This is a genomic window from Gimesia chilikensis (genome assembly GCF_007744075.1).
GTDB classification, from domain to species: Bacteria; Planctomycetota; Planctomycetia; order Planctomycetales; family Planctomycetaceae; genus Gimesia; species Gimesia chilikensis_A.
Map to the genome: position 1 here is coordinate 2465748 of NZ_CP036266.1, position 57671 is coordinate 2523418.

The following is a 57671-nucleotide window of genomic DNA, read 5'->3' on the forward strand; positions in this document are numbered from 1 at the left end:
TACACGATCTTCTCGGATGCGACCCCGGTCGACACGTTCCGGGTCAGTCATCAGACCAGTTCGGACGACTTCCTGGATGACGGCACCTGGTGGGAATACATTGGCGATCCAGTCGTCATCGACGGCAACACGCTGACCGTGATGCTGAGCGACGATGCGGACGGTATTGTCTACGCCGATGAAATCCGGATCATCCGGGTGGTTGATCCGGTGATCAAGGTCGAAGTGGACGGCGGAACCGTGGAAGACAGCGGTGCCGTGGACTTCGAAGACACGATCACCGGTGCTCCCGTGGTCAAGACCTTCACCGTAACGAACTTCGGCGAACGGAACATGGCCCTGGGCGGCATCAACGTTCCGACCGGGTTCAGCCTGGTCTCCGGGTTCGGGAATACAAACCTGGCCCCCGGTGCTTCGACGACCTTCACCCTGCAGATGGACGCCAGCGTGGGCGGCAGCTTCAGCGGGATGGTGAGCTTCGGCGGTGACCTGGCAGTCGAGAATCCCTTCAACTTCACGGTCAGCGGTTCGGCTGCGGACTCGATGATCATCGACAACGGTGACTCCGGTTACAGCACCAGTGGTGCTGCCTGGAACCGTGAAGTGCGTACCTTTGGTGATGACACGCAATACTTCCAGCGGGACCAGGATGTACTGCTGGGCGGCGATCTGCCGGGTGTCAACACGGCGACCTGGACGTTCGATAATCTGGGCGCCGGTACTTACCAGGTGGCTACGCACTGGCTGAACCACAGCGGATACGCGTCCAATGCCCAGATCACGATCGCGGGCATCGAAGGGGGACCGATCACGGTCACTCTGGACCAGCGGTTCTACCCGCAGGGCTTCAGTGCTGACGGCTCGATCTGGCAGGAACTGGGTAACTTCCAGGTGGCTGCCGGCAACACGCTGACGGTGACCATCTCGGACGATGGTGCAAACGGCAACCTGGCTGCCGACGCGATGCGGCTGGAACTGCTGACTCCCGGATCGACGGCTCCGGAAATCGATGTTGCCGCCGGGGCCACGGCCCTGACCAGTGGCGTGAGCGGCATCGATCTGGGCACCGCCTTCTTCGGCGAAACCCTGTCGCAGACCTTCACGATTACCAATACGGGGACCAACACGCTGAACCTGGGAGCCATCACTCTGCCAGGATCGGGTGAGTATACGGTCTCGTCTCCGCTGGGGACGACGACTCTGTTCGCCGGTCAGTCGACGACCTTCGAGATCTCGTTCAACAGCACCGGAGCCGCCGGTGTGGTTGCTGGTCTGGTCGAAATCGCCACGAACGACAGCGATGAGAACCCGTTCACGTTCAACATCACCGCCGAAATGACGGACGTGGTGCTGATCGACAATGGTGACGTGGGTTACAGCAGCACCGGCAGCTGGAACACGCTGTACTACGATGCCCGCTACTTCGAAAGTGATGCTCAGAGACTGAACCTGGGTCAGAGCGGAACGGCGACCTGGGACTTCACGAACCTGACCGCCGGAACCTACACCGTCTCCGCGACCTGGCTGAATGACCCGTTACGGGCCACGAACGCCGAGTACAATGTTGCCGGCGTGGGCCCCGTGGTGGTCGACCAGCAAGTCGCACCGAATGACTTTGCCGCCGACGGCTTCAACTGGGAAATCCTGACGGCCGCGGTTGTGGTGGCTCCCGGTGGTTCGATCACCGTGACCCTGAGCGACAACGGTCCGGCCAATGGTGCGATCAACGCTGATGCGATCCGCATCCAGCGGGTAGGACCGCTGATGGCGGCCGCCGGTGTGAGCAGCACTGCGGCTCCGTCGATCACCCAGTCTGACCTGGACTCGGTTGTGGATGCGGCCCTGAGTTACTGGGAAACAGCAGGGCTGAGCGACGCTCAGCTGGAACTGCTGGGTTCGGTGAACTTCGTACTGACCGACCTGCCCGATGCAATGCTCGGTGGTGCTTCGGGTACAACGGTTCTGATCGACGTCAACGCCGCCGGTTACGGCTGGTTCGTCGATGGGACGCCGCTGGACAGCAGCGAGTTCACACTGCTGGACGGCAGCCTGCTGGCCGGTTCCGGCAGCGACGCCTTCGGTCAGATGGATCTGCTGACAGTCGTAATGCACGAGCTGGGTCACACACTAGGTCTGGAAGACCTGGACTCAGACGGTACCCTGATGAGCGAGTCGCTGGACGTCTCCGAACGTCGCCTGCCGAGTGCAGACGAACTCGACGACTTCTTCAGCGGCATCGCCGGCGGAGACAACCCGCTGCTGGACTAATTAAACCAGTCCAGTTACAAACAGTCCCGACAGGCCCCCGGAAACCCAAGGTTTCCGGGGGCTATTTTTGTTTTGGAAGGAGCTGTGCTGATTTATACGAATTTATCAGTCTAGATCGTGCCGTAAAACACTGCTGCAAGGTAACGGATCTGTTTTAATCGTCCGTTCGTCTGTTTTTGTCATTGTTTTATGACTTGTAAATCATGTATGTTAGCTAAGTGAATCCAATGTCAGATATTCTATCTGCATGGAGAGACAGGGCCCATCAGGTTCGCGACCTGGCACATCAATAATACAGGGAAAATCCCATCAGGGAATCTACGGGGCTGTCCTCGATACATTGCAGAGCGGAGTGAATGAGATGTTTCTGACCCACTGGCTGCAGGCGATTTCAGCGCGTTCATCTAATCGCCCGTCAGTTCGCCGCCGTCAGCGCCGGAACTTACGTCAGACAGTGACTGATTCTTCTGCCCGGCAGATCCAGTGCATTGAGCTACTGGAAGACCGAACTCTCTTGACCAGCCTGTTTCAGGGGGAACTTCTGCCTGATGCTGCACTCGCTCCATTCGATACGGATCAGTCAGGTTCTGCGGTTGCTGTTTCCGGGGACTGGCTGGTGGTAGGCATCCCCAATGCAGATCCGGCGGGAATTGATAATGCGGGAGCCGTCACACTGTATACCCGCAATGATTCAGGCACGCCTGATGATCAAACCGATGACAGCTGGGATTATCATTCGACACTCGTTTCACCTCGTGCAGATAATACAGATCAGGATCTGTTCGGAACGTCGGTCGCCATTGATGGTGATACACTGCTGATCGGTGCGATCGGAGCAGACGAGGGAGATACCTTCGGATCGGCATATCTTTTCAGACGAAATGAACAGGGGACTGCCTCAAATCTGAGTGATGATACCTGGGACGCGCTGGCGACCCTCTCGCGTCCTGTAGTATTGGCGAACGATGCGGCGGAAGACTTTGGACTGGCTGTGGACCTCAAAGGCAATACTGCTGTAGTGGGGGCACAACTGGATTCGTATGGGGCTGCTGCGTCATCAGGAGCCGTCTATGTCTTCACGACTGACGACGATTGGACGACGGTTTCAGTCGATCAACTGAAAGCCGGTGATGCCTCTGCTGATGCCTGGCTGGGTTCTGCCGTGGCGATCAGTCAGGATGAATCGATCATCATCGCCGGGGCGGTGCAGGATCAAGGCAAGGGGGCCGCTTATCTGTTCGAACGCAGTTCAAATGGCGCGGGTGTTGCGGATGATACCTGGGGAGAAATCAAGAAACTGTCGGGAACCACCGGTTCCGACCTGGGCAGCGCCGTTGATATCGATGATCGCTATGCCGCGGTCGGTGCCGCCGGCGATACGTATGGCGGGTCGGTGTCGATTCTGGACGGTTCACAAAGCTGGAATATCGTCGAGAAACTGCGAGCCAGCGAATATCCCAATTCGACAGACTCAGGTGGTTTCGGATCGGCTGTCTCCATCGCGGGTATGAGCCTGGTCGTGGGAGATCCTCTGAGCAATGGGAGCACCGGGGCGGCATATCTGTTTGAAGGTTCGCTGGGCTGGAGTACGGCTGTAGAGGAGTCACTGATTGCTGCCGATACTGAAACCGGCAGTGGCTATGGTTCCGCGATCGCCATTGATGGAGAGACGATTGTCAGTGGTGCACCGCTGCACAACCACGGTGCAACCGATACCGGTAGCGCCTATGTGTTTGGTTTTCCTCCCGTGATTGACTTTATCACCCAGATCGTGAACGGCGATTTGCTGATTGACCATCAGACGGTCTCCGATTCGAACCTGTCGATGACGATCAGTGGGGGGCAGCTGATCGTGAGTGTGGTCGATAATCTGATCACAGCGCCGGTTGGTGGAACACAGATCGATGCGCAGACGATTGCCGTGTCGTTATCGATGCTGACAGGCAGCACCGTTTATCTGACAGGGGGAGCGGGAAACGAACAGGTCACCCTGGATACGTCCCTGGCTGCAGCCGGGCTCAGAATCGACTACGACGGCGACGATGGATCGGGGGATGATACGATTATCCTGAGTGGGTCTGCAGACTCCCTATCTTCCTGGATGGGAGGATCCCAATCAGGCTGGGTGCGTTTGAATGAATTCGACCTGGATTTTCTCTTCTATTCTCACCAGGATCGGATGATCTGGGATGTGGCGACGGCCCACCTTGATCTGAATTATGACAATGACACCCAGACGATTGATTTTAACGCGGACCTAAGTGGTGGATTTCAGGTAATCTCCGGTTCCGGTCCGGAACTGAAGGTCTTGCAGATTCCTTCCACAACCCTGAATCTGAACAGTGGTGCCGGGTTGGATTATGTCAACATCAATTCCGTGGGACAGGATGGGACTGCCGACCTGATCATTACCGAAACACGCGGCGATGACTGGGTTGAATTCGGAAACTCGCTTGACCTGGGCAGTGGTGATCTGGAGCTGCACGTCAATCGAGCTACTTTTGGTGAGAATGTCACGACCACCGGAAACGTGCATGTCGAAGCCGCTTCGATTTTTACGGATAGCACAACACCGCTGAATACCGGCGGTGGAAATATTTACTTTGAGTCGACTGGTCTCAACCTGGGTGAGATCATTACCACAGGAGATGTCTGGATCGATGCCAGCGCTTCCATAATCGATAACAATGGCTCCAGTAATAACATTACGGCTGCACGGGCAGTGATCCTGAGTGGATCTTCGACGAATTCAATGGAGACTCAGGTGGGTTATCTCGAGGTTGCCACGGTCGGCTTTGTGCAGGTTCAAAACACAGGGGACCTCGTGATCGGGGATGCGGGTGACCTGACCGGGATTTACGCCAGGGACAGTACCATTTATGTCAATACAACGGGTTCACTGGATGTCCGGGAATCGATTCAGACGGGGACCTCACTCAGTCTCTACGCCGGCGGGGATATCACCATTCGGGCTGGCGTGATTGTGAAATCGGAGGACAGCTCGTTTGGTGTAAGCCTCGTTGCAGACGATGATATTCTGGTGGAAGAAGGAGCCCAGCTGATCGCGCTGACCGGGGGCGTGGGACTGGAAGCTAAGAACATGGTCGCGGACAATGCGAATATTGCCGTCGAACTGTGGGGACAGACTCATTCCGCAGACGGCACCTCGGTTTATGGCGGCGTCAATTCGGATGTTTTTTACATCACTCCCAGTCTCGAGTCCGAAATTACCGTCAATGGATTATCGCCGGCGACTCCCGGTGACACACTCTTTTATAATGAACCGACCGACGGTGCGTATATTGATTACGACAGTGAGAATGCGCGGCTGGATTATGCAGGCGGATATCAGAGTATCTTTGTCACAGGTATCGAAAACCTGGAAGCGGGATTCAGTGTGCCTGACCCCGCGCATCTGATGATTAAGGGGACTTCAGGCGACGATGTGCTGACCATTACTGCCAGCGATAATAACTCTGGTTCTTACCAGTTGAACGCTGGTCCTGTCGTCAACTTTTTCAGTATCTCATCCCTGGAGTTCTACGGATTCGAAGGGGACGATCAGCTGATCATTAACAATCCCGCAGGCGGCGTCTTTGCACCTGAGGATGGAATCTACTTTGACGGCGGTGACGGAGGAGAGACCAGTGGCGACCACCTGGAAATTTCAGGCGGCATTGCGGTCGCGGAAACGCATCATTTTCTGGATGAAAGTCAGGGACGTGTGTTCTTTAATGCTGCCACCCGACCCGCGATCCAATACGCCGGACTGGAACAGCCTGTGGATTCGACAGTGAGCGTCGATCGACTCTCGCTAAGTTTCAGTGGTGTCAGCACCCTCAGTGAAGCGGGAGTCGACGAGCTGACCTATGAGTCAGATGTCAGTCAACTGGGGACCTTCCTGAATCCAGCCTTGAGTCTGACGGTCAATAGCGGCAACTGGAACAGCGGAGTTACTTCCGAGATTACGATCGATTCTCTGGGAGAGAATTTCAACGCCGATCTGAACCTGGGGCAGGGGGTCGGGGCAGAAACGGTTTACCTCGGGGCTGGTCTGGATCTGGACCAGGGAAATCTGCTCAGCCTGGCTGATACGACGCGAATCACTGGCGCCATTATTCTGAATGGGGATGTCGAAGTCGTTTCCAGTATTTTGAGCTTCACCACCTCTGACAGCAGTATCGACGCGGGGTCGGGGAAGATTCATCTCGAATCCTCAACCTCATGGTCATCGGGCCAGCTGACGACCACCGGTGATGTGAACTTGATCGCGGGCAATGGTCATCTGAGCCTGCAGAATTCTACGGAGAACACGATCACCGCAGGTCTGCTGGAACTGACTGCCGAACAGGGATCGATCCTCAATATGACAACCGACGTCGATCAGTTAGTCGCGGTGGCCAAAGGAGTCGTCAGAGTCAGGAATACGGGGGATCTGATTCTCGGTTCCGCAGCTGTTCAGACCGCCTGGAAAGGGATTCGTTCTCACACCAACATTATCGATATCGAGAGTGAGGGGGGCATCGATATCCACGAGTCGATGTCTGCCGGGATAGGGATATTGCTGGCAAGCGTGGACGGCGATCCGGGCAGCCTGGCGGAGGACCTGACCGTCCGGTCTGGTGTAAAAATCGAAGTAGCTAACGGGACAATCACATTTAATTCCGCAGATGATATTCTCATTGAGTCCGGCGCACAGCTCGTAGCTGGGAACTCATCGATCGCGTTGAATTTAAGTGTCATTACCACGGACTTTCAGGGGGGCGAGCTGGCACTGTTCGGTCAGCTCTCAGCGGTGAATGGCGCTCAACTGACCGGGAGTGTATTCGCAGATACATTCCATCTCTCTGCCAGTTCTGAGACGGAGATTACCGTCAACGGAGAGAGCCCTGCTGCACCAACTTCCCCTGCTGATTCGCTCTATTATTACTCATCACCGGGAGCCGTTCCCGAAGTGACTCCCGGTGGCACTGACAGTGGGACTATTTCGTTTACAGGCGGACTGGAAACGATTGATTATTCCGAGATCGAAGAGGTTAATTTGCAGGGGGTGCTCTGGGTTGAGGGAACCGAGGGCGACGATGAACTGTCGATCCTGGCGACGGAACTTGACAGCGGAACTTTTCAATTCAACGGCGGCTCTGTTGTCAGTTTCACCTCTTTGACACAACTGGTCTTTGCGGGGGGAGAAGGAGATGACATCCTGAGTATTCAAAACCCGGATGGCGGTCTGTTTGTTCCAGCTGAGGGAATTCTGTTTGACGGCGGATCCAGGGGAGAGACCAGCGGCGATGCACTGGAAATTCTGGGCGGGGCCGCAGCGACGGTTGAGCATCGCTTCGTCGATGAGAATTCCGGCAGCATTCTCTATAACGGCAGCGCCACGCAGACAATCACCTATACCGGTCTGGAACCGATTCTGGATACGATTGAAACGCAAAACCGCAGCTTCAGCTTTACCGGAGCGGATGAGACGATTACGTTGTCTGATGACGGTGTGGCAGGCGACAGTTATTCATTGATCGATTCCACTTTGGGTGAATCGGTCACGTTCCTCAATCCCACGGATGCACTGGCGATTCTGACCCAGGCCGCTGGTGGGACCGGGGCGGATACCGTCAATCTGAATGGTCTGGACAGCAGCTTCAGTGCTGATCTGTTTGTGACTCCGGGCAGTGATGATGCGGTCAATGTCGGCAATCTGGATCTGGGAGCCGGTGATCTGACGCTCTCGGGAATCGTCAGCTTTAATGGCGCCTTTACCACAACGGGAGGCGTGATTGTCGATTCCGCCGGCGATCTGACTTTTGCAGCCGGAGGCAGTCTCAGTTCAGGTGTTGATAGTGTTGAGCTGTTTGCAGAGTCGAATCTGTATCTGGGGTCGATTACCACGCCGAACCAGATTCAACTGACAGCAAGTGGCGGTTCGATTATCGATGCCAACGGTGCTGCGGAAAACCTGAATGGATACCTGGTGACACTGATTGCCTCTGGCGGGATTGGTGCAGGGGATGCGCTGGAATCGAGTATCGTGGGCCTGCAGGCGAATTCCGGTGGAGGACTCTCTCTGGAGAATACCGGTATGCTGTTTCTTGGTTTCTCTGGTGGGATCGAGGGCGTAACGACGAACGGAACGACCCGCATTACTTCGACTGACAACATGACAGTCTACGAATCGGTGACTGCTGCGGGAGGTTTACTGCAACTGGAAAATACCGGGGGAGATTTTCTGCTGCAGAACTCGGCCAGCATTTCCAATACGGGAGCCTCCGGTATCGACATTGATTCGGCCGGGAGTATCACTTTGGTCGAGGGGACGCGGATCGAGAGCAGTGGAACAGGTCTGATCGACGTGCAGTCGGTCAATAATCTGCTCCTTGCGAACCTGCAAACCTCCGGAACCGTGCAACTGACTTCAACAGCGGGAGCCATTCGCGATAATCTCCCCGGTGAAGGTCCCCTGGTTGAAAGTGAAACGTTGATTTTGCAGGCCGCAATCGGCATCGGCGGTGCAGGGACTCTGGACCTGGATACCGAAGTCAACAGTATCACTGCCCACGCAACCCAGGGACCGATCATGATCGACAATTATGGTGAACTGTTTGTGCAGCTTCCCGAATTACTCGATCTGGTGCTTGATGAAGACGCGCTGGAGCAGACCATCGATCTGTCTCAGATTACGACCGCGGGGGGAAATTCTCAGCCGTTAACGGTGATCGCGCAGAGCAGTCAACCTTCGCTGATCCCAGACCCGCAGGTGAACTATGCTGCGGCAGACACGACGGCAAATCTCGTATTCACGCCGATCGCGAATCAGAGTGGAGTTGCTACGATCACGCTCATCATTTCTGATGGAGGCACCGATTATTCCACAGAGACGACCGGCGATAACCGCACGATTTACCTCACGTTCGATGTGACGGTCAACTCTCTGAATGACGATCCGGAACTGGATTCTCTGTCTGATCTGTTACTGCTCAAAAATGCGTCTGAGCAGACAGTGAACCTGAGTGGCATTTCTGCGGGAGGAGGCGAGACTCAGCCGATACGCGTGACAGCGCAGAGCAGTCTGCCGGGGTTAATTGCAGATCCCGTGGTGAATTACACCTCTGACGATGCCACCGGCAGTCTGGTCTTTACGCCAATCACTGACCAGACTGGAACGACGACGATCACTGTCACCGTCGAAGATGGGGGCCTGGACAATAATCTGCTGACGACGGAAGACAATGCCACGATCACGCGGACCTTTGATGTCGTCGTACAGGAATTTGAAACGCTCTCGATGCGGGTGGTCGAAACGCCGACCTCGGTCGGTGGTCAGGGAGAAATCGAGAAACTCCCCGATCACCAGGCTGGAATCAGTGAGTGGAATACCTACTGGGTGGAATTCTGGGTGAATACCATTGATGTTGCCAGCCTGGGGATCGCTACGGTCACGCTTGATCTGAATTATCAGACCGATTTTACCACCGCGACGGACATTGGATACGGTACTGCGTTTTCTCAAAATCAGACCGGAACGATCGATGATCTGACCGGTCAGGTTACCAGTCTCTCAGCGACTGTAGATACGATCGATCTGGGTATCGACGGGCAGTTGTTATTTGCCCGGATTCGCTTCGATTCACTGGCCGATGATCAGGTGCTGTTGGATCTGGAGGGACAAAGTATCGGGCCGTATGACCTGGGACTGCAGATACAGTCGCCACAGATCACACTGGGAAGTGGGCGCATCAGCCAGACGCCGATCATCGATTCCCCCGGTGCCTCTATCTGGGCGAATCCCTACGATCTGAATGATGATGACCGAATCAGTTTTCGAGATCTACTGCTGTTTGCGAGTGTGTATAACAGTGTGCCCGCAGAATCCAGTTCGGATTACGCCTGGTTCAGTGACATCAATCAGAATCAGCGGGTGGATTTCAAGGACCTGATCTTTCTGGCCTCGAATTACAACAAGACCAAGCTTTCACAGGCAAATATTATCTACCCGACTAATTATCCGGATGCCTGGAATCAGAATTTAGAGGTTGCGATCGCGCCCCAGACCACTCCAGAGGCTACTGCATTGACTCAGTCGCAGGCGGATACGATGTTGCAGACCGCTGTCCTGGAAGTCAGCCCGACTGTTTCAAGTGCAGAGCAGCAGAAGCTGGCGAACGTCAAAGTGGAAGTAGTCGATCTGGAAGGGAGTACGCTGGGACGGGTGGTCGGCGATACGATTTATATCGACGTGAATGCCGCCGGTTATGGCTGGTTTGTCGATACGACACCCCTGGATCACAGCGAGTATACCTACGACAGTCAGTTATCATTAATCGCATTACCGGGCAGTGAAGTTGCAGGACTGATTGATCTCTGGACGGTGATTCGTCACGAGCTGGGCCACCTGCTGGGGGCTGAGCATACCGACGAGGGGCTGATGGCAGAGACACTGGATCCGGGTGTGCGAAAATTAACTGAGTCTTATGCAGAGACCGATCAGTTCTTTGGTTTGCTGGAAGACGAGACCGAACTGCTTTCGTTTTAGCATTCCCCCGGTGAGATATTTAGAAACTTTACTGGAACCCTGTTTGCCAGGGGGCAATCGTCCTTATGGACCCGGTGGTTACTGATCAACTGAGGATATCCAGGATTGGCTTCCCGCGATCGATTTCCAGACGTTTTCTGCCGGGAATGTCGAGCCGCGTGGGGTCGAGACCGAGCAGGTGATACAGGGTGGCATGAATGTCGGTGACATAGTGCGGCGATTCGACGGCGTGGAAGCCGAGTTCATCGGTTGCCCCATGCACGTAGCCCCGCTTGACGCCCGCACCGGCAAACCAGATGGTGAAACCGTGAGGATGATGATCGCGGCCGCTGGGCATTTTTGTACTTCCCCGGGTTTCCACCGCAGGGGTCCGGCCGAACTCGGTGCAGAAGACGACAACGGTATCATCCAGCATTCCGCGGCGTTTGAGGTCTTTGAGCAGACCTGCGACCGGTTTATCGACGCGTTTACAGGATCGGGTGTGATTCTCTTTGAGTTTCTGATGCGAGTCCCATTCGCCATAGCCGCTCAAATAGACCTGGGTAAACCGGACGCCCCGTTCCGCCAGCCGACGCGCGGCCAGCAGGCGTTTACCGTAGCTCGAGGTTTCGTTCTCATCGATGCCGTACAGACGCTGTGTTTCTTTTGTCTCCGTGTCGAGATTGAGCGCCTCGGGAACGGAGCGCTGCATGCGGAACGCGAGTTCGTAGGAATTGATCCGGGCCCGGAGTTTCTCGTCATGCGGGTACTCGACTGACGAAATGCGATTGAGTTCATTGATCAGCGCGTATTGATTGGCCTGTTCTTTTTCGAGCACCGTCTGGGGACGGGCACCAAAGGGGAGCGGATTGTTCGGGTCGAGCGAGAATTCCACGCCCATGTATTTGGGACCCAGGTAGTCGGGGCTGAAGTTTTCTTTGACGCGGGTGTCGGTGTAGGAACCCAGGAAGACATATTCCGGCAGATTCTGATTCAGGCTGCCCAGACCGTAACTCAGCCACGACCCGATGACCGGTTGTTTCTGATCCAGCTTGTGACGCCCGTGATGAATCTGGAACTCGGCGGCATGGTCATTATCGGTCGTATACATCGAACGGACAAACGAGATGTCATCGACACAGGTTGCCAGATGGGGCCACCAGTCGGTGATCTCGATTCCGGACTCCCCCTGTTTGCGAAAGCCAACCTGCATCGGCATGATTTTGTCATGTTCCCGTTTGACCTGCACCACCGACCGGGCCCGCTCCTGGTAACGCGGATCCTGAAACGGGTCGGGATAAACGGTGTCGGCGTAGGTCTTGCCGCCGTATTTATTCAATTCCGGTTTCGGGTCGAAGGTCTCCATCTGGCTGTAACCACCGGAGAGAAAAATCCAGATCACCGACTTGGCCCGCGGTGTGAAATGCGGGCCCTGGGTGGCGGCTCCTGAACTTGTACTGGCGGCCTGCCCTGAGCCTTCCCGGTTCAGCAGCATACTTAAAGCCATGCCTGTCGCTCCATAACCGAGGTCGGATAGGAACGTTCTGCGCTGGATCTGGCCGCAGGGGGGCTGCATGTTTGTCAGGTCTGATTGCATGGTTACGTCCTGCCTGTAGGGTTTGCAGACGCGGTTTTAACGGATGGTTACAAAATCATTATGGTTGAACAGTGCCTGCACCAGGCTTTCCCGGGCACGGGCTGCTGGATCGGTTGCGGGTTGTTCAAAGGGTTTCTTCTGTTCTGCTGGTTTCTGGTCAGTCGCTTGAGGAACTTTCTGGAACAGGGTCTGTTGTTGCTCCAGGAAGCGGAGTGCAGCGGACTGCTCACGCTGGTTGGGGGCGCGGGCGAGAATCAGTTCAAATGTATTCCGGATGAAATCGAGTTCCTGTTCGGACGGGCTTTTTCCGGTAAGTTGTGTCTTCTCTGACCAGAGACGCGATGCAATTCGACGGCCCTGTTTGAGTGCCAGCTGGCTGTTGGTTAACGCGAGTGCCTGTTGGGGGCGGACCGTGGTCTGTCTGCGGTAACAGTCGGTGGAACTGGGACCGTCAAACAAAGCCAGAAATTCCATTTTTGCTTCGCCGTGATAGGAATAGTAAAGACTGCGGCGGTTCGTGGTGAGTCCCTGGTCCTGTTCGATCTCCTGTCCGAACATCGTCGTATCCAGGTCATCTGCGAGATAAAACAGGCTGTCGCGAACGACTTCCGCTTCCATTCTACGCAGAGGGAATTTCCAGAGCAGTCGATTGTCGCGATCCGCGGTCAGATTTGGGTGTCCGGCTGCGACTCCCTTCGAGCTTCGCTGGTAAGCGTCGCTACTTAGAATCAGGCGATGAATGTGTTTCATTTTCCAGTCATGCGCCATGAGTTCCGCGGCGAGCCAGTCAATGAGCTGTGGATGCGTGGGTTGGGCGCCACTGCGTCCAAAGTTGTAGACCGAATCGACCAGTGGCTGTCCGAAGTGCCGCATCCAGATGTGATTGACGGCGACCCGCGCTGTGAGCGGATTATCGGGGCTCGTGATCCACTGTGCGAGGGCGGCTCTCCTCCCGGAACTCTGTTGGGGGAAGATTCGACTCAGGGGAGCGAAGTCCATCGACTGTGAGTCTCGCGGCTTTTCCGCAGCTGCCAGCGCGGTCCGGGCCTGTGTGAGCTGTTGTTGCGCATCCTGAATCTGTTTGCTGCGTGTTTTCTCTGTCTCGGGGAGCATCTGAGCGGTGTGCAGTTTCAATGCAGCAGCTGCGACCTGCTGCTGAGCAGCACTGCGTTTCGCCTTCCATTCCGCCTGACAGGCAGCACGCGCCAGGGAATCGGCCTCCGGTGACTCATCAATGTGACGGGCGCGGGCAGCGTCGACGCGCGCCTGGTACTGCGCGAGCTCAGCCCGGGCCGCTTCTAAATCTGCTTGCAGCGTATCCCGCTTTAGCTGAACCAGAGACAACTGCTGGCGGGCGGCGCTGATTTTCTGCTGCCACTGTTGTTCCTCGGGGGACAGCGGTTTCTGGAGCGTGATTTTCGAAGTCGCATTTCCCGTACTGAACCGCGTGAGGATCCAGTCGGTCGCGCTCGTGACATCTGCGCCCTCGGAGTAGTCTGGGAATTCAAAATCAAACCGGTTGAGTTCCCGGCCTCCCGGCTCAAGGAAGACGATGTGATCGAATTCCGCACGGCTGCCGGCGTGGGCATCGAGAAAGAGCCCGCGGTTAACACTGTGGGCCGGATTCCAGCCATTGAGGGCAATCGGCGTCTCTTTGATGATGATCGATTGATCCTGACTGCGGGTGACTGTCAGCAGGGCGATGTCTTTTGCAGGCTGCAGCTTGAGGTCCACTTGCAGATCGAGTGGTTTTGCCTCAGTCGTGAATGAGCCGATGGTGGTCACATTTGTGGTGCCGGGGGCATAAGTCAGAATGTTCCCCGCCTCGAAGGCGACATACAAATTAGTTCGTCCGGCGGCCAGATCGTTCGAGAGTTGAAAATTCACCATCTTGTCGGCGTGGAGTCGCAACTGAAAGTTAATTTCCAGTTGCTCGGGCAGTTCGTTCCAGCCTGTCAGTTCCCGGGCGAGTGCGCGGCGACCCTCTCCACCAGTCAATTGCAGCGTCTGCTGGCTGGACGGAGTGTCTGTGGTTCGCTGAGACTCCTGCCAGGCTCTGTATTCTGTCAGCAGTCTGGTCTGGATCTGCTCATGTTCTTTAAGCTGTTGTTCGAGGCTGGGGGACTCCGCGTCCCATTTCTGCTGTGCCTGCTCTACAGCCGCCGTTCTTGTCTGTGTTTCTTCCTCGATCACAAACGGTTTGAGTCCGGGGTACCAGGCGGTTGCCGGCAGCTCGACCGGTTGGATCTGAATTTCATCACCGCCCAGAAACTGAATCGTCCCGGCTTCAATGGGGGGCTTGTCTTTGACGATGTTCTGTTCCAGGCCACCGGTATAAAACCGGGCGAGGGCATCGGGATGTCGATCGTAAATACGGACCATGCCGGTGCGAACCGGTCCGTTTCGCACACTCAGTTTATAATCGGGAAAGGGTCCCGGATCGGCTTCACCGGGGACTCGATCGTGTCTCAGGTCAATCGGTTCAAACAGGGAACGGAAGGCGAAGTATTCTTCCTGGCTTATCGGATCATACTTATGGTCGTGACATTCGCAGCAGTTCATGGTCAGTCCCAGAAACGCTTTGGCCGTATGCTCGACGTTGTCTTTGAGCCAGGTGTGATAGTTCCAGCGGTAAAAATTCCGGACGATGAATCCGGTGGCGACGAGATTCTCCCGGTCGTTGGGGGCCAGTTCGTCTGCTGCCAGCATCTGACGGACCATCACATCGTAGGCTTTGTCTTCGTTGAGCGAGCGAATGATCCAGTCGCGCCACCGCCAGGTCAGGGAATAGCTGTTGGTCATGTCTTTCGCGCCCCGTCTGCCGTACCAGTCGCTGTAACGCCAGACGTCCATCCAGTGACGTCCCCAGCGTTCGCCGTATTGCGGGCGGCTGAGCAGATCGTCAATTACGCGTTGCCAGGCATCGGGGCGAGTGTCGTTCAGGAAGGCAGACAGTTCCGTCGGACGGGGAGGCAGCCCGATCAGATCCAGGTAGAGTCGACGGAGCCGGGTCGCTTTGTCCGCCTGGGGTTGTGGAGTCAGTCCACCCTCTAACTGACGGTCCAGCAGAAAAGCATCGATGGGATTTTGCGAGGGAGTATTGGTCTTGGGTACTTCAGGACGTTTGACTGGTTGAAAGGCCCAGTGTTCGGTAGGCGCTGGTTCGGGAGAATCGTTGACTGGAAATTGTGCTCCCTGATCGATCCAGGTGCGAATCAAGGCGACTTCTTCAGGAGTCAGTTTGCGTCCCTGTCCTTCGGGCGGCATGGCGAAATCCGGATCTTCGCCGATCACCTGAAAGAGCAGGCTCTCCGCGGAATTCCCCGGGACAACGGCCTTACCGATTTCGCCTCCCTTGAGAATGAATTTCCCCGCATCAAGGCGTAAGGCTGATTCCTGTTTCAACACCCCATGACAGGCGAAGCAGTGCGCCTGGAGCAGGGGTTTGATCTGCTGTGTGTAGTCAACGGGGACGGGGGGCGTTTCCGCGCGAAGCGGGAATGAGACACACAGGCTGACGCAGCAGGACACGACGAGGGTAGGCCATTGCATGGGAGGTCTCCACAGTGCAGATGAGGCTGGTCTCAGGGCGAGTTTCTTAACTTATTTTATATTTTGTTGTGTGCAATCTCCAGACTGGAATCGGAGAACCTGAAAATTATTGGAGAACCGTTTTAAAATCGGATGCCTGAGTGCAGAAGCAGAGAATTGTCGATCTTGATGTCGGCTGCCTGGTGTTCCCGTTCGAACTTACGACCGAAGACATAACCCGCCTCGATCAGATAACTGGCCCCCGGAGATTGAAAACGTCCGGGCGTACGGGGAGGCATTGATTCCCAACCCACGACCAGCCGCCATTCGCGATAATTCAGTCGTTCGGGTGAACCATCGCGGAGATTGTAGGCCCAGTTTCCGCCGGACATGCCCCCGCCGACATAGGCCCACTGCTGCCGCGTTTCGGATTCAGAAATCAGATACGAGATCCGCGGATTGGGAAGCATCAGGTTGACTTTGACGGAGGAAGAGGGACGCCAGGTGGCACCAATCACCGGCAGGACGGGAATGTCTTCCTGACCTGTCGCCAGGGCACCGAAGGCGAGATCCCACTCTTCGTTGGGGCGATAGATGGCAAACATGCCGCCGCGGAACTGCCAGGCCATGCTGCCTGTATTGTAAAAGTCGGTTGCGAAGACGCCACTCAACATCGTGCGGACGAGCCAGCGTTCATTCAGCGGACGCATCCAGGACACACCCAGCGAAAACTGATGCAGGTCACGGGGCAGGTCGAGTTGGACCGGTGCGTTGATGCGGGTAAAGGAATAGCCGGCGGTCAGGAATGGGGGCGGCGGACCAAACACCGGGTAGAGAGGCAGTTTTAAGTTAAGATCAGAAGAAATCATTTCCACGCCGTCAGCTTCCGGCTCCCACTCCGCGGAGATATCAAAGCGGGGACGCAGCAAAGTTTTCAGGTCCGGCAATGATTCTGTGTCGGGGTTCGGTGTCGGCTCAACCTGCGAGAACGAATCTTCGAGCGGCGGAGGAAGCAGGGGATCGCTGTCGTCTGGTTCGTCTAACTCCTGTCGCAGAAACTGATCGGTGGGGAGCAGAAAAGCGAGACCAGGCTCGGCAGCAGGAGCTTCTGGCTCGAACTGCGCGGGCTCTGCGCGCAAGCTGATTGTGAAACAGCATAAACCTGTTAAGAAAAATAGAAAGTGGCGGGTAGTCAACATGAGATTAGAATGGAAATTATGGCTGTGAGCAGGCCAGCGCAGAAGTGAGGGGGGATTTTAGCGCAATTTGATCGCTGTTACTACTTCATAGTTGCGTCCCAGGATTCGACCATCTCAAAAATCAAAAAAAATTCGCTTACGACTTGCAGATAAAACTTAGGTTGGGTGCTGATTTGTCCACAAATCCCGTTTCGGGCAGGATTAGGCAGTGGTCAAAACGGTATGCAGCGCTAAAAATAGATAATCAGACTAATATGCCTGAATTGATTCCTGATCAGTCTGTTTGTAGACCAGGAGTGGGATGGAAATGAAACGAAGAAAAATGCTCTATTTAATTATGGCTCTTGTCGTGGTGGTTCTATTCGCATTTGGCTGGAGAATCACGTCGCGTTCTGCTTATGAGTCAGCCGCCTATGATGTTGTCAAATCAGAAGGTGACTTCGAAGTTAGAGAATATCCTGATCTGAAACTGGCGATGACCAGTAGTGAATTTGATGCGCAGGGAAAAGATGGCAGCTTCATGCGTCTGTTTCGTTATATCGACGGTGCAAATCAGGAGTCGCAGAAAGTCGCGATGACCACTCCCGTATTCATGGAGCCTGAGCACGACAAGGTGGCTGGTCAGATGGCATTTGTCCTTCCGCAGAAATATGACAGCCAGACAGTTCCGCAGCCTGTAAGTGAGGCAGTACAGATTCAGGAACGTAAAGGGGGACGTTTTGCGGTGATCCGATTCAGCGGTCGTCTGAATCAGGAGACCGTTAAAAACGCCGAAGCAAAGTTGCGCGACTGGGCCAGCGGTGAGGGGCTTGTCTGCCAGAATGAAGTGGAATACGCGGGCTACGATCCACCGTGGACTCCCGGTCCCTTCCGCCGTAATGAAGTTCTGATTCGACTGGAAGGCGAGACCACAACGAGATAATCAATGCCGCCCGGAGGCAAGATTTCGGATGCCTCAAATTCGAATCTGATGACAGGCATTTGGGAGTGTTGTTTACTAAATGCTTGCTTTATAAACAGGGTTAATTGTGAAGAAAATCTGGATACAAGAATCAGTTTTTCATTGGTCAAAAAATTCGGATCAATTCTAAAATCTTAAGTAGATATGTTATTGACATTTAAACTGTGCAGAGCTTAAATTTAAATAATAGAGGTATGTTTCAAATTCGCTTCATCACTTCTTCAAAGTGATATACCTTATAAATTCTATCAGGCTTTCGCCTCTCTAGTTATCTGTGAAAAGTTTGCCTTCTCTGGCAATTGTTGTTTTCAACAATATAGATCTTGTACTTTTATTAAGCGCTTACAAAACCCAGCATCATTAAAATCTCAGGTTCTGCCTTACGAATCTGAACGCTTTATACACTGTCTCAACACGCTTGCTTTGCTGTGGAACCTCCCACTTCCGGTCTATGTAATTCCGGGAGACAATAAAAGTACGAGATGAGATGTTCTCCCTTCTCTTATCTTTTTTCATGCGGAGGTTACTATGAGACGTGTAACAGTCAAACGGGGTTTTACCCTGATCGAACTTCTGGTGGTGATTGCCATCATCGCCATTCTGATTGCCCTCTTATTACCGGCAGTGCAACAGGCCCGTGAAGCAGCCCGACGAAGTACCTGCAAAAACAATCTGAAGCAGATCGGTCTGGCACTCCACAACTATCATGAAACCCATCGTTGTTTCCCACAGATGCATGTGGAAACGCGCCGGACTGCTGCCGATGATGTGACCACCGACAGCTATCTCGCCTGGACGGTCATGCTGCTGCCATTCATGGATCAGGCCACGATCTACAACCAGATCAACATGAATACTCCCTGGCGGGCCAACTACACGGGAACGCCACCGCAGGAACCGCTGATCAAAACCGTCATCCCGGTATTTAACTGTCCGACTGACCCGATGGAAGGCTTGAACACTAATATCGGTAGCTGGGGCAAGTCAAATTATCCGGGGATTTACTCGCCATGTGATATCAATCCAGCGAATGGGCAGGGCCGCTGTTATGCAGGTGCATTCAACAACCATAACATTAACCGCATTCGCGATTTCACCGATGGTACCAGTAACGTGATCATGGTTGGTGAGCGAACCACAGAAGGGGTTCCGGCCGGTGGTCTGTGGATCGGTGCCTCGAACACCAATAATGGGCACAATTACGCCAACTGGCCTTACCATACGGCTCTGGTCCGCACCTGGCAGGGGGCGACTGCGACTCCGACCCCGTCCACGATCTACCTGATCAACGGAATCAACCAGTCGACCGGAACCAAGTATGAATGGTCGCTGGGCAGTTCGCATACTGGCGGCTGTCATTTTCTGTTCGGTGACGGACGGATCAAATTTATCAGCGAGAATACCGATGGGAACACCCTGGTATACCTGGCTGGTATCAACGATAAGAACGTGCTTGGAGAATACTAAGTCGACTCCAGGCTGAATTTGCCTCCCGGTTTCATCAAGGCTGGTGAAACCGGGAATTCTGTTTTACGAAATGTTCTGAGTCTCGCGATGAGATGGATGGATACCAAGGGGGGAATCACATGATCTGCAACGTACGAATCAAGACATGCCTTAGTCTGTTTGCTCTGGCTGCCTGTGCCTACGGGTGCTCTGGATCAGGAATCGATGTTGACCTGGCTCCGGTTTCGGGAGTGGTCACAATGGATGGTCAGCCGCTGGAAAATGCCATCGTTATCTTTTCACCCGAGAAAGGGAATCCCTCTTCGGGTAAAACCGATGCGAAAGGCTATTACGAACTGGTCTATGTGGGTGATGCCAAAGGAGCGATTGTCGGCCCTCACAAAGTGCGAATTTCGACCGGCAAGGCGACTGAGGGACAGGACTCGGCAAGCAGCGCCGAAGCGGATCTGGCCAATGCTTCGCTGGATGATACGGTGAATATTGATACTCCTCCCCCCGAGGATGGAGATGTGACACAACGTCGTGTCGTCAAGAAAAAGAAAACCGAAAAAGATCCGATTCCCGAAAAGTACAATACCAAAACAACGCTGACGGCTGACGTCAAGGATGAGAGTAATACCCTGGATTTCAAATTAGAATCCAAGTAAGCAGCCAGCTGATTCAATTCTCAAACCTCTCATGCAGACTGATCTGTAATGAGAGGTTTTTTCTTTGGGAGGGGATTGATGTACTCTGTCGCAAAAGACTGGCGGAACTGCGCCGCTTTAGCGTCTGCTGAATTTGCGTCGGACGAGAAAGAGTAATATTCCCAGTACCAGGACCCCGTTCACAGAGATGACGGCCGGTAACAGCCATTCGATGCGGTCCGGTCTGGCGAACCCTTTGGCGTCGCGAAGTTGTTGGGCGGCCAGGTGCTCGGCCTGGTGAAATTGAGCGTATTCCTCCCTGCTGAGCTCTTGATCCCGATTCAGATCGCTCTGAGCAAAGTGCTGCTTGGCTTGCGTGAAGCGGATTTCATAATCGCGTGATTTCACGACGTTACTGGTGTCAGGTTTGTCTTCTGAGAAGATTTCTTCGAAGCTGATTGTTTTGTTCTGATCAGCGTCGATGACCGTGAAATACTTGTCAGCAGGAATCTGTGTCGGATCGTAACGGAATTCAATTTCGTCCAGATCCAGAAAGCCACTCTGATTGCGATCGAACCGTTGGAACTGTTCCCAGGCCAGACCGATCAGCAGGGGCGATGGTTCGTCGTAGAATTCTTCCCAGGAAAGCTGTCCGTCGTGATCGGCATCCTCTCGACCATAGACGCGCATGGTGACGTAGCAGCAGCCCATCGGTGAGAAGCGAAACTCTGCCAGCGAGAAGTGTCCGTCGCCGTCAGAGTCAAACGCCGCCATCCCCTGGGGGATCCGTCCCGGGGTCGCACCGTTGGAGTTAACCTTCGCAAGTTCTTTTACATCCAGCAGTCCGTCCAGATTCGTATCGTGACGCTGGAAGAATTTCAGTTCATCAATGTTGGCGAGGGGGGATTTTGCCAGCTCCCGGTAAGTCAGCTGCTGGTCCTGGTTTGTGTCCAGCTCCCGGAACATCGTGAAAACTTCCTGCACCGGTTTACGGATGGAACGAATATACTCGTTGACCGAGAGACGTTGATCGCCGTCTTTGTCTGCGGAGGTGATATAGGAGTGGTACATCACACAACCATTGGGGGTGCGGAGTGGAGCAGCAGACGTGTGTTGCATGCCGTAGGCAATTTGAATCAGACGATCCGCTTCTTTACGGGAGACCCTGCCATCCTGGTTGGCATCCCAGTGTTTGAATTCCACCCGGGAAAGGGGCGGCAGTTGCTGTTCGAGTTCCGAGTCGGGCCATTCCCAATAGGTGAGCTGACCATCGGCGCTGGAATCAGCGGCTTTGAAGATTTTCTGCCAGGTTTTCCGGGCTGCGGCAGCCAGGTCGGCGACGGGATCCGGAACGGGACCTCTTTCTTCTACGGGCAGCAGATCGGGCAGGGCACGGTATTCATCTTGGGAGAGCTTACCGTCGTGATTAAAGTCAACCAGGTGGAAATCCCGGCGGGCAGCCGGTTGTGCGGACTTCGCAATTTTAGCGAGATACTCGGTTTCTGAAAGGTGGCTGTCCCGGTCCACGTCATTCAGGGTGAAGGCGGCCTGGGGATTCATTTTGGAATAGTCGACCTGAAACTCGAACTCATCCAGGCTCAGGATTCCACTCTGATCGCGGTCGTAGCGTCGGAACAGTTCCCAGGCGATGCCAATCAGCTGGGGCGACGGTTCGGCATAGAACTCGTCCCAGGAGAGTTGCGCATCATTGTTCTGATCTTTACGATCAAATACCCGCAAGGTGATGTAGCTGGCGCCAATCGGTGCCAGGCGGAACTCCCGGAGCGAAAGCTTGTCGTCTTTGTCGTCATCGAACGCCACCATTCCCTGGGGCAGCCGGTTTTTAGTGGAGTTGTTGGAATTGTGAGTGCCCAGTTCGTCGCGACTCAGGAACCCGTCCAGATCCTTATCACGGGCGAGGAACAGGTTGAATTCATCAATATTCGTCGAGGAAGCCGTCGAGAGTTCCTGGTATGTCAGGAGCTCATCGTGGTTGGCATCCATGTTCTGAAAGTTCTGCAGGACCTTTTCGGCGGGCAGTCTGACGGAGGGCAGGTACTCTGCTTTGGAGAGGCGATGGTCGCCGTTTTTGTCGGTCCTTTCGATGTAAAAACGATAGAGCACCAGGCCGTTGGCAGCGCGGAGCGGGAAGCCATCCACGTGCCTGATCCCGTAGGCCACGTCGATCATCAGTGCGGCTTCCTCGGGAGAGACGGTTCCATTTCGATTCGTATCCCAATTCTGAAATTTGACTTCTGCCAGTGGCGGGAGCTGTTCTTTCAATGCGGCACGTGGCCATTCAGTGGGAGACAATCGGCCATCGCTATTCACGTCAGCCTTGGATTGAATCGAACGCCAGGTCTGGTGAGCAGCCTGGGCAAGCTCTGCGAACGGATCGGGAACGCTGCCACGATCCCGCCCGGGAAACAGGCTGGGGAGAGCCTGATACTCTGCGAGTGAAAGCGTGCCGTTGCCGTCAAAGTCGACGACGTGGAAATTCCGTTTTGCCAGTTCGGGTTTCAGACCGGTCACCAGTGGCAGGTGTTCCTCCCAGGTCAACTGGTCATCGCCGTTTTTATCATACGCGGAGAACGCGAATTCGGGTTTAATCTTGGAAGTATCGATGGCAAACTCATATTCATTCAGTTCGAGCATGCCGCTCTGGTTCCGGTCGAAACGCTGAAAGAGTTCCCAGACCAGGCCAATGAGCTGCGGCGCGGGTTCCGTGTAGAACTCCTCCCAGGAAAGCCGGGCATCGTGGTCCAGATCTTTCTGAGTATACATTCGCAGGGTGACATAAAAGCAGCCGATGGGGGCCAGACGGAATTCACTCATCGAGAACTTGCCGTCACCGTCGACATCGAAGGCAGGGAACGCATGATTCAACCGTGCCGCGGAAGCACTGTTCAAGCCGATCTTCAAGAGTTCTTCCCGGCTTAAAAAACCATCCAGGTCGGTGTCACTTCTGAGGAAGAAGGCGACTTCATCGATGTAGGATGTGGTCGATTTTGTCAGTTCGGGAATTGAGAGATAGTCGCTCTGATCGGCATCCAGTTCCTTGAACAGTGCCAGCACTTTTTCTTCCGGCCAGCGAATAGAGGGGATGTATTCTTCTTTGGAGATCCGGCTGTCGTTGTTTTTGTCGGTACGGGTCAGGTAAGAACGGTAGATGACCCAGCCGTTCTCGGCCCGCAGCTGGGAGCCGTCGGTGTGCTTCATACCGTAGGCAATATCGAGCAGCAGGTCCGCTTCACTGGAAGTGACCTGCCCATTCTGGTCTTTGTCCCAGATCGCGAATTTAAGCGCGGCCAGGGGCGGGAGTTGTTGTTTGAGTTCCCCGGTTGGCCATTCTTTCTTTGAGAGTTGTCCATCCCCGTCGGCATCGGCGGCTTGCTGAATCGCGGCCCATTTGCGTTTTGCTTCAGCCACGAACGGGGCCACGGGATCGGGAACCGCAGCCCGTTCGCCTGGTGGCGTGACGCCGGTCACGGTCTGGAATTCTTCCAGCGAGAGTAGCTCATTACGATCGAAGTCACTGACGGTGAATGCCTGCGCGGCCTGTTCCGGTTTCAGTTGGGGCATCCCGGCTGTGAATTCGTCCCGGGTTAAGTAACCGTCGCCGCTGGAATCGATTTTTTCATACCGTTCCTCTGGTGTTGCAGCGTGAGCCTGGGGAGAAACGCTGGTCAGGATCAGTAACAGAACAGGCAGAAACCGACGGCGGTTCAAGCGATACGGGGCCGCGTCGTTTGCTGGCCGGGTGCTCTGTGGTTTTAGTAATAAAGTCACTCACTCACCTTTTTTCATCTTGGCTGCCGGGGGGGCGAAGCTGATCATGACGGGAAGCATCCTCTGGTTGTTACTGCTCGAGCAGAGTACCCGCTAAGGACTGTCCCTGGGGGCTGGCCAGGGCGGCATAGACTTTGCCGTCAATTTTTTCCGAGAGGAAGGAAAAATGTCCGTCGCAGTAGCCCGCATTCACGCCGCCGGTGTGCAGCGAATTAGGAAAAGGGGCTCTGCCTTCAGGCTGTTCAAGCCCGGCATTGATAGCGGAGGAGCCGGAGTTCGCGAGGTTGTAATCCACATTGCCTTCAGTGCAGCGACCATTGACACAGGGGTCGCCGATGTAGAAGCTGGTCAGGAAGGGGCTGGGGGACGACCAGTTGGCCGTCCAGGCTTTGGGATCGTAGCCGGTCCGAATATTTTCGGAGATCATCAGCGTATTCGAAGCACCGTCGGTGATGCCCGCCATGGTGTAATGACGATCGGCGCGGACCTCTCCTTTCCAGGTTTCGTTGTAAAACAGACCCATGTAAAAGAACAGGTCACGGTCGGAGGGGGCTCCGTCATCTTGGGTCGAAGAATGGCAGATGATGCCGTTACCGTTCAGGTCGAGCCGTCTGCCACGGGCATCGACGGGACAGTTATGCACGCTTCCAATCTGGGCGGTGAATCCAATTCCGCCGTTCAGGACGTAGGAGAGATTTCCTTTCCCCGGGATCACACTATGATCGGAGGGGCAGGTCAGGACGGCGATATGTTGTCCCGCCAGGGGAATGTTGACTGGATCTTTGCAGGACAGATCGAAGTCCCACTGGTTATAGATGTTTGCCTGGTCCAGATAGGGGAGGATATCGACAATCCAGCTGCGATATTGACCGAAGGTAGCGGGAGTACCGTCCCCGAAGTAGCCACAGGCGGGGAACCGCTGGGCGGTATCGGTATTCTGCAGCAGGGCGATACCCAGGTTTCGCATGCGGTTGAGGCATTGTGCCTGCCGGGCCGAGTTACGGGCGGTCTGGATTGCCGGCAGGGTCAGTCCGATCAGCAGACTGATGACCGCGGTAGCGACCAGCAGTTCGACGATTGTATATCCGGCAGTCGTGGGGGCGACCGACTTTGATTGCATTCGTTTATAGTTCATCAGCACGCGACTCCAGCAGCCAGGCAGCGATATAAGTCAGGACGGCGACAATAATGACGGCGTCCGCAAAATACATCCAGTAAGAGAAGGCAGAGCACTCTCCGATCAGGGGAAAGATGAGTTTGGCTTCCGCATCTTTTTGAGAGGGGAAAACCAGGCTCTGTTGCTTGTTCCAGTTGAGCAGGTAATAGGCGACGATGCCGGACGCGGCCAGAGCGGTGCCGACTTTGAAGGCCCACCTGAGGAAGGACGTCGAGGTAATCAGCAGCAACGGCGACAGTACGGCGATCGTCAGTAAACCGCCTGCAGTATAAGCGGCAAACAGCAGGGGAGAGACCGGGCCGACAAAGGGGAAGTAGAATTGTCCCTTACCGAGCCAGCTGACCATGCCGACGGTCCCTGCACTCAAACAGAGGATGACTGCGACGACAAACAGGGCCAGCTTGAATCTGGGGCTGGAAAGAAATGAGAGGGAGACCGCGGGGACGATCTGTCGGGGTGCCTCTTCTTCCTCTTGCTTCGGCGCACGGGCATCGACTCGTTCGACTGCAGCCCGGACCGTCGTCGACCAGGTTTCGTCCGAGTAGGCACCGGTGTCTGCTTCTTCGTCGGTTTCGTCGAGGGGGGAATCCGTCGAATCGATCTGATCTGTTTCGGCGTCGCTGTCAACGCTCGCTGTCTCAGCTGTAGACCGTCTGCCTGCGTAGTCCGTATTGACGGGGACGGGTGGAATCTTACTGTTTCTTAACGAGAGCAGCCGTCGCAACCAGCCAGGCTGGTCCGCCTGGAGATCGGCTTCGGATTCATCCGGTCCCGCCAGAAATGTATCCAGATCCTCGGCGTCGGCAAGTTCAGCGGAGACTTCAGAGTCTGTTTCAGTGGCGACCGGATCGGGTTCCGGATCTTTGCGTGCCATGTAGTACAGACCCACGACAGAGTCTGCCCGCTGCCAGTCGTCCAGATAATGTGGACGGACCTGGGTGTCCGGAGTGAGTTTTTCCTCGCGGATCATGTCGACCAGTTCCCGAAACGTGTAGGGGCCCTGTTCTTCCGCGTCCCGTATGCAAAACCATTCGATTGTCATAAGTCTTCAAACACAGTCTGAGTCATTCAGATCTGTTCAAGCAGGGAGTTATGTAGATGATCGCGTTGTAACACATGGTCAGTGTACATTGAGAGGTGTGCAATAGTTAATCAAATTTAGACAGAAAAATTAAATAATCTTAAATATTGAAACAGGCGTGTTTCAGGACTGGAAATGGAAGCGGGCTTGAGTCTGTGCAAATGGTGTCAGTATTTTGATAATCAGTGCCTGATCACATGTCAAAGGAGAGAGATTCATGGCAGATACGCGACAGGTTGTGAAATGGTCTTTGGAGCAGACGTGTCCCTTTCGAAAGGGAGAGAACTGGTATCTTCCCCAGGAGACATCGACGCAGTTGTTTCATCTTGAAACATTGGACCGGGCGCTGCGCGAGCAAAGGATCCTGGATGGGATCTGCGTCACATCCTGGGATCTGGAATTCAACCGGGATGGGCCGGGCATTAAACGCCAGACTCCTTCAGGTGGTTTCCTGGTGAAGGATCTGGCAGGCGATTATGGGGACCTTACGAAAGTGCAGTCTACCTGTGAAGCATGTGTAGCGAATGCGTCAGCAGGTCAGGGGACAAAGGTCGCGGGCTGTCATGGGACATTCGACGTCGATCCTGATTCTCAAGAGCTGGAAGCGTTATTAAGGAGGATCGTTCAAGAACATCAAATAGAAACAAGTCTCAAGGCTGCTTTTCAGGAGACTGATCCGCTGTGGTACTCATTCTGGATTGAGTCTCCGATGAAACCGCATCAGATGGAACTGCTTCGTGAAATTCTGAGTACAGCTGCAAGTGTTGACGATTCTCAAGTATTGCAGGGGCATGCACATTTTCTGGAAGCGCTGAACCGGTCACTCACGAGCGAGATTCCATTACACGTGATTTTGATGCCGCGGGGGCACGTAGATTTCGGCTTCTATACTGTGTTTCCACATTGCCCGCGCTGTCGGGCCAGTACGCCTGTGAAACGCTGGCAGACCGCGTATCCGAAAGACACATATCGTTGTGAAGTCTGCGGTGCGGAGTATATTCCCAACGAGCATCAGAGCACAACGCGGATGGAACTGGACTGGAATCCGATCAATTTGAAGAGGCATCTGGGACCGGAAGGTTATGAGGATTTCTTACGACGCTTCCAGGACCAACGCGGGTAGTCGGTCTACCTAGTTCTTGATCCGAGTGGCCCCATTCAATTTGCCATCCGCGTGGTGCGGGCTGGCATCGGGGATGGTTTTTCCCGTTTCCTGATCGAAGCGATACAGCAGAAGTGTCTGATCGTCGAGGGGGAACTGGTCGGCTGGTGTGAAGGGATTGCTGTAGCGTTCCGTATTGGAAACGCGCAGAGCATGCAGGCGGCCTTCGAAGCCACGGGAAGTGCCGGTTTCTTCCGTCGGTGTGCCGCCGATCCATAGTGGTTTCGACAAACAGTCTTTGACGATGTTCCTGACCCGTTGATATTTGATGCTCCGCATTTTCTGTGTATTACAGGGGAGACCATTGATGAAGAGTCGCCAGTTCGAACCGTCCCACTGACAGGCCACATGCACGGGGCGACTGGTGGCAACATCGCGACTGGAGGTCGACGAGACCGGAATTTCCTGGGACCGCGGATCCAGCAGCGACCAGGTCCAGTATTCTCCCTGGTTCACATGGTATTTCAGACTGAGTGAGCCCCATTGAAATACACTCTGATGTGTCAGTTTCCTGCTGGGTTCCGGAGAGAGCCAGGCTTCGATGGTCAATGCGCCGTTAAACTGGTCGGGAAGCTTCGATTCGAGCCAGCCGGTGCCATCGAACTGGATGCCACGACCGGTCAGCTGCGGGTCCACTTGAGGCGCGGTTGACCAGTCGGCCCCCATGATTCTGCCGTGATTGTGCATGCCACTTAAATCATGGAGCAGGTTGCCGCTGCCCTGTTCAAAGCGGTACAGGGTGACGGTCGATGCATGCTGGGTGAGCAGCGGTGGCGGTTCAAAGGCGGAGTCGTAAATCGTTTCTTCACTGATGCGCAGCTGGGAGATATTGCCCTGAAATCCGCGGTGCTGTGCATCTTCAATCACAGAGCCGGTACCGATGCGCAGCAGCGAACGGAGATAGCGCGCTTCCTGGGGAGACTGCTCTTTCCGCACTTTCTCCGGCACCTGTCCGTCCACAAAGACGTTGAGTGAAGTGCCATCAAAGACACCGGCGATATGGTGCTGGCCGGGAGGGATCTCCGCTGAGAAAGCGTGCCAGGTCCAGGCACCTTCGTGGTAGTAGACGTGCACGCGATGATTTCTGAGTACGCAGTACATGGCACGGAGATGCGAATGCAGGTCAAAGATGACGGCCGAGGAGAACTGGTCGTTCATACTTTCTGCAGAGATATCAGCCCAGCATTCGATCGTCAGGGGATCAGTGGGACGGCGATAGTCATAGACGGCTTCGACCGAGTCATCAACGCCGTTGAAGTGCAGGGAGAATCGATCGAGACTTTCCAGTCCCTGCGTAGACAGATTGGGGGTGGCGCAGATCCGGAAGCCGGTCAACGCGTCACGAGTGACCGGCAGGCGACCTTCGCGGTAAGCAGCGCGACAGGACTCGGCTGACTGAATTGCCGATCCGCCCCGCAGCATGCGGTGGGTTCCGGTGTGGGGGCCCGAGGGATTATTGACCGGGTTAGAGAAGCTTTCTTCATTTGAGAAATAGTCGCGGCACCACTCGGCGACGTTGCCGTGCATGTCGTACAAACCGAAGGCATTCGGCTGCAGTCGACCACAGGGCTGGGGCTGTGTCGTGCCGGTCCAGGCATAAAGGGCAAGCTGTTCTGAATCAGCCGGGTACCACGGTGTGGTGGTGCCCGCACGACAGGCGTATTCCCATTGTGACTCAGCTGGGAGATCAAAATTGAAGGCGGGATTCTGTCGGGTCAGCCAGCTGCAGAAGTTACGTGCATCGTACCAGCTGAGGTTGGCGACCGGATGGTCATCCCCCAGGGCGCCCTTGAGATCACTGGCCCAGGTGATCTGCGGATCAGCCCCGGCTGCTTTGAAGTCGGTGCCTCCCCGCCCGTCGCGTTCGGCGTCGGTCCGGTAGCGGGCGCGATCGACAAACTGTCGGAACTGCTTCCGGGTGATTTCGGTACGGCTGATATAGAAGGGGACGGTGATGCGTGCCAGGCGTTGCGGTAAATCTGCCGTCAGCACTTTGTATTTGAGTTCCTGCTGTTGGGTCGAAGCTGCGGTGTTTTTCAGCGTTTCATCCAGCGTGCCCATCATGAATTCCCCGGGGGGAATCAGTTCGAGATCGATCGACGCGCCGTTGCCCAGGGGAATATTCACTTGCGGCGTCAACTGAAGATGATCGGCCCAGGCCTGTTGCAGTTCGCGGATTCGCTCGGGCGAATCATTGACCAGCACGGGGTCGGGCTTTTCGACCGGCCATTTGAATTCGTTGTTTTTTTCGGGACTTTTAGCAGGATCAAATTCTTCCCAGGTGGCGCCCACGATCTTACCATCGCGACCATTGCCACTCAGATCGGGAACGACATTCCCGGTATTGGCTTGCATGTGATACAGCAAAAGTGTTGAGTCGTTGGACGTCAGTTCTTTTTCCGGGGAGAAATCGTCCAGGTAGATGGCTCCCTGGGAGAACCGGCACTGATGCAACACTCCGGCGAAGCAGGCTTTTTTCTCAGCCACAGGACGGCCGATCAGCGCGGGATCGGGGTTGGCACCCAGATGGATGGGAATGGGGGAATGGCGATGTCGGCGACGGACCGGGTAGTTCAATCCCTGTTTCTTGCCATTCACATACATGCCGATACTGATACCGTCATAAACGGCAGCCAGGTGGACCTTTTTACCACAACCGATCTGATGCGAATACTTATGCGGGGCGTAATAAATGCCGTCGTGAAACAGGAACTCAGGCATGGTTCCGTCTCTCAGACGCAGCAGGAATCCGGCCGTCTCCGCATTGGAAACGATTTCCATATTCCGCGGGCGTTCTTCACAGTCCGGAGTCAGCCAGGCCTCGAAGGTAATCGGTTCGCCACTGTCATAGATAAAGGGGGTTTCGATAAAGTCGTCGACTCCGTCGAAGCGGAGCACGAACTCAGTCTGACGAGGTTCAGGCACGACAGGTACAGCGGGAGCCTGGTTGTCGGCAACTTCTTCTGTGGCCGGGGCAGGCAGCAGGAGCAGAAAGCCCAACAGAATCAGCATGGCCAGTGAGAAAAATGCTCCATACCATTTCCAGCCTTTCTCACGTTTGAGAGACTTTTGATGCAGTATGTATTCCAGTGACTCTACATTGCCCAGGCGGTGATGCAGGGCGGCGGTGACTTCCCGGGCGGAGGGTCTGAGTTGCGGATCGCGCTCCAGCATCGACTTCAGCAGTTTTCGATCGACACGATTGACCTGCTGAAACTGGCTGGGTTGATTGATAATCTCCAGAGTTTTGTGATCGCGGTTCAGGGGATGGCCTGTCAGCAGAAAAAACCAGACACAGCCCAGAGAATAGATGTCCGATTTGTCTGTGGCGTTGCGGGCGGCATTCCATTGTTCAGGCGCAACGTAATGGATTTGTCCGAAGCCCTGTCTGAGTGAGGTCAGTTCGTCGTCAGGCAGATTGAGTTCAGGTTGAAAGGCCAGGCCGAAATCTGCGATCTGGACGTAACCTTTTGTATTCACCAGGATATTTCCGGGGTGAATGTCGCGATGGACAATACCCAACTGATGAACGGCAGTCAGTCCCGAAGCGACCTGAAAGATCAGACTGGCACAGGCCCGTGAGGGAATTGAGGACCCGAGTTCCTGCATCCGCTGCGTCAGATTCTGGCCATCCACGTATTCCTGTACGAAATAGGTGAAGCCATTTTCTTCTCCTGCAAACAGTGCCTTGACTACATAGGGGGATTCGACACGTGCGAGCAGTTTGACTTCCCGCTCAAATCGCTCTGAGAGGTTCTTCCAGTTTTTCTGCTTTTCCGAGTTAATGATTTTTACGGCGACCGGGCGAATCAGGCGGGTGTCATAGCCTTTGAAAACGCGTCCCATGCCACCCGCGCCGATTTCGTGTTCCAGCGAGATGTGTCCAATAGACAGCGGGGGGACCTTGAGGCTGTTGATCAGGTCATCGGTTTCCTCATCCAACTGTTCGAGGTGTGCGCGGCAGGCACTGCAGCTGCTGAAATGCCGGGAAAGGGAATCAATCTCGCTGAAATCGAGTTTTCCCAGGTTATAGTCTGAAAGCGTCGCCAGATTGGGGCATTCGGAGGGATTGGAGTTAACCACCAGTCCGGGTCCTCAGTAAAGTTTTAACAACAGTCAACAATGTCTTCCTTAAGTAACTGTGTTAAAAACCGGGAAGTTGTGACATGAAATCAGCTGGAAAGTTCTGATTTTCAGGATTCCCCCAGAAAATCACGAATTTTGCGGAGTGCCCGGGACTGGATCTGACGGACATTTGCTGAGGCGAGGCCTGTCTCCTCGGCGATTTCCCGGGGGAGCTTCCCTGCAAGAAAATACAGGCTCAGCACCTGTTTTTCATTTTCGGACAGCCCGGCCAGCTGAATCAGCCCTTCTGCGATATCCCGTTTCTCCTCAATGGTTTCGATGTTGTCATCGATCAGATTATGGATCTGGTTGAGGTTATCAGAGCCACCGATGGGGACGACCTGTTTTTTGCGAATCTGATTCGCAGCGACATTCCGCAGACAGCTTTTCAGCAAGCGAATGAAGCTGTGCCGACCGTGTTCCAACCGGAGGTCCTGCTCGGCCATCACCTTGACGACGACGGTCAGTGTCTCCTGAACCGCATCTTCTACATCCTGTCTGTTATCCAGAACGCGGCTGGCAATGCGGAACAGAACCCATTCCGAGAGCTTCATCAACCTGTTACGGGAATCCGGATCTCCCTGTGAGGCATGATAAATGAGAGTGGTCGAGATGGATTCCAGATTCATGGCGAGAATGTAAATCTGTTGAAGGAAACACTTTCAGGAAAAATATGATGAAGAATGAATTTTTTTGTCACAGATCAGCCTGCTCGTGAAACCTAATTCAGTGAGCACCAGCTGTTGTGATTTCTGATTACGAGGGATAAACAACGGCAGGTCTGAATGGAGAACGTTATCAGTAGTAATGCTGGTGTACTTTTAAATTCATTTCTCATAAGCCTTTGTACCCATGTGTTAATACTGATGCAAGCAGAAAAGATAGAGTTTGCGCAAAGCAATGTTTCTGTGCTCCTGATTGCAGGTGGAAACTCCGTCATTAAACCCGTTCTTATAACGGCAGGAGCGTCGCTCTTGCCGCATACCGTCTCGATGTTTCGTTAAGGCGTTGGGTGCCTGCCCTCTGAGATTCGAAGTTTTTCTAAGAATCTCAGAGGGTCCTTTACTCACCCTGCTTAAGCCTGATGACGTGACAGGTGGGACCAGAAATAGAGCCTGTTGTGGAAGTAGCGCGATCGACCATGACAGGGGCCGGCTTTATGAAGGAAATGATATGCGGTGCGACTTCCTGTGTATTGTGCTACTGGCGGTGATTTCATTGACTTTGCCTCCCGCGTTTGAACGTCATCCGATGACGACGGCGGTGAACCCCGAGTCGGGTGAAGTGTTTCAAGCCTGTTATGATTCTACCGGTAAACTCCACGGCACATGTATTCGACGTGACCGAGACGGGAACCTGGTCGAAGAGATGGAATGCGTTCACGGGCATTGTGTCAGTTGCCGGCAATACGCGGCCAGCGGAGAATTGCTCTACGAAATTCGCGAAGACAAGAATTTCACACTGGTGCAAACTTACCCCTGAAGCGTGTCAGTTCTCTGATCGCTGGCTTCTGCGAAATTCGAGTGGGGTTGTGCCGATCTGCTTTTTGAAAACAAAACAGAGTTGTCCCGGGCTGCAGAACCCTGAAGAACCTGCGATCTGGGCGACCGTTTTGTCGGTCGAGATCAGCAACTGTTTCACCCGCTCCATTTTTATCCGGCGGATTTCGTCTGCGGGACTGCAGTTCAACAATTGGCGAAAGCGTTGCTCCAGAGAACGACGCGAAAGCGGAACCGCCTGCAGGACGTCGCTGACCTGAATTCCGGTATGTGCGTGTTCGCGGATGAAGCGCAGGGCATCGACGAACAGTGGGTCGTCGATGGCCAGCATTTCGGTAGACTGCCGTTCGATCACGTGCAGCGGGGGCAGGGCCAGCGACTTTGATTTGACCCGCTTACCCGCCAGCAGCGCTTCGAGAATGCGAACGCTGTTAATGCCGATCTGCTCACTGGCGAGGACGATACTGGAAAGCGGCGGTGCGGAGATATTACAGAGCAATTCATCTGTATCCGCGACCAGAATCGCGATTTCTTCAGGCACCCGAAAGCCGACAGCATTACAGACTTCAGTTAACAACACACCAGCGTGTGGGTCTGCCGCCATGACCGCCAGTGGTCGGGGGGCCTGTTGTAACCAGTGCAGCGTGCGTTCCTGAATGGAGGTTTTATCGCGGGAGAAGGACCTGCTGTGGAACATATCACAGTCCAGTCCAGCGGCTTCGACCACCTTCAGAAAGCGTTCGCCCCGTGAGGGGGAATACCGCTGACTGGGCGGGCCATAATAGGCGAAATGGCGGAAGCCTCGCTCGCGAAAATGCGAGAATGCCATCTCGGCCCGGCGGGCGTCATCGGTGCGGACGCGGTACCAGTCCGGATCATCCTGTTCCCAGTAGGAAACATTCACCGTGGGGAGCTGGAGGCCGCGGACATGCTCGGCTGTTTTTTCATCACGAATCGCGGCGATGATGCCGTCCCCCTGCCAGTTGCGGGGAACGCGTAACCGCCATTGTCGATCGCGGGGCGCAATCCACAGGCTCCAGGGTAAGACGTTCCGCACCACTGATGCGATACCCTGAATCACGCTGCGGCCCCAGGTGTCATCCGGGTCGATCAACAGCGCGATCTGTCTGTTATCGGGGATCTTCAAAGCCGGTGATCGGGGGCGGCGAGGCATGGATGGGGCTCAAACAGGTAAAAAACGGGTGTGCGCAAATTCGATATCAGTTTGCGCATTCTCGGATTGTTTGACAAGCGTCTGGCGGTAAAGTGGTGAGCATGAATCAACGTTTGCTGAAGCGCACCCACTGTTCGTAATGACTGAAGAGGTAATCCCGTGACTTTGAGACCTGCGATCGTTCTGCGTAGCCTGTTGCTGCTGGCGCTGTTGTTACCGTCACTCGGTGTTGCTGCGGAGCGGGTGGATTACGTAATCGAAAACGGCACGCTGCACGACGGAACCGGTCAGGTGATTAAACAGGGACACGTGGCAGTACGGGATGGGAAAATCGTTTCCGTCGGGCCCGGTAAAGGGCCCGCCAGCGAGACCCGTATCGATGCGAGCGGACTGATTGTCTGTCCGGGATTCATCGACCTGCATACTCACAGCGATCGGGGCATCGTCAATCCCAAGGCTCGGGGCGCGGTGAACTACCTGATGCAGGGCTGTACGACATCGGTGACCGGTAACTGCGGGATGGGGCCCATCGAAGTCAAGGAATTCTATGACAAGGTCGATCTGGCGGGCGCGGGAACCAACGTGGCGCATCTGTTGCCGCAAGGAGACCTGCGCTCGCAGGTGATTGGCAAGGTCAATCGCAAAGCGACCAAAGCGGAACTGCAGGAGATGCAGCAGCGGGCAGCCCGGGCGATGCAGGAAGGGGCCTGGGGGATGTCGACCGGCCTGATTTATACTCCCAGCACTTACGCGGACACGGAAGAACTGATTGCCCTCGCACGCGTGATTGGTAAAGCGGGTGGTATTTATGCCAGCCACATTCGCGGTGAGGAAGACGGCCTGCTCGGTTCCTATCAGGAAGCGATTCGCATTGGCCGTGAGGCAGAAGTTCCGGTGCACGTTTCCCATATGAAAGTCAAGGGGACTCCGAACTGGGGTAACCTGCGTCTGGCGATCGATATGATCAAACAGGCCCGCAAAACAGGTCAGCGGGTGACCGCCGATCAATATCCGTATATCGCTGCAAGTACCTCGCTGGCTGCAACGGTCTTTCCCCCCTGGTCGATGTCCGGCGGGAGAGAAGAACTGGTCAAGCGGCTGGATACGGCAGATGTTGGTGAGAAGATCCGGACTGCGGTCGCCCAGAGTCTGAGCATCAAAGAAGACGGTAAGCAGATCGTGATTGCCCAGTATGGTCCGCGACCGGAATGGGTGGGTCGGCACTTGCGCGAGATTGCGAAACAGGAAGCGAAAACGCCGCTACAGATTACCGAAGAGATTATCCGTAACGGGGGAGCGCAGATTGTGAACTTCGCCATGAATGAAGAGGAAGTCCGCATGGCGATGCAGCATCCGTGGGTGGCGACCGCTTCGGATGGCGGAGTGATGATCCCTGATGCCACACGTCCGCATCCGCGAAATTATGGTGCCTTTCCCCGCAAGATCGGTCATTATGCGATTCGCGAACAGGTGCTGCCTTTGAACCAGGCAATTCGCAGTGCCACGGGGCTGCCGGCTGAGATCCTGGGATTGACCGATCGAGGATTTCTCAAACCGGGACAGGCGGCGGATATTGTTGTCTTCGATCCGAAAACCATCATCGATACGGCGACGTTTGAAAATCCACATCAGTACGCGGAAGGCATGCGCTACGTCTTCGTGAATGGAGTAGCCGCGGTCTATGGAGGCACGCCGACCGGTGCCCTCGCGGGACGGGCGCTGCGGAAACCATCTGCTCCCTGAGTGCTACCACGTTTCAGGCATTAAAGTCCTGCACGTTTCACTATTAACTTACCTCTTTTGGGGATTACGCTATGAATACCGTTGTACCTGCCGTGGAAAAAACGTCGGTGCCTGGACTGGACATCATCAATGAGTACCGCCGGATTGCGATCGCGGTTGGCGATGATGCACCGCTGTCGAATTCGAAGACCGCCATCAGCCTGCTCCGCTACCGGGGCGAACACTGTCTGGCTGTGATCGATCCGGCGCACCAGGGGAAAACCACACAGCACCTGTATGGCGTTGGGGGCAGCACTCCGGTCGTTGGTTCGCTGTCGGAGGTGGATTCTCCCGATGCACTATTTATCGGTATTTCTCCTCCGGGTGGTCAGATGCCGGAATCGTTGAGCCGGGTGATCGGGGCTGGTGTGGACCGCGGACTGGATATCGTTTCCGGCCTGCATGAGTTTCTGGTTGAGAACGAAGATTTCTGCCAGGTGGCGCAGCGGAGTGGCAGTCGGCTGATTGACGTCCGCCGGAACCAGCATCGCCAGACGGCCCGCTGTGCTGAGTTTCGCAGCGGCTGTTTGCGGATTCACGCAGTTGGTCAGGATTGCAGCGTGGGCAAAATGGTGACGATGCTCGAACTCGAACGGGGCCTGCAGCAGCGTCAACGGGATGCGAAGTTCCTGGCGACGGGACAGACGGGGATCATGATCAAGGGGAACGGCGTTCCCGTCGACTGTGTCGTTTCTGACTTTGTCAACGGAGCCGTGGAAGAGCTGGTACTTCAGCATGAACAGCATGAAATTCTCCTCATCGAAGGGCAGGGGAGTATCGTACATCCGGCCTTTTCGGCGGTGACTTTGGGGCTGTTGCATGGCTGTGCGCCGCAGGGGTTGATTCTCTGTTACGAAGCAGCCCGTCCTCATGTGAAGGCAATGCCGCATGTGCCGCTCAAGTCTCTGGAACGCTATCGGGAACTTTACGAGCAGCTCGCTTCGGAACGGTCTCCCGCGGAAGTGATCGGCGTTGCCATGAACGGTCGCAATCTCTCTGAAGCAGAAGCGGACATCGAGAAAGAGCAGGTGCAGGAACGACTGGGTTTACCGGTCTGCGATGTCTACCGCGATGGACCGGATCTCCTGGTTGATGCCGTTTTGAATCTGAGAGGGAGGCTGTTCGCGTGAAACTGGAATGGCGACGAGTCAGCCTGCCTTTGAAAGATCCCTTCACGATCGCCCGCGGCACGCTGCACCATCAGCAGTGTCTGATAGTGATTCTGACGCAGGACGGTGTGAGCGGATTTGGCGAAGTCACCTGCAACAATTATTATGGTCACACCTACGAATCGCTGGAAGCGGCGCTCAACCTGGTTCGCGATGCGATTGCAGAGCAGCCGTTGATGCATCCGCGAGAGCTGTATAAGGTTTGCCAGGCTGTCATTCCCACAGATCGGTTTGCGCTCTCTGCCATTGATGGGGCTGCCTACGATCTGTACGGCAAGACGCAGGGAATCCGCACGACTGAGATCCTGGGGTTAAACACCGCTGCTGAGACCCGGTCAAGTTATACCCTGGGCATTGATTCGATTGAGGAAATGATTCGCAAATATCGTGATCAGCCCGACTGGCCTGTCTACAAGATCAAGCTGGGCACGCCCCACGATCTGGAGATTGTGCAGGCACTGCGGGCAGTGACGGAAGCGACGATTCGGGTCGACGCGAACTGTGCGTGGACCGTGGAGCAGACGATTACGAATTCGCGTGCACTCCGGGAACTGGGAGTGGAATTCATCGAACAGCCGTTGCCGGCCGATGCATCGCCTGCAGCGCAGCGCGAAGTCTTTGAACAGAGTGCACTGCCCGTGATTGCCGATGAGAGCTGTCGGACCGAAGAGGATGTGGCCCGCTGCGAAGGTCTGTTTCACGGGATCAATGTCAAACTGTGCAAATGCGGCGGATTGACGCCTGCGAGTCGGATGTTGCAGCAGGCTCGCGCACTGGGAATGAAAACGATGGTCGGTTGTATGATTGAATCGACGGTCGGTATCTCGGCTGCAGCGCAGTTGCTACCGTTACTCGACTATGCTGACTTCGATGGGGCCAACCTGCTGGCGGAAGACGTGGCGCGGGGAGTTCGCATTCACAACGGGGAAGTCGAATTCAGTAACGTTTACGGGAATGGGATTGAACTGCTGATCTGAGACAGAAGCGTGACCGCCTGCTTTGTCTTCAGTAGACATTCTTTATCTGGCTGGTTTTTCGATCTATTTTCGATTCATCAGTTATTATCTGCTCCCGGGGCGTGTAGAATTTCGCATGACAAACCAGAAGTGACACGAAGTACTGCTTCTGCTGAAACCCTGATTTATTTCCCGGGGAGCCCTGCGAGTCGATGACGAAGAGATACGGTTTCTGGACACTGACCTTTCTGGTCATTGCGAATATGATTGGAGCCGGGGTCTTTACGACCTCCGGTTTCTCGCTCATGGATCTGGGGTCACCCGGACTGGTGGTTCTCGCCTGGGTAGCGGGGGGATTGATTGCGATTACGGGTGCTTTCAGTTATGGACAGCTGATTAAAGCCATGCCGGAATCGGGGGGCGAATATCTGTTCCTGTCACGAGCCGCGCATCCGTTACTGGGGTTCATTGCGGGCTGGGTGTCGTTGATTGCAGGCTTTTCCGGTGCGATCGCCTTTGCTGCGACCGCGCTGGAAGCGTATGTCCTGCCGGAAGACATGCGTCCCGGATGGATGCCGGCGGGGACGCTGGCGGTCTGTTCGATTATACTGGCCGGTCTGTTTCATGGCCGGAATCCACGACTGGGGGCGTTGGTACAGAATTCGGTCGTGGTGCTCAAACTGGTGCTGCTGTCTGCCATTCTGTTGTTTGCTGCAGCTCAGTTCTCCAGTGAGACCATGTCGGGCGTCTCAGCACCGACTGTCGACTTGACCGGCTGGGCGCTGGTCAGCGCGTTTGCGGGATCTCTGGTCTGGATTTCTTTGAGTTATTCGGGCTTCAATGCCGCGGTTTATGTGGCAGATGAAGTTGAAGCAGCGAATCGCACGATTCCCCGGGCGATGGTCGCCGGCACCGGGATTGTGATGGTGCTCTATCTATTGTTGAACGCGGTTTTCGTGTATGCACCGCCGCCCGAGGCGATTAAAGGTCAGGCGGATGTGGCGACCATTGCGGCGGAATTCATCGGGGGAGCTGCTTTCGCGAGTTTCGTGCGCTGGACCATCGTTACCTGCCTGTTGACCTCGGTCTTCAGTATGATCATGACCGCACCCCGGGTTTACGCCAAGATGGCGGACGATGGCCTGTTGCCTGGATTTATCCGGATGCAGGGGGGCAACCCGGGGCGGGCGATTCTATTGCAGGTCGCACTGGCTGTGCTTTTGGTATTAATCTCCAGTCTGCAGGGGCTGCTGTCCTATCTGGGACTGACCCTGTCGATCTCTGCCGCCGGTTCGGTATGCTGCCTGTTTCTGTCCGGTGTGCGTACGAAGCCGTTCTCGCATTATTCGAATCTGATTCCCCTGGTGTTTATTCTCTGTACCCTCATCGCTGCGGGGATAATGGTCAGTTTCAATCCCTGGCAGCTGCTGGGAACCGCGATTACATTCGCGATTGGCGCCGTGGCGTATGTGCTGACGCGGATCTATCGTCCGAAAGCTGACCTGCTCGCTACAACCGAAATTGAAAAGGCTCTTGCAGAGGACGTTCAGGAACCTCCGCAATCCAAAAGTTGACTAAGCGGAGTTCTGCTGAACTCAGATTTGAACAGTAGTCAGACCGTTGTGCGGTTCTATAAATGCATAGCGAAACGTGTATTCACCGAAAAGACGTCTTTCCCTCAAATGTAAAGGTCGACAGTGATGGCGGTTGCCCAAGCGGGGCGGATGCAGTGTATGGAAGTCTGGGGCGGAAATCAGAGCGTGGATCGTAAACTGACGACCACGGGGCTCGATCTCTGGGTCTACAGTCAGCCGCATGCTGCGTCCCAATCGGGTGGGGACGTGTATTATGTTTCATCCTGTTCTTCCGGCAGGATCACCCGTCTGCTGCTGGCCGATGTGAGTGGTCATGGAGAAGTGGTTGCGGCCCGGGCCAATGTGCTGCGGAATCTGATGCGGCGCCACATCAACCGGATCAATCAGGCTTCCCTGGTTGAAGCCATTAATGATGATTTTGAATCCGAATCGCGAACGGGCGCATTCGCGACCGCAGTGATTGGAACCTTCTTCGCTCCCACCCGAACACTCACGATCTGCAACGCCGGTCATCCGAGTCCTTTAATCTACCAGGCGCAGAATAAAACCTGGATTCCGTTTGGCAGCGTACAGGGGGCTTCCGAAGTCGAGCGAAACTTCCCCCTGGGGATCACGGTCGAACAAAATTATTCAAATCAGTCCTGCAAACTGGGGCGTGAAGATCTGATGCTCTGTTTCACAGACGGATTGCTGGAGTTCAAACAGGCGGATGGGAGCCTGCTGGGCGAAGCGGGGCTGCTGCGACTGCTCTCACAGCTCGACTGCAGCCAGCCCGAGCGTCTGATTCCGGAACTGCTTCAGCGGCTGGATCCGAACCAGGAGCGGATTAATGCTGCGGATGATATCTCTTTAATGCTGTTCCAGCGCAACAATGAGCGCGTTTCCCTTTACGATAATCTGGCAGCCCCGTTTCGGGCGTTGAAACATTTCTTCAGCAGGCCAGAAAAGGCTTAATTCGAGCTGAGGCTCAGAATGGCTTCTTCCCGGGTGTCGAACAGCGGCCAAAGCGTTCCCAGTTTGATACTCTGGAGAATGTACTGCATGTTATCGCAGGCGTTACAGAAAACAGCCTCACCGCCGGACTGTTTCGCCTGTTGCAGGAGACGGGTAAGACAGCTGATGATGATCGAATCCAGATATTCCACCCGATTGAGATCGATGATCACATTGGAGATTTCGGGCGCGTTCAGCAGGGTCAGGATTTTATTGGATTCAATCTGGATGTTGTTATACAGGAACTGCAGGGCCGATCCCTGGGGAATCACAATCAGATTCGGGGCAATGACTTCTACCTCGAAAATTTCAAACTTATCAGACATGATTTGAGCTCAATCTCCACTGGCCCACTAACGATATAACATAAGAAAATAAAATCCAGAGAAGTGAATGTTCTATCATAGCCCATTCACTTTCCGGATTTCAATCTGTGAGACGGATAACTTTGATTTAACTCAATCCTTCTGCGTCCTGTTGTGTCTCAATGTGCACAGGTTGTTTTTTCAGATCACGTTTTTTAGAAATTTTCCGTTTTAAAGTATGCACGGAACGCCTGATGGCAACATTGATGGCCGATGAGAGTCGTTCGCGGGTTTCCTGCACGACAATCGGCGCGCCGAGTCGGGTCTGCATGACAATGCGGCACCGCTGATTGATGCCTCCTTTGGGGCCGTTGATATCTGTAATGCAGATGCGGACCGTTTTGATCCAGTTTTCGACGCGATTGACGGCCTTGTCCCATTCGCGTTCGATGTACTCTCTGGTTCCGGGACCACAGTTGATCTGTGTGGCGACACATTCAAAATCATAGTTTCTCATTGGAAATCCTTTGGGAAAGAGAACAACGGTTTCAACGATTGAAGTGATTCTCAGTGGTGCAGCGGATCAGGAGTTTTCTCACCAGCGCGCCGAGTCTGCTTTACTGGAAACGCCTGAATGATACATCCGCTTAAAATTTTCGTAGGAAGCTGACATGATCAGATCGAATTCTGCCGATTCGTGTTGCTGAAACTTCTGATAGAACTGATCAAAACGTTCGATCTGTGCCGCGTAAGTGGTTTGATTCCATTCCGGGTATAACGCCTCTTCAACCTGCTCGGCGATCGATGCGATTTCCAGGTATAAATCTTCATGCTGATCCCTCAGCCGCTGTGACTCAGCAGCAGTGAGGGCGTCAACCTGGTCTGCATGATCGAAATAGCCGAAGGTGGCTTCCAAAGCGAAGTGCATCGCCAGCTGGTCTCTCAGCTCATTGACGAGCACGCTGAACCATTCCGGTTTGAGTGTTAACGGATCGGGGACCAGCCAGAAAGTACGCAGATTTTCCATGAGATTGTAAAGCCTGAGGTTGTCCTCTTTGATCTCTTTGAGAAAAGCAGCATTAACAGTGACCTGACGAGAGTTGCTGATCATGGTGATGTTCCCGTTTAGAAAAGTGTGTCTCGAATTGAGTCTGTGCTGCACCAACAGTGACATGCAGAGCAATCGCGGTAGCATCCGGACTGGAGTGCTGCAGACTGATTGCCGTTAATAAAAGCTGCAACGCGTAATACGTTTTGAGGTGTCCCGTGATCGAGATCCGTTCCAGATCCTGTTGGCAGGTGAGCTGCAGAAATTGTGTGTCTTTCAGCAGTTCATCCAGTCCTGATTTCGTCAGTGTGATGGAATCCGTCGCCAATCCATTGTTTGACATGTCATTCCCGTTCGCTTGAGTGAGGAGCGGACTGTCAACTGCCGTTGACAGTGTCACCCCACGTTGATGGTTGCAGCCGGAATGCAAAACAGACCATGGTGCGCCGCAGGTTAGAATCAGGCCCCAGTACAAGCCTGTCTCTCGCTCATCCAGACGGCACACCATGGTGATCCTCCTTAAAAATTGATCTGCCGCAGGAGAAGAAAGGCAAAGCGCATGCCAAACCGGGCGAACAGGAATACCGTCTTGTCGGAGAAGCGTTTCAAGGGAGACCGGATGTGAACTGCAGGTGACAGCGTCGCGCCCGGATGACACTTTTCAGACCCTTTCGTGAATCGCATCAGTCCTAAGTGATGAGTTCATCAGGGACCGCACTCACTGTAGACCAACTGGCATGCTGTTTGCTTCCTCTAGTCCGGTAAACACCTCGAGGTGCCTCATGGTTTCCATTACGAAAGGGCACCGCAATGCGCAATTTATTAAACAAACAGACTCCTCGGCTGGTTCCATTCACTCCTCCACGGTTGCCTGCACAGGCGGATCGGGAGGATGTATTAGGGCAGGTGATCCTCTTCCTGGTGATTCTGCTCGCGATCCTGTTGCAGGCACTGACGTAGAAACTGACCGAATCGTCTCTATTCAATTGCCCGCCGCCGGTTAAAATGGAATGAGCTTTGAAGAACATTCCCTGTCGGGGATTTTGTACTTCACCCGAGATAGACATCCATCAGAACAGGCGGCGAGGCTTCATGTCCGGCGAATTCAGTGCAGATTGTTTTCGAGCGATTGCCAATTACACCTATGACTGGGAAAGCTGGCATGCCCCGGACGGGCGTCTGCTGTGGGTCAATGCGACCGTTGAACGTATGACCGGCTACACGCCCGAGGAATGTCTGGTGATGCCGGACTACCCGCTGCCGCTGGTCGCGGAAGAAGACCGTTCACGCATCACAGAGATTCTGACCGCGGCGCAACAGGGAGATATCGGAAATGATATCGAATTCCGCACCGCGCACCGCGACGGACGCAGTCTGTGGACGGCTGTTTCCTGGCAGCCGATCTATAACGATTCGGGAACGCACCTCGGTTTCCGTACCAGCATTCGCGATATCACGGAACGACACGAGTTGAAAGAGCAGTTACGGCTGCATGCAGCACATCTGGAGCAGCTTGTGCAGGAGCGGACTGCCCGGATTACGCAGCTGGAAATTCATCGTCGGAAAATGGAAAAGCTGGCGGCGCTGGGTCAGCTGGCCGCTGGCGTGGCACACGAAGTCAACAATCCCCTGGCGGGTATCCGCAACGCGTTCGCGCTGTTCAAAGCTGATATCGCTCCCGATAACGAACATTACGAACTGCTGGAACTGATCGACAGTGAAATTGAACGGATCAGTTCGATTACCCATCAGATGTATCAGCTGTATCGCCCCAGTTCTCATGATGCGACGACCTTTTCATTATCGCGTGCGATTGAGGACGTTGTCTGTCTCTCGCAACCCGCGGCTGCGAAAGCTGGTGTCACGATCGATTGCGAATCGGATCAGGAAGAGATCCAGGTGACGCTGCCTGAAGGGGAAGTCAAGCAGATCCTGTTGAACCTGGTGCAGAATGCGATCCAGGCATCCCCGAAAGGGAGTGCTGTCCGTTTAGAAGTGGGGGCCGGTGATGCTACCGTCAGTGTGGCGGTGATCGATCAGGGGGAGGGGATTCAGCCGACCGATCTGCCGCAGATCTTCGATCCTTTCTTTACGACTAAAGTTGGAGATTCCAAGCAGGGGATGGGCCTGGGGCTGTCGGTGTCACGAAGTCTGATCGAGGCGATGGGAGGCACTATCGAAGTGGCCAGTCAGCCGGGAGAGGGGGCTGTCTTTACGGCGAACTTCCCGGTAGCAGATCCTCCCGGGAATCGTTAACGTAAAGCGTAGCTGTCTGAGTTCCATTGATCTGATCCTGAAGTGCAACAGACGAAGAGAAGACATTCATGAGTGAAAAGCAGCCCCCGCGAATCCTGATTGCAGACGACGAACCGCTGTATCTGAAAACGACCGGGCAGTTGCTGCGCAAAGCCGGGTTTGACTGCGTTTGTGTTTCCCATGCGGGGGCCGCGATTGAAAAACTGGAAGCGGAGCCCTTCGATCTCATTCTGTCAGACCTGAATATGCCGGGCAATCTCAAGCTGGAACTGCTGCACCAGGGACGCAGTAACTGGCCGCACATTCCACTGATCGTTGTGACCGGCGTGCCTTCCATGCCCTCTGCGATTGAAAGTATCCGCCTGGGAATCACCGATTACCTGTTGAAGCCGGTGAAATATGAAGATCTGCTGGCGAGCGTCCGAAGGGCGCTGGCCATTCCGAGTCGTGTTTTCCAGCGGAGCGAGAGTATCACCGCCCGCGAACAGAGTGAATTAGCGAAACGGTTTCCGAATATCGTCGGGGCGAGCGCTCCGCTGATGGAAATTCTGGATATTGTCGATCGCATCGCCGAGACCGATGTCAATGTGTTGATTACCGGAGAGAGTGGGACCGGAAAAGAGGTGGTCGCGCAGACGATTCACGAGCACAGTCTGCGCAGTAAGGAAAACTTTCAGATCATTGATTGCACGGCGATTCCGGAATCCCTGTTCGAATCGGTGCTGTTTGGTCATGTGAAAGGGGCCTTTACCGGCGCGGTGAACGACCAGGAAGGGCTGCTGAAACTGGCCGACAAGGGAACCGCATTCTTTGATGAAATCGGTGAGTTGCCGGCTGCGTCGCAGTCCAAGCTGTTACGGGCGATTCAGGAATCCCGTTTTACGCCTGTAGGAAAAAGTCAGGCTGTGCAGATCGATACGCGATTCGTCTGTGCCACCAATCGGAAGCTGGAATCGGAAGTGAGTGCCGGTCGTTTTCGCGGCGATCTGTATTATCGGCTGGGAGTGATTCATATCGAACTGCCTCCCCTGCGTGATCGAGGAGATGACGTCGTTTTACTGGCCGAACATTTTCTGAAACTGACCCTGAAGAAAAGTGGTCGCGAGTTGCAGTTCGCCCCGGAGACCCTGGAGTCTCTGCGGGAATACTCCTGGCCGGGAAATATTCGGGAGTTGAAGAATGTGATCGAACGTGCCGTCGCGTTGACGCGTGGGGAGACGATTGAAAAGACCGAGCTTCCTGAATCACTACTCAATCCGCCGGCGAATCTCCAGCACGATTCCAGTGGCGTGGCCGAGGGCTCGCGTGATGAGGCCATTGAAAACGCCGAGTATCAGTACCTGACTGCTTTACTGGAAAAGCATGAGGGGAATATCTCCCAGGCAGCGCAGCAGGCCGGTCTCTCGCGTCAGGGGCTGCATAAACTGCTGAACAAGCACAATATTTCTGCGGCTGATTTTCGCTCGTAAAAATTTCGGGCGGCGTGAGTCTCTTTCTGAGACTGTCAACACGGGGCGACACCTGTCAGTCTCCGTTCACACCTCTCTGTCCCGTTTTTCGGAACTGCCGACACTGGTAAATCGGGCAGTGTATAGATCAATCGATGTCGAATTGGCGCCGCCTGTACGTAACCGATTGCCGCTGTCAGGTACTGGCCTGAAACTTGCTCTAAGAGATCTACAGTCCACGCGACTGGATGACGCGAATTATCGATGGAATACGAGTATCGACTGATTGATTTGAAGTCAGGAAAAGGAAGATGAATTTTAAACAGAAACAGATCGTAATCACCAGGAACGATTATTATAAACTCTCGCGACTGTTAAACAGCGAGTACACCCAGGCAATTGGAAACAAGCCGTACCTGACCGGTTTACGGAGTGAACTGGAGGCTGCGGTGATTGTCGATCCTGAAGAGATCAGCCCCGATGTGGTGACGATGAATTCCAAGGTCACCCTCGTCGATCTGGATATCAATGAAGATGAGACCTATGTGCTCGTCTACCCGGACCAGGCTAATATCGCCAGTGGAAGGCTGTCGATTCTGACGCCGATTGGAACTGCTATATTAGGCTGTAAAACAGGGGACGTGGTGAGTGGAAACGCCAGCCGCATGCAGATTAAAGAGATTGTTTTCCAGCCGGAACGGGCGCGGGTCCCTTCCTGAATGCCCAGGCTGTTTTTACGTTGAATTCACAAACAGCCTGAAATGGTAAGGGCTGTCAACCGCGTTTGACGGGCGCTCCCCGTCGAGTTGACAGCCCTTTCCCAATGCAGATCACAGCTTAAGGTGTGATATCAATATGCAGCAAATCCGGGTACAGCTGTAAGGACAGCAGGAACAGGACTAAGGGTGTGATTCCCAACAGTACCAGGATCAGGATCAGCCGGATGACCATGAAAGACTCTGCCCGATACGAGTCTGTTTCTTCCACGCTGTGTGACATTCGCGTCGCGGGAGTTTCCACGTAAGGTGTAATCCGTGAAGCACTCAGCCTCTCAAACGAACCCTGTGTGTGTCGCCTGATTTTCTGGCGGGAACGGGTTTCATGATTTGATTTCATCAGCATGTTCAGCCCTCCTTCATCAGGGACATTCGTGGATCGAAAACAACAAATCTCAATTACATGAGAGAAGCAAATAGTGGGCCAGAACAGCAAAATCGGTTTTTTGTCAGGTGAACACGAAAATCTTCCCGCTGCTGGTTTTGATTGACAAAGGGGACCCCGGGGTCTATATTTGGCAAAAGATGCATCACTTATACATGTTTAAGTCAGAGGTTGAATCATGCAGCTTACCATCCAGACCGATTATGCGTTGCGAACGCTGATGTATCTCGCTTCACGCGATGATCGAGCGACCGTAGCAGAGGTCGCGGCCCTGTTTGACATTTCAGCCAATCATGTGGCGAAGGTCGTCAACCAGTTATCCCGCTTTGGATACATCCGTAGCGTGCGGGGCCTGGGAGGTGGGATCGAACTGGCGGTGCCTTTGGACGAGATTCGACTGGGGGAAGTCATCGAACGCTTTGAAGGGAACCTGCATCTGCTGGAGTGTGTGGGGACCGAGGGGGTCTGTGTGATCCAGCCTTTCTGTAAATTGAAGGGCGTGCTGGCGGAAGCGGAACGGCTGCAACGGGAGTATCTCAACAGTGTGACCCTGGCAGATGTGGCGCCTTCCCGCAGACAACTGAAACAGGTGACTTAGGTCGAATCTGTTTTCCCTACGATGAGTACTCCATTTATGAGATGGGATTAAACGATGCAGACAGGCAGGCGAAAACGATTGAGTCTGAAATTTATGCTGCAAGCGGGTATTCTGTTGGTGATTCTTTCCAGTCTGTTCCTGCTGCTGGAAGAGGTGCCTGCGGAAGAATCTCAGCAGAAAGCGGATCCGCCGAGACAGATGCAATATCCGACAACCGCCGTTGAGGCCCGGGTCCGGGCACGCATTTTACATGAAACCGTGCATGGTGCGCTGCAGGTGATCCATCGGGACTTCTTCGAGGAAGAGGAGAGCCGGGTAATTCCCTCGCATTCGCTGGAAGATGTGTTTAAGGAACTGAAGCGGAGCCAGGGCATCAAGGTACGCTGGCTGGCTGTGAACGCCCGGGCGATGAATGTCGACAATGAACCGCGGACGGAATTTGAGAAACAGGCGGTTAAAGTGCTCTCGGCGGGGAAGGACGAGTTTGAGCAGGTCACCGACAAAGAGTATCAGTTTACGGGAAGCATCCGGCTGGCTTCACAGTGCCTGAAATGTCATCTGCCGATGCGAAAAAGTAACGAGGCGCGGGTAGCCGGGCTGGTCATCTCGATGCCCCTCAAAGCAGCGGAGAAAGAGAAATGAGCCGGTCGAAGCATGCTGATTGCTATGTAATGGACTTGGACAATCCCCGTGAATCCCTCGAGATTCAGGGCACCAAACTTGATTTGTAAACAAGGTTAATTTAGATTCACGTCAGCCTTCACGGTTAGTTGCTTCGGTTTTTCGCATAGTCCCGGAGTAACGGGCCCGCCCAATGACTGGCGCTTAACTTATTGGGCGGGTCTTTTTTTATACCCACTCAAGACAAGTAATTCCGAATGTTCGATGTAGTTTGAGATTTTCGCTGAGACGCACTTCATGTGCAGTGACTTACCAGGAGGCAGAGAACGATGAGAGCGATACGAAACTGTCTGGTTATTGTGATGTTGAGTGCCTGTCCCCTGGCCGTGGTTACGTTGGCCCAGCCTCCCGCGGAGGAGAAGGCAAAACAAACTACTTCTCCGACGGAAGGAAAGCAAGACGACTCAGAGGAAGCGGCTTCTCAACTGTCACTTCCCGAGGCGCGTGAGCGCGCCCGACTGGCGCACCGCTTTTACTCGGCCACGCTGGATGCGATGCATCGGAGTTATTTCAACAGTGCGACAGCGCCGGTGCCGGCGCGTGTGATGGAACGGATGTTTGCGGACCTGGCAGCGGATGAAAACATCAAAGCCCGGTGGATTGCCGTGAATGCCAACGCCATGAGTGTCGATCATGAGCCGGAAACGGAATTCGAAAAACAGGCGGCCCGGGAGATCGCAGCCGGGAAAGGGGCCTATGAGCGAATCGAGAACGGCGTCTACCAGCGGGCTGGTGCCATTTCATTAATGAATCATGGCTGTCTGACCTGTCATCTCGGGTTTGGAAAAAAGAATACCAAAGATCGCTTCGCAGGCTTGATCATTTCCATCCCGGTTAAAGCGCAGCATAAATAGTCGGGCAGCCGATGACCGGGCTCTATAGAACCGGATAAAAACGTCCCGAGGTAAGTCAGTGTGTCGCACTGCTGGTGAAGCACCTGCTAAGTTCTTGAATCCTTGTGCTGACAGATGTAGAGTATGCATTAGTGGAGATCTTCAAAGCGAAACTGATTCCACTATTTCAATCTACCTTATTTACGCCTGTCTCTCCGGAGTACCTGCAATAACCTGATAAAACCGCTTTGAGCATTCAAACATGAATCGATGAATTCCTGTGCAATGTATGAAACAACTGCTGTTTGTTACGGGCCTGTAAGCCGGAATTTATGGATCAAAAACACGTGCAAGATAACGCTCCTCTGATCGTAGTGGGCATCGGTGCTTCCGCCGGAGGGCAGGATGCCCTGCGCAGCTTCTTTTCCACAATCAACTCAAACCCCGGTTATGCGATTGTGCTTATTCAGCATATGCTCCCGGAAGGGGCTGATACACTGCTGGAAACGATGCATAAGCTCAGTCCACTACCTGTCTCACTGATTGAGCAGGATACGCCTCTACAGCCGGATCATGTTTTTATTGTCCCCCCACACTCCAGTTTCGCATTCAACGCTGAAACTGAGTTTTCTGTCAGGGCGGTGCCACAGACAGGTCAGGGGACGCCGGTAATTACGCCTTCGTTTCAGTCACTGGCGGCACAGCTGCAGCAAAATTCCGTGGGCATCCTGTTCTCGGGAACGGACAACGATGGAACCGAGGGGCTGCATGCGATCCAGGAGGCCGGCGGCCTGACAATGGTACAGGATCCGGATTCTGCCCGGCATACTGAAATGCCTGCCGCTGCGATCACTGCGGGGAAGGCCGACTATGTGCTGCAACCGGAACAAATGCCTGCAGAATTGAAGGCTTGTCTCTCCAGTCTGAAACTGGACCGCGCGCCTCAGCAGGGAGAATCAAACTTGCAGACACAGGTGGAAGCACATCTGCCAGAAGTCTGTAACCTGTTGCTGCAGGAGACGGATCACGATTTCCATCATTATAAAACGGGAACCCTGATTCGGCGGATCGTACGTCGGATTCAGATCTCGCGGCTGCATGATGTCAGTCAGTATCTTGCACATCTCGAGGAGAATCGAGATGAAGTACAGTCACTGTTTCGTGAATTGCTGATCAGCGTTACTTCCTTTTTTCGGGATCCGGAAACATTTGCTGTGCTGGCCCGGGACTATCTCCCCCGGCTGTTTGAAAACCGGGACGCTGATACGCCGATTCGCGTCTGGGTTTCCGGTTGTGCCACGGGAGAGGAAGCGTACTCGCTGGCAATCCTGCTGTATGAAGCACGTGAACGAACTGCGCTGGATGTAGAGATGCATGTCTTCGCGACTGATATCGATGAACGGGCTTTGCAGATTGCGCGGGAGGCCGTGTATTCGACATCGATTGAAGCGCATGTCTCCCCGGAGCGGCTGACACGTTTTTTCAGCAAAAAAGGGAAACAATACCGCGTGAAGAAGGAAATCCGCGATTTATGTGTGTTCTCTACGCATAATCTCATCAGTGATCCTCCCTTCTCACAACTGGATTTGATTTCCTGTCGTAATCTGCTGATTTACCTGGATACCCATCTGCAGCAGAAGCTGGTCTCTGTGTTTCATTTCGCTCTCAGGCAGAATGGTTACCTGTTCCTCGGACCTTCCGAGAATCTGGAAATGCACTCGGAAATGTTCCGTCCGCTGGATAAGAAAAATTGCATCTCCCAGCGCAAGTCCGTTCCGGTTCGTGCCTCCGCTTTAAAATATACGCCGCATCGCAACCGGAATCCTGCGGTTGAAATTGATAACCGGGAAGTACCCCTGACGGAGTTGCCCGGTATCGCTCAGCAGATCATTCTGGCCGAATATTCTCCCCGGTATGCGGTGGTGAATGAAGATGCGAATCTCCTGACGACATCCGCGGGCATTGAACAGTTTCTGGAATTTCCGGAAGGAAGTTTTCATAACAACCTGATTAAAATGACGCGTTCCGGTTTGCGGAGCGGACTGCGTTCGGCGTTATCGCAAGCCAGCAAAACGCGCGAGAAAGTGCTCGTTGACACGTTGACTTTTAAAATGGGGGAAGAACTGCGGCGGGCACGGCTGGTGGTGCATCCACTGTCGGAAGTCAGCCAGGAATCGGCTCTGTTTCTGGTGGCATTTGAAGATCTCGGATCAATTATACAGCAGGCTTCTCTTCCGGAGGAGTCGAATGCGGGGACGATCGATGCAGAGTCGGTGATCGAACAACTGGAATCGGAACTGGAGCGAACACAAACCGAGCTGGAAAACAGCATTCAGGAACTGGAAGGTTCGAATGAAGAGTTGAAATCATCGAATGAAGAGCTGTTGTCAATCAACGAGGAACTCCAGTCTGCCAATGAGGAACTGGAAACGTCCAAAGAAGAAATCCAGGTCAGCATGGATGCGTTGGGCCGCGCCCAGGCGGATCTGGAAAACCTGATGAACGGCACCCGCATCGCGACCATCTTTCTGGACCGTGAACTGCAGATCAAGAGCTTTACGCCTTCAGCAATCGAAATCTACAACCTGAATCAATCGGATCTCGGACGACCACTGACGGATCTCACGCACCTCGCCAAACGCATGCCCAAACTTCCTTCCATAGAAAGTATTGATCGAAAAAGCCTGCCTTTTGAGGACGAACTGCAGCTGAAAAGCGGGAAATGGCTGCTGCGTCGCGTGCTCCCCTATGAAAGTGAAGGGGTGTTTGATGGGATGATCGTCACCTTCATGGATGTGACGGAATTCAAGCTGGCAGAAATCCGCCTGGAAACCGAACATGCAATTACGCAACTGCTGTCTGATGCGGATTCCTTAAAAAAAATCGATACCTCGATTCTGGAAACCATCCGCAAATGCCTGCAGGCCAGTGTGGGGTTGCTCTGGCTGACAGATTCCGAGCAGGAGCGGCTCTGCCTGGAAACCAGCGTAGTGACCAACACTAAAAAATTCCGCAAATTTCTGAACAGCAACCAGACGATTCAGTTCGCCCGCGGAGAGGGATTACCCGGTCGTACCTGGGAGAGTCTGCAGCCGGAATGGTGTGAGGACATTCATAATCTGGTATGGTTTAACCGGAATGAAATTGCCCGCAAGAGCGGCCTGTCCAGCGGAATTGCCATCCCCGTGGTCTCAGACCGGACCTGTCTGGGCATGATGGAGTTTTATACGACAGAGCAACTGCAGCCCGATCCCCTGCTGCTGAACATGTTTAATTCGATCGGTCATGAGATCGGATCGTTTATCAGCCGCTGCCGGATACAGAATCAGCTGTACGATGAAATCGCGCAGAAAAATGCCGTATTGTTGTCGGCCATCGATTGCATCATGACGATGGATGCCGAAGGGCGTATTCAGGATTTCAATCCTGCTGCAGAGCGAACGTTTGGCTATACAGAAGAGGAGGCGCTTGGCCAGTCCCTGTGCGACCTGATATTGCCTGAGGAGTTTCGGCCGCGATATCGAGAAGAGATGCAAAGGTTTCTGGAGACGGGGAAATCCGAACTGGTCGGTCGTCACCTGGAACTGTCTTTCCTGCATAAAACGGGAACGGAGTTTCCGGCGGAGCTGGCAATCAGTGTGACACAGCTCGAAAAATCAAAACATTTTTTTACGATCTGCCTGAGAGACATCAGTCAACGACGTCAGCAGGAGGCAACCCTGCGAGACACGGAAGGTCGTGCCCAGGCACTGGTTGAAGCTTCGGCGCACATGGTCTGGACGATGACTCCGGATGCAAAAACCGAAGAAGATTCCCCGTCGTGGCGCGAGTTTACCGGCCAGACCTATGAGGAATGGAAAGGCAAAGGCTGGGTAGATGCGATACATCCTGATGACCGGGAACGGACACTCACTCAATGGCAGACCGCTTTTGAAGAGCGGGAACCTCTGTCTTGTGAGTACCGTCTGAGTCATCGCGACGGCGGCTGGTCCTGGACTTCGGTGCGTGCGGTTCCCCAGCTTAATTCAGAGGGGGAGGTGCTGCGCTGGGTGGGTATGAATTTTGACATCTCCCGTCAGAAACAAATGCAGCAGGAACTGGAGTCCAACGAAAAGCGGCTGCTGATGGCGCTCAAGGCAGGCGGCCTGGCTGCCTGGGAATGGCGACCGGAGGAAAGTTTCTGGTCTAATGAACTCTATGAACTGCTGGGGGTTCCGCGGAGCACTTTAGCCTGTCCGGAAACGTTTTTCTCCTGCGTCCACGAAGAAGATCTTCCCGGTTTAAAGCAGGCCTGGGGAGATGCGATTCAGGGCGTCAAAAACTACGACACGACATTTCGTATCATTCGTCCTGACGGTCGGGTTCGCTGGGTGGCCGGTGTAGGGGAAATCTTCCGGGATCAGCAGGGTAATGTGATGCAGATCTTCGGCCTCAACTGGGACTTTACCCAGGAACGCGAAGTTGAAGAAACACTGCGCAAAAGCGAACAACAGGCCAAGCAGGCCAGCATTGCCAAAAGTGCTTTCCTCGCGAATATGAGTCATGAAATCCGCACGCCGATGACGTCGGTTCTCGGGTATACAGACCTGTTGATCGGGATGGAACAGGATCAGGAAAAAGCCAGTTATCTACAGAACATCAAACGCAACGGCAATTTTCTGCTGGATATCATCAATGACATTCTGGATCTCTCTAAAATCGAAGCTGGCAAACTGGAAATCTTTCGGGAGCCATTCTCACTCATGGGCTTGATATCGGATGTGCGTTCAATGATGCAGGTTCGGGCCAGCGAAAAGAACCTGGAGTTATTCATTGAGTTTAACAGCGACCTTCCGGAACAGTTGGAGAGTGACCCTAAGCGACTGCGACAGATCCTGCTGAATCTGATCAGTAATGCAATCAAATTCACTGAGCAGGGAAGTGTTCGCGTTGTGATTGACTATCAGAGTGGCGCGGAGGATGCGACCCTGACAATATCTGTTATTGATACCGGTATCGGCATGTCGGTAAAACAGCAGGCGCGTCTGTTTCAGATGTTTAGCCAGGGGGACATTTCCGTTTCGCGAAAATATGGGGGAACCGGTCTGGGGCTGGCCATCAGTCAGCGACTGGCTCATATGCTGAACGGAATCATTTCCGTAACGAGCCAACCGGGAGAGGGGAGCACGTTCACCTGCGCCATCCAGCTACCTCCGGGCGATCACGTGAAACTGATCCAACCGCAGCTGAAAACGGATACACCGGAGCCGGTCAGTATGCTGGATACATACCAGTTAAACTGCCGGATCCTGATCGTCGATGATCAACGCGATGTGCGGCATCTGGCGAAACTGCTGCTGCAACGAGCCGGTGCTGAGACCGAATTTGCGGAAGATGGTCTGCAGGCCGTGGAACTGATCAAGCAGCAGTTGCAGCGTGAATCTACTGCAGATTTGATACTGCTGGATATGCAGATGCCCCGGATGGATGGTTATCAGACGGCGGCCCGCCTGCGTGAAATCGGCTATCGCAAGCCGATTGTCGCACTGACTGCCGATGCGATGCAGGGGGACATGAAACGCTGTCTGGAACTGGGCTGCGATGACTACCTGAGCAAGCCCATCGATGCCAGAGAGCTGTTTGAAATGGTCTCCCGATTGACGCAGCACACAACCTGATCAACGCGGGGCGATGAGCGAAACGCTTAAAGTGTTGTATAACACGCACTGGGCTCCACCTTAATGCAGCCGTTGACTTTGTGGGGGGACCACGGTCTTTGTGGCGATCAGGCATATTGTATTCTCCTGCAAGTATTATCGCAGAATCAGCCTGTCGGGCATAGAAATGCGGATCAACATCTTCGTGGTACAAGTTTATGCAAGTAGTCTGACAGTTTTCCGGTTTTGGGATAGTCAGATGAATCATCGTCACCGGGGCGGTAGAACATCCAATGATCTACCAGGCCGGCAATCAGGTGCTGTACCAGGTTGTAAAAAATGATAGGCAGTAGGACGCCCGGGTGATCGGCTAACGCCATGGAGGCCAGTACCAGGCCTGTGCCATTGTTATTCATCCCCAGACCAAACATCAGAGCGATCTGATCAGCTTTACTGGTATGCTGTAAACGGGAAATCACCCAGCCAGCGAAAAACGCAGTCACGCACAAGAAGGATGTAATCACCAGGGTGACTGCAAGAAAGTCGAGATCGGGACTGGCGATCGCCTGCGGTAATGAAACAGAGGCATTCGAGTAGTTGAGCAGAAGCAGAATTGATGAATTGACGAGCTTCAAATTGGCTTTGCGGGCCTGAACTCGCTCTTTCCCCATGAGCTGGCGACACAGAATTCCCAAGGCGGAAGGCAGGATGACCGCAATCAGCAGAAACCAGCCGGTCTGCGAACCCGCCAGCTCATGCAGGTCTTCGGAATAGTCGCCGGTGGTCATGAACCCGACTGCATGCAAGGCCAGTGGAGTTGCGAGCGGGCTGAGAAACGTTGAGCAGAGGACCATCCCCAGGCTGATTGCCATATTGCCATTCGAGTTCTGCGACCAGGCAGTGGATGATCCTGCAATTGGCATTGAAGCGACTAAAGCCAGGCCCACCAGGATATGTTGAACTTCATCGGGGTTATGCCACAACTGCATTGTGAGCATTACCAGGGCGATATAGCAAATCGGGATGATCAGATTCGCCGATAAACCCAAGGCCAGGGGGAGTGGATCCCCTTTTAATTTTCTGAGTGCGGAAAGGTCGACGCCCAGCCCCGCATTAAATAATAAAAAACCGAGCATGAGCATGGGCAGGCTGATTGTGCCCCAGGAGACCGAACGGATGGCAAGTCCCAGTGTCGGGAAAAAAGCCGCGACAAGGTAAGAGCCGAGCAACAGCCAGATAAAACGGGCATGCACAAATCTCGAGACTCTGATTAAATATTTCATGCGTTTTCTCTTTATCCTTCCAAGATAACAGTCAGAATCCGGACAGAGTCATCCGTTCGTGCAGCGCTGAGGGATACGAAAAAAGTCCGTTTGAGTCCCAGTCTGAGAGGTACTTGTATCACCGTCCGGCAATCGCGAGTCTCGACTCGGCTCGCTGGTTACATTATTACTTCAGCCTGCGATTGAAAACCGGTAATCAAATTAATTCGAGTTTAGAAAACAGGTGCGGTGATTCATGTCTTTTAATACCCGTCAGATACGGCGCAGCAGATAAGGAGATGGGAGTGACAAGAGAAAATGATTCCGCCTGGTCTTCAGTTTTGTGATGCAGCGGCTGGAACGGGACTCTCCGCTTCAACCCAACTATGAAGTATGGGTAAGAGGATTAATTCAGACCGCTAGTAGTGACGATGGCCATCGGATATTCAATTTCAAGTCCTGACAGATTGCCAGAGAGAGTTGTAGGCATCAGGGCCAGCGAGGTACTCGAAGCCGGCATCTGAATGGGAGTGAGATATTCGGAGACGCATTTGAAAATCAGGTCTCACACCCAAGGCAGGCCCCGTCCTGCTGGAGATATTGAAAGCGACTGATCAGCGCGATTCCGTTACGGTCAGAAATAATGAAGGCCGTAAAAAACTAACTGCGATCCGTCGCTTCCAGTCAGAGGCACACCGTAAATACGACCACAGGCCAGACCAGGGTGGCAGAGATAAAAGCCATGCCTGGAGCTCCGAAGAACCTACTGCCCTGATCACGTGTCAAGAAGACGGGCAGAAAATCCAGTACACAACCTGATCGACACAGACTGGCGCTGATCGAGAATCAGCGCCAGTCGCTGACTGTTTTACTTCTCGCTGAGCAGATGATTGGTAAGACTGCTCTGCTGGGAATAATTTACCTGGTGCGGCAGCATTTCCTGATTTCCCTTCATGTCTTCGGCTGAGGTGACGAGGCGCAGGTTGCCAGACTCGGGAACAGGCAGGACGATTTCCCATTCCTGGAAGTTGGCTGCTGTGGGACGCACCGGTTGCTCATTCACCTTGACCTGTTTCACGTCATAATTATCTGAGGTGACGCCGCGAACCAGGACTTGCCCGGATTGCTGCGGTTCAATGTGAGTGATGACCGTGACGGGGGGCAAATCGTCAATGGGTTCCAGGTCGAAGTAGTCTTTCAGGGAGTACGCATAGTCGGAGTCGCCGGCGGCACGCGGGAAGAAGACGGTGGTGTTGACTTCGGAAAAATTCAAACGACGGTACTCATGTCGGTGCATGACACAACGCCATAATCCATAAGCACAATCGTGCAATTCGAAATCTTCAATGCGAACACAGGGAGTCCCGCAGTGGAAGGCCCAGTGCGAATCCCAGACTTTGGTATTCCGCAACAGGAACGGATGCTGGTAGTCGGGGCCGATGCCTTCGACATCACTGTCTTCCTTGTTGAATCTTCCCCCGGCAAAACCGCCGAGGTTGATGGCAAACAGTCGCTGGCAGTGTGCTTCGTTTCCATCGAAGCGAACGAAGGGCAGAGTGCGGATATCGACTTCTTTCATGGAACCATCTTTTTGCAGGATGGGCAGGGTCGGGTTGAAGTCTTTCCGTTCGACTACTTCAAAACGAAAGCCGTCTTCATCACATTCGGCGGCGACATTTCTGGTGAAGGTGTTCAAGCTGTTAGCCCACCAGAACCCGGATCCCAGGTTTAAATCGTAAGGCAGCACCTGCTTGGGAAGCGGTTTACCGCCCAGTGCCTG

At 54.2% G+C, this 57671-nt stretch carries 36 protein-coding genes (1 of these 36 only partly in view); 20 read left to right on the forward strand and 16 right to left on the reverse strand.

Translation table 11 applies throughout. The features are described from left to right. Positions 1-2268: choice-of-anchor D domain-containing protein (locus HG66A1_RS09425; RefSeq protein ID WP_197997064.1), on the forward strand; the 2268-nt coding region annotated here is incomplete at its 5' end. Positions 2269-2722: 454 nt separating this feature from the next. Beyond that, complete coding sequence (locus HG66A1_RS09430) at positions 2723-10801, forward strand: hypothetical protein (RefSeq protein WP_197997065.1); 8079 nt, start codon at positions 2723-2725, stop codon at positions 10799-10801. Positions 10802-10886: 85 nt separating this feature from the next. Here HG66A1_RS09430 and HG66A1_RS09435 read toward each other — a convergent pair whose 3' ends face one another. The 3 genes from HG66A1_RS09435 to HG66A1_RS09445 all read right to left on the reverse strand — a co-directional run bounded on the left by HG66A1_RS09435 (position 10887) and on the right by HG66A1_RS09445 (position 17047). Further along, positions 10887-12377 carry a DUF1501 domain-containing protein gene (locus HG66A1_RS09435; RefSeq protein ID WP_145182580.1) on the reverse strand — a complete coding sequence of 497 codons (1491 nt, stop codon included), beginning with the start codon at positions 12375-12377 and terminating at the stop codon, positions 10887-10889. Between the two features lie 36 nt (positions 12378-12413). After that, a complete protein-coding gene (locus HG66A1_RS09440) occupies positions 12414-15929 on the reverse strand; it encodes a DUF1553 domain-containing protein (protein ID WP_145182583.1) in 3516 nt (1171 codons plus the stop codon). 122 nt (positions 15930-16051) lie between these two features. After that, positions 16052-17047 carry a DUF6268 family outer membrane beta-barrel protein gene (locus tag HG66A1_RS09445; protein WP_145182586.1) on the reverse strand — a complete coding sequence of 332 codons (996 nt, stop codon included), beginning with the start codon at positions 17045-17047 and terminating at the stop codon, positions 16052-16054. A 367-nt stretch (positions 17048-17414) separates the two neighbouring features. Here HG66A1_RS09445 and HG66A1_RS09450 point away from each other — a divergent pair, with 367 nt between their 5' ends. The 3 genes from HG66A1_RS09450 (at position 17415) to HG66A1_RS09460 (ending at position 20182) form a co-directional block, all read left to right on the forward strand. Next, complete coding sequence (locus tag HG66A1_RS09450) at positions 17415-18029, forward strand: SOUL family heme-binding protein (protein WP_232106787.1); 615 nt, start codon at positions 17415-17417, stop codon at positions 18027-18029. A 567-nt stretch (positions 18030-18596) separates the two neighbouring features. Further along, entirely contained in the window at positions 18597-19535 is a 939-nt protein-coding gene (locus HG66A1_RS09455; RefSeq protein WP_145182594.1) for a DUF1559 domain-containing protein, read from the forward strand. Between the two features lie 119 nt (positions 19536-19654). Continuing rightward, positions 19655-20182, forward strand: a complete 528-nt coding sequence (locus tag HG66A1_RS09460; RefSeq protein ID WP_145182597.1) for a carboxypeptidase-like regulatory domain-containing protein — start codon at positions 19655-19657, stop codon at positions 20180-20182. 117 nt (positions 20183-20299) lie between these two features. Here HG66A1_RS09460 and HG66A1_RS09465 read toward each other — a convergent pair whose 3' ends face one another. The 3 genes from HG66A1_RS09465 to HG66A1_RS09475 form a co-directional block, all read right to left on the reverse strand. Further along, on the reverse strand, positions 20300-23950 hold the full coding sequence (locus tag HG66A1_RS09465; protein WP_145182600.1) for an EF-hand domain-containing protein: 3651 nt from the start codon (positions 23948-23950) through the stop codon (positions 20300-20302). A 70-nt stretch (positions 23951-24020) separates the two neighbouring features. Beyond that, a complete protein-coding gene (locus HG66A1_RS09470) occupies positions 24021-25085 on the reverse strand; it encodes a DUF1559 domain-containing protein (RefSeq protein ID WP_145182603.1) in 1065 nt (354 codons plus the stop codon). Continuing rightward, positions 25075-26169 carry a DUF4339 domain-containing protein gene (locus HG66A1_RS09475; protein ID WP_145182606.1) on the reverse strand — a complete coding sequence of 365 codons (1095 nt, stop codon included), beginning with the start codon at positions 26167-26169 and terminating at the stop codon, positions 25075-25077. The genes HG66A1_RS09470 and HG66A1_RS09475 overlap by 11 nt, the downstream gene beginning before the upstream one ends. 256 nt (positions 26170-26425) lie before the next feature. Here HG66A1_RS09475 and HG66A1_RS09480 point away from each other — a divergent pair, with 256 nt between their 5' ends. Continuing rightward, positions 26426-27331, forward strand: coding sequence for a hypothetical protein (locus HG66A1_RS09480; protein WP_145182608.1), 906 nt, complete (start codon positions 26426-26428; stop codon positions 27329-27331). A 9-nt stretch (positions 27332-27340) separates the two neighbouring features. Here HG66A1_RS09480 and HG66A1_RS09485 read toward each other — a convergent pair whose 3' ends face one another. Both HG66A1_RS09485 and HG66A1_RS09490 read right to left on the reverse strand, forming a co-directional pair. After that, complete coding sequence (locus HG66A1_RS09485; RefSeq protein ID WP_145182611.1) at positions 27341-31453, reverse strand: protein kinase domain-containing protein; 4113 nt, start codon at positions 31451-31453, stop codon at positions 27341-27343. A gap of 110 nt (positions 31454-31563) precedes the next feature. Further along, on the reverse strand, positions 31564-32124 hold the full coding sequence (locus tag HG66A1_RS09490; RefSeq protein ID WP_145182614.1) for an RNA polymerase sigma factor: 561 nt from the start codon (positions 32122-32124) through the stop codon (positions 31564-31566). Between the two features lie 544 nt (positions 32125-32668). On the opposite strand from HG66A1_RS09490, the gene HG66A1_RS09495 reads away from it, so the two are divergent. Continuing rightward, positions 32669-32977 carry a hypothetical protein gene (locus HG66A1_RS09495; RefSeq protein WP_145182617.1) on the forward strand — a complete coding sequence of 103 codons (309 nt, stop codon included), beginning with the start codon at positions 32669-32671 and terminating at the stop codon, positions 32975-32977. Positions 32978-32983: 6 nt separating this feature from the next. On the opposite strand, the gene HG66A1_RS09500 is transcribed toward HG66A1_RS09495, so the two are convergent. After that, entirely contained in the window at positions 32984-34168 is a 1185-nt protein-coding gene (locus HG66A1_RS09500) for a xylose operon transcription regulator XylR (protein WP_145182620.1), read from the reverse strand. 159 nt (positions 34169-34327) lie between these two features. Here HG66A1_RS09500 and HG66A1_RS09505 point away from each other — a divergent pair, with 159 nt between their 5' ends. The 5 genes from HG66A1_RS09505 (at position 34328) to HG66A1_RS09525 (ending at position 40624) form a co-directional block, all read left to right on the forward strand. Continuing rightward, positions 34328-35911, forward strand: coding sequence for an N-acyl-D-amino-acid deacylase family protein (locus HG66A1_RS09505; protein ID WP_232106788.1), 1584 nt, complete (start codon positions 34328-34330; stop codon positions 35909-35911). A 71-nt stretch (positions 35912-35982) separates the two neighbouring features. Further along, the gene (locus tag HG66A1_RS09510) at positions 35983-37080 is read left to right on the forward strand and encodes a DUF1611 domain-containing protein (protein ID WP_145182623.1); all 1098 of its coding nucleotides are present in this window, start codon (positions 35983-35985) and stop codon (positions 37078-37080) included. Then, positions 37077-38096 (forward strand): dipeptide epimerase, encoded by a 1020-nt coding sequence (locus tag HG66A1_RS09515; protein WP_145182626.1) that lies wholly within the window; start codon positions 37077-37079, stop codon positions 38094-38096. The genes HG66A1_RS09510 and HG66A1_RS09515 overlap by 4 nt, the downstream gene beginning before the upstream one ends. 191 nt (positions 38097-38287) lie before the next feature. Then, on the forward strand, positions 38288-39649 hold the full coding sequence (locus tag HG66A1_RS09520; protein ID WP_145182629.1) for an APC family permease: 1362 nt from the start codon (positions 38288-38290) through the stop codon (positions 39647-39649). 126 nt (positions 39650-39775) lie between these two features. Beyond that, entirely contained in the window at positions 39776-40624 is an 849-nt protein-coding gene (locus HG66A1_RS09525; RefSeq protein ID WP_145182632.1) for a PP2C family protein-serine/threonine phosphatase, read from the forward strand. Here the strand turns inward: HG66A1_RS09525 and HG66A1_RS09530 are convergent. The 4 genes from HG66A1_RS09530 to HG66A1_RS09545 all read right to left on the reverse strand — a co-directional run bounded on the left by HG66A1_RS09530 (position 40621) and on the right by HG66A1_RS09545 (position 42359). After that, entirely contained in the window at positions 40621-40989 is a 369-nt protein-coding gene (locus HG66A1_RS09530) for an STAS domain-containing protein (protein ID WP_145182635.1), read from the reverse strand. The two genes, HG66A1_RS09525 and HG66A1_RS09530, sit on opposite strands and share 4 nt — an antisense overlap. A gap of 127 nt (positions 40990-41116) precedes the next feature. Next, entirely contained in the window at positions 41117-41485 is a 369-nt protein-coding gene (locus HG66A1_RS09535) for a hypothetical protein (protein WP_145182638.1), read from the reverse strand. Between the two features lie 78 nt (positions 41486-41563). After that, positions 41564-42079, reverse strand: coding sequence for a hemerythrin domain-containing protein (locus HG66A1_RS09540; RefSeq protein WP_145182641.1), 516 nt, complete (start codon positions 42077-42079; stop codon positions 41564-41566). Continuing rightward, positions 42048-42359, reverse strand: a complete 312-nt coding sequence (locus HG66A1_RS09545; RefSeq protein WP_145182644.1) for a hypothetical protein — start codon at positions 42357-42359, stop codon at positions 42048-42050. The genes HG66A1_RS09540 and HG66A1_RS09545 overlap by 32 nt, the downstream gene beginning before the upstream one ends. Before the next feature lie 467 nt (positions 42360-42826). Here HG66A1_RS09545 and HG66A1_RS31915 point away from each other — a divergent pair, with 467 nt between their 5' ends. From HG66A1_RS31915 to HG66A1_RS09560, 4 genes are all read left to right on the forward strand, one after another. Continuing rightward, on the forward strand, positions 42827-42976 hold the full coding sequence (locus HG66A1_RS31915) for a hypothetical protein (protein ID WP_155363210.1): 150 nt from the start codon (positions 42827-42829) through the stop codon (positions 42974-42976). A gap of 132 nt (positions 42977-43108) precedes the next feature. Next, complete coding sequence (locus tag HG66A1_RS09550) at positions 43109-44272, forward strand: two-component system sensor histidine kinase NtrB (protein ID WP_145182646.1); 1164 nt, start codon at positions 43109-43111, stop codon at positions 44270-44272. A gap of 68 nt (positions 44273-44340) precedes the next feature. Then, on the forward strand, positions 44341-45741 hold the full coding sequence (locus HG66A1_RS09555; RefSeq protein ID WP_145182649.1) for a sigma-54-dependent transcriptional regulator: 1401 nt from the start codon (positions 44341-44343) through the stop codon (positions 45739-45741). 290 nt (positions 45742-46031) lie between these two features. Continuing rightward, on the forward strand, positions 46032-46439 hold the full coding sequence (locus tag HG66A1_RS09560) for a GreA/GreB family elongation factor (RefSeq protein WP_145182652.1): 408 nt from the start codon (positions 46032-46034) through the stop codon (positions 46437-46439). A gap of 118 nt (positions 46440-46557) precedes the next feature. On the opposite strand, the gene HG66A1_RS09565 is transcribed toward HG66A1_RS09560, so the two are convergent. After that, positions 46558-46842 carry a hypothetical protein gene (locus tag HG66A1_RS09565; RefSeq protein WP_145182655.1) on the reverse strand — a complete coding sequence of 95 codons (285 nt, stop codon included), beginning with the start codon at positions 46840-46842 and terminating at the stop codon, positions 46558-46560. Between the two features lie 217 nt (positions 46843-47059). Between HG66A1_RS09565 and HG66A1_RS09570 the strand changes: the two genes are divergently transcribed. From HG66A1_RS09570 to HG66A1_RS09585, 4 genes are all read left to right on the forward strand, one after another. After that, on the forward strand, positions 47060-47479 hold the full coding sequence (locus tag HG66A1_RS09570; RefSeq protein ID WP_145038866.1) for an RrF2 family transcriptional regulator: 420 nt from the start codon (positions 47060-47062) through the stop codon (positions 47477-47479). 78 nt (positions 47480-47557) lie between these two features. Then, the gene (locus tag HG66A1_RS09575; RefSeq protein ID WP_232106789.1) at positions 47558-48121 is read left to right on the forward strand and encodes a DUF3365 domain-containing protein; all 564 of its coding nucleotides are present in this window, start codon (positions 47558-47560) and stop codon (positions 48119-48121) included. Between the two features lie 308 nt (positions 48122-48429). Further along, the gene (locus tag HG66A1_RS09580; RefSeq protein ID WP_145182660.1) at positions 48430-49014 is read left to right on the forward strand and encodes a DUF3365 domain-containing protein; all 585 of its coding nucleotides are present in this window, start codon (positions 48430-48432) and stop codon (positions 49012-49014) included. Between the two features lie 326 nt (positions 49015-49340). Then, the gene (locus HG66A1_RS09585) at positions 49341-54650 is read left to right on the forward strand and encodes a CheR family methyltransferase (RefSeq protein ID WP_197997066.1); all 5310 of its coding nucleotides are present in this window, start codon (positions 49341-49343) and stop codon (positions 54648-54650) included. Positions 54651-54823: 173 nt separating this feature from the next. Here HG66A1_RS09585 and HG66A1_RS09590 read toward each other — a convergent pair whose 3' ends face one another. Further along, on the reverse strand, positions 54824-55912 hold the full coding sequence (locus HG66A1_RS09590; protein WP_145182666.1) for a bile acid:sodium symporter family protein: 1089 nt from the start codon (positions 55910-55912) through the stop codon (positions 54824-54826). A gap of 847 nt (positions 55913-56759) precedes the next feature. Continuing rightward, a protein-coding gene (locus tag HG66A1_RS09595; RefSeq protein WP_145182669.1) for a G8 domain-containing protein crosses the window boundary here: on the reverse strand, positions 56760-57671 show its 3' portion. It continues 1254 nt past the right edge of the window; 912 of the gene's 2166 nt are visible here — the last part of the coding sequence; its start codon lies beyond the right edge, outside the window; the stop codon is at positions 56760-56762.

Coding starts and splice junctions, on each gene's coding strand:
- HG66A1_RS31915 (WP_155363210.1), top strand. CDS start 42,827: ATGCGCAATTTATTAAACAAACAGACTCCTCGGCTGGTTCCATTCACT.
- HG66A1_RS09480 (WP_145182608.1), top strand. CDS start 26,426: ATGGCAGATACGCGACAGGTTGTGAAATGGTCTTTGGAGCAGACGTGT.
- HG66A1_RS09535 (WP_145182638.1), bottom strand. CDS start 41,485: ATGAGAAACTATGATTTTGAATGTGTCGCCACACAGATCAACTGTGGT.
- HG66A1_RS09580 (WP_145182660.1), top strand. CDS start 48,430: ATGAGAGCGATACGAAACTGTCTGGTTATTGTGATGTTGAGTGCCTGT.
- HG66A1_RS09525 (WP_145182632.1), top strand. CDS start 39,776: ATGGCGGTTGCCCAAGCGGGGCGGATGCAGTGTATGGAAGTCTGGGGC.
- HG66A1_RS09520 (WP_145182629.1), top strand. CDS start 38,288: ATGACGAAGAGATACGGTTTCTGGACACTGACCTTTCTGGTCATTGCG.
- HG66A1_RS09590 (WP_145182666.1), bottom strand. CDS start 55,912: ATGAAATATTTAATCAGAGTCTCGAGATTTGTGCATGCCCGTTTTATC.
- HG66A1_RS09475 (WP_145182606.1), bottom strand. CDS start 26,169: ATGACAATCGAATGGTTTTGCATACGGGACGCGGAAGAACAGGGCCCC.
- HG66A1_RS09455 (WP_145182594.1), top strand. CDS start 18,597: ATGAGACGTGTAACAGTCAAACGGGGTTTTACCCTGATCGAACTTCTG.
- HG66A1_RS09495 (WP_145182617.1), top strand. CDS start 32,669: ATGCGGTGCGACTTCCTGTGTATTGTGCTACTGGCGGTGATTTCATTG.
- HG66A1_RS09530 (WP_145182635.1), bottom strand. CDS start 40,989: ATGTCTGATAAGTTTGAAATTTTCGAGGTAGAAGTCATTGCCCCGAAT.
- HG66A1_RS09470 (WP_145182603.1), bottom strand. CDS start 25,085: ATGAACTATAAACGAATGCAATCAAAGTCGGTCGCCCCCACGACTGCC.
- HG66A1_RS09490 (WP_145182614.1), bottom strand. CDS start 32,124: ATGAATCTGGAATCCATCTCGACCACTCTCATTTATCATGCCTCACAG.
- HG66A1_RS09460 (WP_145182597.1), top strand. CDS start 19,655: ATGATCTGCAACGTACGAATCAAGACATGCCTTAGTCTGTTTGCTCTG.
- HG66A1_RS09550 (WP_145182646.1), top strand. CDS start 43,109: ATGTCCGGCGAATTCAGTGCAGATTGTTTTCGAGCGATTGCCAATTAC.
- HG66A1_RS09570 (WP_145038866.1), top strand. CDS start 47,060: ATGCAGCTTACCATCCAGACCGATTATGCGTTGCGAACGCTGATGTAT.
- HG66A1_RS09510 (WP_145182623.1), top strand. CDS start 35,983: ATGAATACCGTTGTACCTGCCGTGGAAAAAACGTCGGTGCCTGGACTG.
- HG66A1_RS09540 (WP_145182641.1), bottom strand. CDS start 42,079: ATGATCAGCAACTCTCGTCAGGTCACTGTTAATGCTGCTTTTCTCAAA.
- HG66A1_RS09450 (WP_232106787.1), top strand. CDS start 17,415: ATGAAACGAAGAAAAATGCTCTATTTAATTATGGCTCTTGTCGTGGTG.
- HG66A1_RS09435 (WP_145182580.1), bottom strand. CDS start 12,377: ATGCAATCAGACCTGACAAACATGCAGCCCCCCTGCGGCCAGATCCAG.
- HG66A1_RS09440 (WP_145182583.1), bottom strand. CDS start 15,929: ATGCAATGGCCTACCCTCGTCGTGTCCTGCTGCGTCAGCCTGTGTGTC.
- HG66A1_RS09555 (WP_145182649.1), top strand. CDS start 44,341: ATGAGTGAAAAGCAGCCCCCGCGAATCCTGATTGCAGACGACGAACCG.
- HG66A1_RS09500 (WP_145182620.1), bottom strand. CDS start 34,168: ATGCCTCGCCGCCCCCGATCACCGGCTTTGAAGATCCCCGATAACAGA.
- HG66A1_RS09560 (WP_145182652.1), top strand. CDS start 46,032: ATGAATTTTAAACAGAAACAGATCGTAATCACCAGGAACGATTATTAT.
- HG66A1_RS09565 (WP_145182655.1), bottom strand. CDS start 46,842: ATGCTGATGAAATCAAATCATGAAACCCGTTCCCGCCAGAAAATCAGG.
- HG66A1_RS09545 (WP_145182644.1), bottom strand. CDS start 42,359: ATGTCAAACAATGGATTGGCGACGGATTCCATCACACTGACGAAATCA.